Origin of the sequence: Sporosarcina sp. JAI121, assembly GCF_013408665.1 — a bacterium.
Taxonomy (GTDB): domain Bacteria; phylum Bacillota; class Bacilli; order Bacillales_A; family Planococcaceae; genus Sporosarcina.
On sequence record NZ_JACCCL010000001.1, the window covers coordinates 697,136 to 754,806 of the forward strand.

The 57,671-nt window shown below is 45.2% G+C and carries 58 protein-coding genes and 1 pseudogene; 38 read left to right on the forward strand and 21 right to left on the reverse strand.

All coding sequences use genetic code 11. From position 1 onward, the window contains the following. Positions 1-571 precede the first annotated feature (571 nt). Both HDC33_RS03210 and HDC33_RS03215 read left to right on the forward strand, forming a co-directional pair. Positions 572-1,534, forward strand: a complete 963-nt coding sequence (locus HDC33_RS03210; RefSeq protein WP_179392607.1) for a BMP family lipoprotein — start codon at positions 572-574, stop codon at positions 1,532-1,534. Positions 1,535-1,553: 19 nt separating this feature from the next. Beyond that, entirely contained in the window at positions 1,554-3,203 is a 1,650-nt protein-coding gene (locus HDC33_RS03215; RefSeq protein ID WP_179391069.1) for a methyl-accepting chemotaxis protein, read from the forward strand. A gap of 45 nt (positions 3,204-3,248) precedes the next feature. On the opposite strand, the gene HDC33_RS03220 is transcribed toward HDC33_RS03215, so the two are convergent. Next, positions 3,249-3,560: a hypothetical protein gene (locus HDC33_RS03220; protein ID WP_179391070.1), complete on the reverse strand. Its 312-nt coding sequence runs from the start codon at positions 3,558-3,560 to the stop codon at positions 3,249-3,251. Here HDC33_RS03220 and HDC33_RS03225 point away from each other — a divergent pair. Next, entirely contained in the window at positions 3,547-3,846 is a 300-nt protein-coding gene (locus HDC33_RS03225) for a hypothetical protein (RefSeq protein WP_179391071.1), read from the forward strand. The two genes, HDC33_RS03220 and HDC33_RS03225, sit on opposite strands and share 14 nt — an antisense overlap. Positions 3,847-4,358: 512 nt before the next feature. Here HDC33_RS03225 and HDC33_RS03230 read toward each other — a convergent pair. Both HDC33_RS03230 and brnQ read right to left on the reverse strand, forming a co-directional pair. Next, positions 4,359-5,129: a C40 family peptidase gene (locus HDC33_RS03230; protein ID WP_179391072.1), complete on the reverse strand. Its 771-nt coding sequence runs from the start codon at positions 5,127-5,129 to the stop codon at positions 4,359-4,361. Positions 5,130-5,468: 339 nt separating this feature from the next. Continuing rightward, positions 5,469-6,779, reverse strand: coding sequence for a branched-chain amino acid transport system II carrier protein (gene brnQ, locus HDC33_RS03235; protein WP_255457289.1), 1,311 nt, complete (start codon positions 6,777-6,779; stop codon positions 5,469-5,471). 256 nt (positions 6,780-7,035) lie between these two features. Here brnQ and HDC33_RS03240 point away from each other — a divergent pair, with 256 nt between their 5' ends. The 3 genes from HDC33_RS03240 (at position 7,036) to HDC33_RS03250 (ending at position 10,677) form a co-directional block, all read left to right on the forward strand. Beyond that, positions 7,036-8,937, forward strand: a complete 1,902-nt coding sequence (locus HDC33_RS03240; RefSeq protein WP_179391073.1) for a GGDEF and EAL domain-containing protein — start codon at positions 7,036-7,038, stop codon at positions 8,935-8,937. 180 nt (positions 8,938-9,117) lie between these two features. Then, positions 9,118-10,431 carry an NAD-dependent malic enzyme gene (locus tag HDC33_RS03245; RefSeq protein ID WP_179391074.1) on the forward strand — a complete coding sequence of 438 codons (1,314 nt, stop codon included), beginning with the start codon at positions 9,118-9,120 and terminating at the stop codon, positions 10,429-10,431. A 54-nt stretch (positions 10,432-10,485) separates the two neighbouring features. Beyond that, positions 10,486-10,677, forward strand: a complete 192-nt coding sequence (locus HDC33_RS03250; RefSeq protein ID WP_179391075.1) for a hypothetical protein — start codon at positions 10,486-10,488, stop codon at positions 10,675-10,677. Between the two features lie 231 nt (positions 10,678-10,908). Here the strand turns inward: HDC33_RS03250 and HDC33_RS03255 are convergent, their stop codons facing one another. Genes HDC33_RS03255 through HDC33_RS03265 form a run of 3 tightly spaced genes read right to left on the reverse strand, consistent with a single transcriptional unit; the run spans position 10,909 to position 13,240 of the window. Next, a complete protein-coding gene (locus tag HDC33_RS03255; RefSeq protein WP_179391076.1) occupies positions 10,909-12,567 on the reverse strand; it encodes a b(o/a)3-type cytochrome-c oxidase subunit 1 in 1,659 nt (552 codons plus the stop codon). After that, entirely contained in the window at positions 12,567-13,070 is a 504-nt protein-coding gene (locus HDC33_RS03260) for a cupredoxin domain-containing protein (RefSeq protein ID WP_179391077.1), read from the reverse strand. Before HDC33_RS03260 ends, HDC33_RS03255 begins: the two co-directional genes overlap by 1 nt. 23 nt (positions 13,071-13,093) lie before the next feature. Then, the gene (locus HDC33_RS03265; protein WP_179391078.1) at positions 13,094-13,240 is read right to left on the reverse strand and encodes a cytochrome c oxidase subunit 2A; all 147 of its coding nucleotides are present in this window, start codon (positions 13,238-13,240) and stop codon (positions 13,094-13,096) included. Positions 13,241-13,562: 322 nt separating this feature from the next. Here HDC33_RS03265 and HDC33_RS03270 point away from each other — a divergent pair, with 322 nt between their 5' ends. Continuing rightward, complete coding sequence (locus HDC33_RS03270) at positions 13,563-14,264, forward strand: glucosamine-6-phosphate deaminase (protein ID WP_179391079.1); 702 nt, start codon at positions 13,563-13,565, stop codon at positions 14,262-14,264. Positions 14,265-14,358: 94 nt separating this feature from the next. Here the strand turns inward: HDC33_RS03270 and HDC33_RS03275 are convergent, their stop codons facing one another. Continuing rightward, positions 14,359-14,757, reverse strand: coding sequence for a hypothetical protein (locus tag HDC33_RS03275; RefSeq protein WP_179391080.1), 399 nt, complete (start codon positions 14,755-14,757; stop codon positions 14,359-14,361). Positions 14,758-14,969: 212 nt separating this feature from the next. On the opposite strand from HDC33_RS03275, the gene HDC33_RS03280 reads away from it, so the two are divergent. Continuing rightward, a complete protein-coding gene (locus tag HDC33_RS03280; RefSeq protein WP_179391081.1) occupies positions 14,970-15,461 on the forward strand; it encodes a C40 family peptidase in 492 nt (163 codons plus the stop codon). Between the two features lie 134 nt (positions 15,462-15,595). Here HDC33_RS03280 and HDC33_RS03285 read toward each other — a convergent pair whose 3' ends face one another. Both HDC33_RS03285 and secA2 read right to left on the reverse strand, forming a co-directional pair. Then, the gene (locus HDC33_RS03285) at positions 15,596-16,498 is read right to left on the reverse strand and encodes an accessory Sec system S-layer assembly protein (protein WP_179391082.1); all 903 of its coding nucleotides are present in this window, start codon (positions 16,496-16,498) and stop codon (positions 15,596-15,598) included. Further along, positions 16,495-18,858 (reverse strand): accessory Sec system translocase SecA2, encoded by a 2,364-nt coding sequence (gene secA2, locus HDC33_RS03290; RefSeq protein ID WP_179391083.1) that lies wholly within the window; start codon positions 18,856-18,858, stop codon positions 16,495-16,497. The genes HDC33_RS03285 and secA2 overlap by 4 nt, the downstream gene beginning before the upstream one ends. Before the next feature lie 333 nt (positions 18,859-19,191). Here secA2 and HDC33_RS03295 point away from each other — a divergent pair, with 333 nt between their 5' ends. Further along, positions 19,192-20,235 (forward strand): glycosyltransferase family 4 protein, encoded by a 1,044-nt coding sequence (locus HDC33_RS03295; protein ID WP_179391084.1) that lies wholly within the window; start codon positions 19,192-19,194, stop codon positions 20,233-20,235. Positions 20,236-20,385: 150 nt separating this feature from the next. Here the strand turns inward: HDC33_RS03295 and HDC33_RS03300 are convergent, their stop codons facing one another. Together HDC33_RS03300 and HDC33_RS03305 are read right to left on the reverse strand one after the other, a co-directional pair. After that, positions 20,386-21,441, reverse strand: coding sequence for an LCP family protein (locus HDC33_RS03300; RefSeq protein ID WP_179391085.1), 1,056 nt, complete (start codon positions 21,439-21,441; stop codon positions 20,386-20,388). A gap of 173 nt (positions 21,442-21,614) precedes the next feature. Beyond that, positions 21,615-22,247 (reverse strand): YigZ family protein, encoded by a 633-nt coding sequence (locus tag HDC33_RS03305; RefSeq protein ID WP_179391086.1) that lies wholly within the window; start codon positions 22,245-22,247, stop codon positions 21,615-21,617. 153 nt (positions 22,248-22,400) lie between these two features. Here HDC33_RS03305 and HDC33_RS03310 point away from each other — a divergent pair, with 153 nt between their 5' ends. From HDC33_RS03310 to HDC33_RS03325, 4 genes are all read left to right on the forward strand, one after another. Further along, the gene (locus HDC33_RS03310) at positions 22,401-23,558 is read left to right on the forward strand and encodes a sensor histidine kinase (protein WP_179391087.1); all 1,158 of its coding nucleotides are present in this window, start codon (positions 22,401-22,403) and stop codon (positions 23,556-23,558) included. Between the two features lie 21 nt (positions 23,559-23,579). Further along, positions 23,580-24,254 carry a response regulator gene (locus HDC33_RS03315; protein WP_304625682.1) on the forward strand — a complete coding sequence of 225 codons (675 nt, stop codon included), beginning with the start codon at positions 23,580-23,582 and terminating at the stop codon, positions 24,252-24,254. A 74-nt stretch (positions 24,255-24,328) separates the two neighbouring features. Then, the gene (locus HDC33_RS03320) at positions 24,329-24,898 is read left to right on the forward strand and encodes a DUF3225 domain-containing protein (RefSeq protein WP_179391089.1); all 570 of its coding nucleotides are present in this window, start codon (positions 24,329-24,331) and stop codon (positions 24,896-24,898) included. A gap of 513 nt (positions 24,899-25,411) precedes the next feature. Next, positions 25,412-25,771, forward strand: coding sequence for a YhjD family protein (locus tag HDC33_RS03325; RefSeq protein ID WP_179391090.1), 360 nt, complete (start codon positions 25,412-25,414; stop codon positions 25,769-25,771). Between the two features lies 1 nt (position 25,772). On the opposite strand, the gene HDC33_RS03330 is transcribed toward HDC33_RS03325, so the two are convergent. The 3 genes from HDC33_RS03330 to HDC33_RS03340 all read right to left on the reverse strand — a co-directional run bounded on the left by HDC33_RS03330 (position 25,773) and on the right by HDC33_RS03340 (position 28,295). Further along, positions 25,773-26,300 carry a competence protein ComK gene (locus HDC33_RS03330; protein WP_179391091.1) on the reverse strand — a complete coding sequence of 176 codons (528 nt, stop codon included), beginning with the start codon at positions 26,298-26,300 and terminating at the stop codon, positions 25,773-25,775. A gap of 204 nt (positions 26,301-26,504) precedes the next feature. Beyond that, positions 26,505-27,671, reverse strand: coding sequence for a M20 metallopeptidase family protein (locus HDC33_RS03335; RefSeq protein ID WP_304625683.1), 1,167 nt, complete (start codon positions 27,669-27,671; stop codon positions 26,505-26,507). A 105-nt stretch (positions 27,672-27,776) separates the two neighbouring features. Further along, positions 27,777-28,295 carry an antibiotic biosynthesis monooxygenase family protein gene (locus HDC33_RS03340; protein ID WP_179391093.1) on the reverse strand — a complete coding sequence of 173 codons (519 nt, stop codon included), beginning with the start codon at positions 28,293-28,295 and terminating at the stop codon, positions 27,777-27,779. A gap of 216 nt (positions 28,296-28,511) precedes the next feature. Between HDC33_RS03340 and hemE the strand changes: the two genes are divergently transcribed. The 4 genes from hemE to HDC33_RS03360 all read left to right on the forward strand — a co-directional run bounded on the left by hemE (position 28,512) and on the right by HDC33_RS03360 (position 33,705). Next, the gene (gene hemE, locus HDC33_RS03345; RefSeq protein WP_179391094.1) at positions 28,512-29,552 is read left to right on the forward strand and encodes a uroporphyrinogen decarboxylase; all 1,041 of its coding nucleotides are present in this window, start codon (positions 28,512-28,514) and stop codon (positions 29,550-29,552) included. 30 nt (positions 29,553-29,582) lie between these two features. Further along, complete coding sequence (hemH, locus tag HDC33_RS03350; RefSeq protein WP_179391095.1) at positions 29,583-30,512, forward strand: ferrochelatase; 930 nt, start codon at positions 29,583-29,585, stop codon at positions 30,510-30,512. A 27-nt stretch (positions 30,513-30,539) separates the two neighbouring features. Then, a complete protein-coding gene (gene hemY, locus HDC33_RS03355; RefSeq protein WP_179391096.1) occupies positions 30,540-31,967 on the forward strand; it encodes a protoporphyrinogen oxidase in 1,428 nt (475 codons plus the stop codon). 874 nt (positions 31,968-32,841) lie between these two features. Then, positions 32,842-33,705: a glycerophosphodiester phosphodiesterase family protein gene (locus HDC33_RS03360; protein WP_179391097.1), complete on the forward strand. Its 864-nt coding sequence runs from the start codon at positions 32,842-32,844 to the stop codon at positions 33,703-33,705. Positions 33,706-33,776: 71 nt separating this feature from the next. Here the strand turns inward: HDC33_RS03360 and yhfH (HDC33_RS03365) are convergent, their stop codons facing one another. From yhfH (HDC33_RS03365) to yhfH (HDC33_RS03375), 3 genes are all read right to left on the reverse strand, one after another. Continuing rightward, positions 33,777-33,902 (reverse strand): protein YhfH, encoded by a 126-nt coding sequence (yhfH, locus tag HDC33_RS03365; protein WP_179391098.1) that lies wholly within the window; start codon positions 33,900-33,902, stop codon positions 33,777-33,779. 79 nt (positions 33,903-33,981) lie between these two features. Beyond that, on the reverse strand, positions 33,982-34,107 hold the full coding sequence (yhfH, locus tag HDC33_RS03370) for a protein YhfH (protein WP_179391099.1): 126 nt from the start codon (positions 34,105-34,107) through the stop codon (positions 33,982-33,984). An 81-nt stretch (positions 34,108-34,188) separates the two neighbouring features. Next, a complete protein-coding gene (gene yhfH, locus HDC33_RS03375) occupies positions 34,189-34,314 on the reverse strand; it encodes a protein YhfH (protein ID WP_179391100.1) in 126 nt (41 codons plus the stop codon). A 176-nt stretch (positions 34,315-34,490) separates the two neighbouring features. Here yhfH (HDC33_RS03375) and lplA point away from each other — a divergent pair, with 176 nt between their 5' ends. Continuing rightward, positions 34,491-35,483 carry a lipoate--protein ligase gene (gene lplA / locus HDC33_RS03380; RefSeq protein ID WP_179391101.1) on the forward strand — a complete coding sequence of 331 codons (993 nt, stop codon included), beginning with the start codon at positions 34,491-34,493 and terminating at the stop codon, positions 35,481-35,483. Between the two features lie 51 nt (positions 35,484-35,534). Here the strand turns inward: lplA and HDC33_RS03385 are convergent, their stop codons facing one another. Further along, on the reverse strand, positions 35,535-35,693 hold the full coding sequence (locus HDC33_RS03385) for a hypothetical protein (protein ID WP_179391102.1): 159 nt from the start codon (positions 35,691-35,693) through the stop codon (positions 35,535-35,537). A 75-nt stretch (positions 35,694-35,768) separates the two neighbouring features. On the opposite strand from HDC33_RS03385, the gene HDC33_RS03390 reads away from it, so the two are divergent. The 5 genes from HDC33_RS03390 (at position 35,769) to HDC33_RS03410 (ending at position 41,989) form a co-directional block, all read left to right on the forward strand. Then, entirely contained in the window at positions 35,769-36,473 is a 705-nt protein-coding gene (locus HDC33_RS03390) for a response regulator transcription factor (protein ID WP_179391103.1), read from the forward strand. Beyond that, the gene (locus tag HDC33_RS03395) at positions 36,470-37,522 is read left to right on the forward strand and encodes a sensor histidine kinase (protein WP_179391104.1); all 1,053 of its coding nucleotides are present in this window, start codon (positions 36,470-36,472) and stop codon (positions 37,520-37,522) included. Before HDC33_RS03390 ends, HDC33_RS03395 begins: the two co-directional genes overlap by 4 nt. Continuing rightward, the gene (locus tag HDC33_RS03400; RefSeq protein WP_179391105.1) at positions 37,473-38,255 is read left to right on the forward strand and encodes an ABC transporter ATP-binding protein; all 783 of its coding nucleotides are present in this window, start codon (positions 37,473-37,475) and stop codon (positions 38,253-38,255) included. The genes HDC33_RS03395 and HDC33_RS03400 overlap by 50 nt, the downstream gene beginning before the upstream one ends. Next, positions 38,227-40,167, forward strand: coding sequence for an FtsX-like permease family protein (locus HDC33_RS03405; protein WP_179391106.1), 1,941 nt, complete (start codon positions 38,227-38,229; stop codon positions 40,165-40,167). The genes HDC33_RS03400 and HDC33_RS03405 overlap by 29 nt, the downstream gene beginning before the upstream one ends. 268 nt (positions 40,168-40,435) lie before the next feature. Then, the gene (locus HDC33_RS03410; protein ID WP_179391107.1) at positions 40,436-41,989 is read left to right on the forward strand and encodes a fatty acid--CoA ligase family protein; all 1,554 of its coding nucleotides are present in this window, start codon (positions 40,436-40,438) and stop codon (positions 41,987-41,989) included. A 184-nt stretch (positions 41,990-42,173) separates the two neighbouring features. Here HDC33_RS03410 and HDC33_RS03415 read toward each other — a convergent pair whose 3' ends face one another. Then, positions 42,174-42,704, reverse strand: coding sequence for a hypothetical protein (locus HDC33_RS03415; RefSeq protein WP_179391108.1), 531 nt, complete (start codon positions 42,702-42,704; stop codon positions 42,174-42,176). Positions 42,705-42,756: 52 nt separating this feature from the next. Beyond that, positions 42,757-42,855 (reverse strand): annotated as a pseudogene (locus HDC33_RS16760) (hypothetical protein); the annotation flags it as partial. Positions 42,856-43,233: 378 nt separating this feature from the next. Here HDC33_RS16760 and HDC33_RS03420 point away from each other — a divergent pair. From HDC33_RS03420 to HDC33_RS03465, 10 genes are all read left to right on the forward strand, one after another. Beyond that, positions 43,234-43,404: a hypothetical protein gene (locus tag HDC33_RS03420; protein WP_179391109.1), complete on the forward strand. Its 171-nt coding sequence runs from the start codon at positions 43,234-43,236 to the stop codon at positions 43,402-43,404. 352 nt (positions 43,405-43,756) lie between these two features. Next, positions 43,757-44,848, forward strand: coding sequence for a CotH kinase family protein (locus HDC33_RS03425; RefSeq protein WP_370457400.1), 1,092 nt, complete (start codon positions 43,757-43,759; stop codon positions 44,846-44,848). Positions 44,849-44,939: 91 nt separating this feature from the next. After that, on the forward strand, positions 44,940-45,269 hold the full coding sequence (locus HDC33_RS03430) for an antibiotic biosynthesis monooxygenase (protein ID WP_218843156.1): 330 nt from the start codon (positions 44,940-44,942) through the stop codon (positions 45,267-45,269). A 250-nt stretch (positions 45,270-45,519) separates the two neighbouring features. Continuing rightward, positions 45,520-47,499 carry a S9 family peptidase gene (locus HDC33_RS03435; protein ID WP_179391111.1) on the forward strand — a complete coding sequence of 660 codons (1,980 nt, stop codon included), beginning with the start codon at positions 45,520-45,522 and terminating at the stop codon, positions 47,497-47,499. Between the two features lie 16 nt (positions 47,500-47,515). Beyond that, positions 47,516-48,052, forward strand: coding sequence for a GNAT family N-acetyltransferase (locus tag HDC33_RS03440; RefSeq protein ID WP_179391112.1), 537 nt, complete (start codon positions 47,516-47,518; stop codon positions 48,050-48,052). Between the two features lie 370 nt (positions 48,053-48,422). Then, positions 48,423-49,154, forward strand: coding sequence for an ABC transporter ATP-binding protein (locus HDC33_RS03445; RefSeq protein ID WP_179391113.1), 732 nt, complete (start codon positions 48,423-48,425; stop codon positions 49,152-49,154). Further along, positions 49,151-50,179, forward strand: a complete 1,029-nt coding sequence (locus HDC33_RS03450; RefSeq protein WP_179391114.1) for an ABC transporter permease — start codon at positions 49,151-49,153, stop codon at positions 50,177-50,179. Before HDC33_RS03445 ends, HDC33_RS03450 begins: the two co-directional genes overlap by 4 nt. A 30-nt stretch (positions 50,180-50,209) precedes the next feature. Continuing rightward, entirely contained in the window at positions 50,210-50,860 is a 651-nt protein-coding gene (locus HDC33_RS03455; RefSeq protein WP_179391115.1) for a TetR/AcrR family transcriptional regulator, read from the forward strand. A 498-nt stretch (positions 50,861-51,358) separates the two neighbouring features. Beyond that, positions 51,359-52,180, forward strand: coding sequence for an MBL fold metallo-hydrolase (locus HDC33_RS03460; protein ID WP_179391116.1), 822 nt, complete (start codon positions 51,359-51,361; stop codon positions 52,178-52,180). Positions 52,181-52,385: 205 nt separating this feature from the next. Then, positions 52,386-52,799, forward strand: coding sequence for a DUF1761 domain-containing protein (locus HDC33_RS03465; protein ID WP_179391117.1), 414 nt, complete (start codon positions 52,386-52,388; stop codon positions 52,797-52,799). 39 nt (positions 52,800-52,838) lie between these two features. On the opposite strand, the gene HDC33_RS03470 is transcribed toward HDC33_RS03465, so the two are convergent. After that, positions 52,839-53,615, reverse strand: a complete 777-nt coding sequence (locus HDC33_RS03470; RefSeq protein ID WP_179391118.1) for an enoyl-CoA hydratase-related protein — start codon at positions 53,613-53,615, stop codon at positions 52,839-52,841. A 351-nt stretch (positions 53,616-53,966) separates the two neighbouring features. On the opposite strand from HDC33_RS03470, the gene HDC33_RS03475 reads away from it, so the two are divergent. From HDC33_RS03475 to flgM, 5 genes are all read left to right on the forward strand, one after another. Continuing rightward, positions 53,967-54,815, forward strand: coding sequence for a DegV family protein (locus HDC33_RS03475; protein ID WP_179391119.1), 849 nt, complete (start codon positions 53,967-53,969; stop codon positions 54,813-54,815). A 22-nt stretch (positions 54,816-54,837) separates the two neighbouring features. Next, positions 54,838-56,217: an ATP-dependent helicase ComFA gene (locus HDC33_RS03480; protein ID WP_179391120.1), complete on the forward strand. Its 1,380-nt coding sequence runs from the start codon at positions 54,838-54,840 to the stop codon at positions 56,215-56,217. After that, a complete protein-coding gene (locus HDC33_RS03485) occupies positions 56,214-56,822 on the forward strand; it encodes a ComF family protein (protein ID WP_179391121.1) in 609 nt (202 codons plus the stop codon). The genes HDC33_RS03480 and HDC33_RS03485 overlap by 4 nt, the downstream gene beginning before the upstream one ends. Before the next feature lie 21 nt (positions 56,823-56,843). Continuing rightward, positions 56,844-57,260, forward strand: coding sequence for a TIGR03826 family flagellar region protein (locus tag HDC33_RS03490; RefSeq protein ID WP_179391122.1), 417 nt, complete (start codon positions 56,844-56,846; stop codon positions 57,258-57,260). A 132-nt stretch (positions 57,261-57,392) separates the two neighbouring features. Further along, positions 57,393-57,656 (forward strand): flagellar biosynthesis anti-sigma factor FlgM, encoded by a 264-nt coding sequence (gene flgM / locus HDC33_RS03495; protein ID WP_179391123.1) that lies wholly within the window; start codon positions 57,393-57,395, stop codon positions 57,654-57,656. Positions 57,657-57,671 lie beyond the last annotated feature (15 nt).

The window sequence follows — 57,671 nt, forward strand, 5'->3', positions numbered from 1 at the left end:
CAGTCACGCCAGTAGCACCGGTAGCACCAGTCACGCCAGTAGCACCGGTAGCACCAGTCACGCCAGTAGCACCGGTAGCACCAGTCACGCCAGTAGCACCGGTAGCACCAGTCACGCCAGTAGCTCCCGTAGCGCCAGTAGCACCAGTAGCACCCGTCGGTCCCTTGCATCCCTTGCAGCATTCTATGATTGTTTTTTGGCAAGAGCGACAGTATCTCGTGCATTTACTACATCTATGATTTGTGTTGTCGTAAAAATTCATTTTTTCACCACCTTTCTCTAACATGCTATTCGAGGAAAGGATTGATGGACGGGTATTCAACCATGTATCTTAAATAATTGAAGCTAGGCTTACATGTAGGAGAACTATTCACGAAGAAACGAAAGTCGTACAGCCTAAGAGATAAGATTTGGAAATATCCAAACCTGGAACAAGCCTTTTATAACTTCACTCTATTGAAGGGGGAACTGAATACTCTTAGTTGTTAGACATCGGACGTTTATATTCAAAACCTCGGGATTCACCCGATATAGTTGAAGGGGAATACATAGAAGAGAGCGAGTGATGGAAATGAAAGTAAAATGGTTGGTTGTTATTTCGATAATCGTTCTAGCGCTTGCAGGCTGCGGATTGGAGGAGAAGAATCCACTGGAAGGGAAAGTGAAAGTGGGCGTCATGCTATCTGAAAATGGTCTTGGGGATCAGTCCTTTTCCGATTTGGCATTTGCAGGTTTGACGAAGGCCCGGGATGAAGATGGCGTTGTCATTGAATACTTGGAACTTACGGAAACGGATACATATGAAAAAGGATTCAGGGAACTTGTTGCAAATGGCAATGATTTAGTGTTCGCATTGGGATTCACCGGCCAGGAAGAACTGGAAAAGGTAGCATTGGATTTCCCGGACCAACAGTTCGTTCTTGTTGATTCCGTTTCAGAAGCGGCTAACATTACGTCGGTGACATTTAAGGAAGACGAAGGAAGCATGCTGGCTGGAATTGTAGCAGCAACCGTTTCAAAGTCCAAGGTTATTGGTTTTATTGGCGGCGTAGAGGCCCCTGTTATTCAAAGATTTGAAAAAGGGTTTATTCAGGGAGCAAAATCTGTTAATCCTGATATCGTTGTTTTAACGAAATATGCGGGTGACTTTGATAACGATGGATTAGGGGCGCAAATCGCTTCGGGAATGATTGATGAGAAGGTGGATGTCCTTTACGCAGCCGCCGGATTTACGGGTGTCGGCATGCTGAAAGAAGCTGAGAAAAGAGGAGTCTATGCAATCGGCGTAGATAGCGACCAATATTTTTATGCGGAACAGGCAGTTATTACTTCGATGATGAAAAATATTGATAGTGCATTATACGATATTATCCATACCTATAAAGGGTCGGGTAAAATCCAGGCGGGCCATATTGAGCTTGGTCTTGCGGAAAAAGGAGTAGGCCTTGCGCCATTCAGGGTGTTGGAACTCACTGAACCGGAACAAAAAAATCTGGATTCGCTAATCGAAAAAACCGTTTCGGAAATGAAATGACAGGAGGTGGAAAGCTGAAATGACTATAAAAAAGAAAATCGTTCTCCATTCACTTTTCGCACTTGGCCTATCGATTGTAATGATTGCAATTATCATTTTCAGGATGTTGGCGATTCAAAACACGAGTAGTGATTATCTCGATGTGCTTTTAGCTGTGAAAGACGTGGATGCAGAAACAAAGGCATCAATGCAAAGTTTGAATACACTCGCTTATAATATGACGGACGCCAATAAAGATGATGTACGCAATCAACTGGAGTTGACTGCTGAAAAATTCTCCATTGCGGAAAGTCTTGTCAAAGAAAAAGAGCCGCGAGATATCCTTTTGAAGGCACAGGATAGATTCTTTTTATTAAAAGAAGAAGCGCTCACAGCTGTTGAAGAAAATAACTCTGCGGAAATCAACCGCCAATCACTGCGTAATATGGGGATTGTCAATGATATTTACATGGTGGATCTCTATACTGCTGCACATTACGACTATTTACAGGATTCGCTCATCGCTAAAATCAAAGGTATTATCACATTTGCCATAATCGGCAGCATAGTCATCATCGTCGGAGCGATGGCGATCATCCTTAGACTTGCAAACGGCATTACAAATCCGCTTAAGAAGCTTGCGATGAATGCGGAAGAAATTGCCGCGGGCAACCTTATCGTCGAGCCGATTCAGTATGATAAACAAGATGAACTTGGACAATTGAATCGGTCATTCGCGTCGATGACGGATCATTTGAGGACACTGTTACAATCGATTGACGGTGCAAGCCGAAAAGTGGATGATTATACAAAAGAGCTTGAGATAGAAAATGGTTATCTTGCCGAAGCGAGCAATCAAGTGACAATGTCAACAGAAGAACTAGCAAGAGGAACACAGAATATTTCCGAGGACTTGCAAAGTTCGGTCGAGCTCATCGAGCAGATGAACGAAGAATTCGGGTTAAATGTCAACCGCGCTAAAAGCTCCGCTGATTATGCGGCTATGGCCAATGAAGCAATCATAGAAGGACGCCTGGCAATCGATGAACAGCGTGAACTTATCGATAGCAATAACGAAGCATCGAATTCGATCGAGAAGGCAACTGTACAATTTACGCAATATGCATTAAGGATTGAAGACATGGCGAAGACTGTGTCCAACATCGCCTCACAGACGAACTTGCTTGCGTTGAATGCAGCAATTGAAGCAGCGCGCGCGGGAGAAGCGGGGAAAGGTTTCTCAGTCGTCGCCTCGGAAGTCAGGAAACTGGCGGATGAATCAACAACAGCAACTTCACAGATTTTCGATATGGTCAATTTGATCAAAGGCGGACTTGGTTCAATTTCAGACTCCGTCGGGAAAGGTGTAGAAATTGCAGTAGCACAGGAAGGTAATGTGAACCGCACCCTAAATACGTTCACCAACATAGAAGACAAAATGGAGAGCATAACAAAAGCGTTGCTAGACCTTGTAAAAGGTGTCGATAATTCAAAGCAGTTTAATGACACCGTGCTTGAGAATAGCGAAAACATTAGTGCAGTCGTCGAACAGACGGCGGCGGGCAGTGAAGAGATTTCAGCTTCCGCAGAGGAACAGCTTGAGTCGATCGGAAAAGTAGTCAGCAAAGTGACAGCACTCCGTGAACTGACGGATGAATTGAACGTGACCATTTCGAAATTTCAACTATAAGGAGATAGACCGCATCGCATGTTATTCGGCGAGGCGGTCTTTTTCTTATTCAGCAATCAATTCGTCCGCTTTTAACAGAATCCCTTCATTACCTATCTTACGGGCAATTCGGGTAATCTGGGGCTGCTCAAGACGGGCAGTGCGGAGAATTTTTTTCTTCGGTAAATGCAACGCGTGTCGAGCCGTCGGATCGTAATTGTCCGTTACGGAAAGCTCCCTTTCAGTGAGATTTAAGTCGTATGGGTTTTCATCTGCTTTACTCGACAGCCTGACGCGTTGAAGCATCTTCTCTGCATTCATCCGTGCAACTTCAGGTGATTGCTCGACATAGAGTGGTCTAAATATGACTTCATCCAAGACATTATTTTTGAAAATCTGGTCATTCGGGTTTTGGAAAATAAGTCCGATTGTTCCAGTCTGTCCGATAGAACTGGGGAACTCTCCGACAGACTGGGTAAACTGTCCGACGGCAGACGGAAACTCAACGACGGCGGTCGAACAGTCCGACAGAAAAGCGGAACTCTACAAGAGAATGAATAAACTGTCCGACAGCAAGCGGAAACTCTACGACAGCGGTCGAACAGTCCGACAGAAAAGCGGAACTCTCCGACAGAAAAGCGGAACTCTCCGACAGAATGGGTAAACTGTCCGACGGCAGACGGAAACTCTACGACAGCGTTCGAACTGTTCGACAGAAAAGCGGAACTCTCCGACAGGATGGGTAAACTGTCCGACGGCAGACGGAAACTCTACGACAGCGGTCGAACAGTCCGACAGAAAAGCGGAACTCTCCGACAGGATGGGTAAACTGTCCGACAGCAGGCGGAAACTCTACGACAGCGTTCGAACTGTCCGACAGAAAAGCGGAACTCTACGACAGAATGGGTAAACTGTCCGACGGCAAGCGGAAACTCTACGACAGCGTTCGAATTGTCCGACAGAAAAGCGGAACTCTCCGACAGACTGGGTAAACTGTCCGACGGCAGGCGGAAACTCTACGACAGCGTTCGAACTGTTCGACAGAAAAGCGGAACTCTCCGACAGGATGGGTAAACTCTACGACAGAACCCGCGAACTGTCCGACAGAACCTATAAACCGGCCAATACCAGCGCAACAAAAACAGCCTTCCCCGAAATTTGGGAAGGCTGTGAATATTAATTTAGCTGATTAAAACGTTTGAAGCCTGTGAATTTATCTTTCCAGTAAACAGAATCAATTGAAGCAATTTCAACTTTCTTTGAACCTGCGTGGATGAAGTTTCCTTCGCCTAGATAGATTCCGGCATGCGAGATACCGCTGCGGTATGTATTTTCAAAAAATACTAAATCCCCTGGCACTGGCTTGTCCACATTGAAAGAATTGGCATACATGCCGATTGTATCTAATCTTGGAAGGGCGACTCCTGCATTGTTAAATACATAGTGAATGAATCCGCTACAATCAAATCCTTCTTTTGTCACGCCGGCCCATACATAAGGCGTGCCTAAAAGCGGAAGTGACGTTTCAACAGCATTCAGCAAAACCTTTTCTGCTGGAAGTGACAAAGACGTAGGTTTTGCTGTTGTTGCAACCGCTTGCTTATATGAATTGGTTGACGAGGTCTCTTTTTTTACTGCTACGGTTTTAGTACTTGGCTTCACTGAAGCATTGGTTGTTTTGGATGGAACTGATTTCACCGAAACTGATTTTTTGCTAATCGCGTTTTTTGTCGAAACGGTCAATTTTTGATTCATTTTGATGGAATCGGAAGCAAGGCTGTTTAAGCTTTTCAATTCGTCAACGGTCAATTTATGCTTTGTGGCAATTTTCCATAGTGTATCACCCGACTTGACGGTGTATGAATCAGTAGCTGCGTCTGCGCTGCCTATTGAGATAAACGTTGCCAAGGCAAACGTCGTCAGTACCGAAAAAACTTTCTTCTTCATCCACTTTCCCCTCTCCACGACAAACAGTTCTATATATGTATTCTATCGGAATACTAGAACTCAAACAATAGACTGAAAGATTACATTTATATTACAAAGTAATAACGGATGTGTTACAAATGTTGAAAAGGCATTCATACAGTTAAGATAATATCCTCCTAAGCGGAAATTTTCTTCCCGCTATATAGCTATCGGCTGTTTTAAAATATAATTAATAGGACGGAGCTTTTTTTATAAGATGCTAGAAAAATAAAACTGGCTCCCCTAGTAGTGGGAACCAGTTCAGTTAAAACATTTTTTGTTTCAATAATCTTTGCATATATCCGGAAATTAGATCAACTAAATGCGTGTTTTAAACAACGGACTCAAGACGACGCCGACAAGTGCTCCGAAAATCGCTGGAACTAGCCAGCCGAGTTGTTGTTCATAGAGCGGAAGGTAAGCAAGAATGTCGTTGACAGGTTTAATGTCGATTCCCGCGCCTTTCAATCCATCAAAGATACTCACGATAGCGGTTGCAAGCAACGCCAACATATAGACGACCGGCTTTCTGCCGAAAGACTTATCAATGAATGACATTAGCATAAGTACAATTGCGAGTGGGTATATCATAAGCAGGACCGGGATTGAAATTGAAATCAGCTGTGTCAATCCAACGTTTGCAATAAGTGTACTGAAACCCGCGAATATGAAGACATATGTCTTGTATGAATTACGTGGAAATACATGTTCAAAATACTGAGCACATGCTGAAACGAGACCAATCGATGTTGTCAGACAGGCGAATATGATTGTCGCTGCGAGAATCATTGTTCCGGATGATCCGTACAATACGGTTGATGCGAGTGCTAGTACTGCGCCACCGTTATCTTGCAGGCCGATAGCATCTACACTTGTCGCTCCGATGTAGCCCAATGAAATATAGACGAGCGCAAGTCCGGTAGCGGCAATGAGTCCAGCGAAAATCATCGCTTTCATTACTGCACGGCTTTCTGTTACACCTTCCGCTTTAAGTGCATTGATTACGACGATACCGAAGACAAGTGCTGCGATGACGTCCATCGTCAAATAGCCTTCAACGAAGCTGCGGAAAAACGAATTCGTTGCGTAATCACCCTGTGGCAACTTCGTTTCCCCCATCGGTGAAACGATACTCTTCACGGCAAGTGCTCCGATGACAAGAAATAATACAGGTGTCAACACTTTCCCGATGCGGTCGACGAGTTTTGCCGGATTAAGTGCAAGTGCCACCGTTATGGCAAAGAAAACAACCGTAAACAGCGCAAGTGGCCAGTTGGCACTGGAAATGCTTTCCGGCAGGAACGGGACAACGCCGATTTCATAGGAAACGGTAGCTGTTCGCGGAATACCGAAAAATGGACCAATTGCCATATAGACGATCATTGTGAAAGCAACGCCGAAATAAGGATTGACACGACTTGCAATCGTTTCCAAACCGCCGCCCGCATTAGCGATTGCGAGGACTGCGATTAGAGGCAAGCCGACTCCCGTAATCAGGAATCCAATCATCGCGATGAAAAGCTCATCTCCTGCCATTTGTCCGAGAAGCGGTGGGAAGATGATATTACCCGCCCCAAGGAACAATGCAAAAAGCATAAGTCCTATCACGAAATTTTTTTGTATAGACAAGTAAATTGCAACTCCTTACTAGAATGTTCAACATCTTCTATTATAACCGAAAAAAAGGGCAATCGTCTAACAAATTCGACATTATATAGCGAAAAGTTAAAGATTTTGTCCTTTTTTGTCTACTGACAAATTTTTATCGGCAGGATACCAGTCGTGAACTTTATTTTTATTCGCCATAAACCTTCATAAACATTGCTATCATGCCGATAACTACAAGAAGGGCATAAGCCATAAATACGGGGGGAGGTAAATGGATTTGGAGCGTCCAATTAAACAAACCATTGAAACCGTGAACCAGGTACTGGAGGATCTCCAACGGCAACAGCAACTACTTTTTACACAGGCGAAACTGTCCGAGCTTTCGAGCGTTTCCACCAACGTTTTTCTTGAAGAAGCATGTAAACGAATCGCAACTGTGATGCGATGCGAGCAGGTGAGTATTTGGCTGTTCAATGAAAGCAGAACAGTATTGACTGCTCAAATGATTTACGATGATAGGCTTCCTGCTTTTAAAACGGGAAAAATTCTAGTGCAGAAGGACATGCATTCCTATTTTGAAGCGATTCAGCAGGGACGGACACTAGCGGTGGATGATGTTGCGACAAATCCAGCGATGCATGAGTTAGTAGATACATATTTCAAAGAGGAAAGCATCAAGTCAATTCTTGATGCTACCATTATATTGAGTAAAGGCATCGGCGGTGTACTGTGCTGTGAATCGGAGGAAGTACGCGCGTGGACAACATTCGATAAAGTTATTGCTGCTTCGCTTGCCGATATGCTGGCCTATCTGTTTGACCGGCTTTATCGACTGGAAGTAGAGGAGCATGTGCATGCACTTGCTTTTACAGATACACTCACGGGACTAAACAATCAGCATTCATTCACGGAAAAAGCAGAATTGAAATTACAATCACTTTCCGGAAAAGAACGCGGGATTTTCATCTATCTGATTCTTGATCAATTCACAGATGTACAAGCAGCCCTTGGTCATGAAGGTGGAAGGGAAGTACTAAAAAAAACCGCGGATCGGCTACGTTTCCTGTTTCCGGAACCGGCGTTGACGGGGCGAATCGGATTTGACCATTTCGTTATTTTCTATCCATATACAGGTAATCGGGCGACGAGGGAAATGAACTTCGATTTCGTCGCACGGGTGCTGCGGGAACCGATGAATATCGGGGGACAGGAAGTGTATATGACGTTCAGTTATGGTGTTTCGTATTTTCCGGATCATGTCAGCAATGTGGACGATGGACTGCAAGCGGCACAAGTGGCACTTGAGGCGAGTCGGAAGAAAACTTCCCGGAAAGCGCGGGGCGTCTATAGACCTGACATGCATACTTTAATGAAAGAAACGATGTTATCTGAAATGAATTTAAGAAAAGGGTTGGACTTCAATGAATTCCGGTTGTTTTATCAGCCTAAAGTCGATTGTAAGTCAGGGGAAGTGACCGGTTTTGAAGCACTAATCAGATGGCAGCATCCAGAACGCGGTCTCATATTCCCGGGCGATTTCATCGATCTTGCCGAATCGACAGGATTGATAACGCCAATCGGTGAATGGGTCATTAAAGAAGCGTTCACCCAACTCGCCAGATGGAATGAGCAGGGACAAGGGCATCTAACGGTTTCCATCAATTTATCGCCCCGCCACTTCCTTCATCCAAAACTACCTCCCTATTTACTGAAGTGTGCAGAGGAAACGGTAGTCGAGCCGCAAAAACTTATTTTGGAAATCACTGAGAACGTAGCGCTTGAAGATCATGATGCTGTAAAAATACGCATTAAACAGCTCATTGACATGGGATTCGCTATTTCAATCGATGACTTTGGAACCGGTTATTCCGCTTTCCTGTATTTGCAACATTTCGCAATCCAAGAAATCAAGATTGATCGCCAATTTATCAACGACATGGAAATTGACGAGAAAAGTGCTGTGATTGTTCAAACAATCATCGGGCTTGCAGAAATGCTTGGACTTCGCACAGTCGCGGAAGGCGTTGAAACGGAAGGTCAATGGAGAAGATTGCAGGAAATGGGATGCGATGAAATACAAGGTTTCTATTTTAGCAAAGCCATACCAATTGATGAAATTACTAATATGCTGGATTTGCCGCAGGGTGTAAGTACAATTCACCTGCCTCTGAAAATGTAAGGCAAGTAGCTGGTTGGAAGAATGATGGAATTTTAAGTATGAAAATGGGGAATAAACGCCATAATCTGTCACAAAAGGTGCCGGATTGTGGTTTTTTTCATCAATGGGTATAAAACGTTTACGACCTGGTCCTATACGTGTAAAATGATGAATGTGTAGTATGATCAGGAGGTTTTTATAATGGAACAAGTTCAATTTATGCGTAATTTAATTATCGAAACGCCGTCCGTTCCGGGGAATTTCGCGAAAGTCGCGTTAGCTATCGGACAGCTTAATGGGGATATTGGTGATATTCAAACAATAAAAGTGGGAACATTATCAACGATTCGTGATATCGGTATTCAATGCGAGAGTGAAGAGCATTTAATGCAGATTGTCGAAGCGGTTAACAAAATCGGCGAAGGAATTAGTGTCCATGCTGTAACCGACGATGTATTGCAAGCGCACGAAGGCGGGAAAATCCATATGAAAGGCCGTATGGAAATCCGTTCACTCGGCGATTTACGCCGCGTTTATACACCGGGTGTCGCGAATGTTTGTGAACTTATCAAGAAAGACCCTGAACAGGCGAAATATTTCACGGGGATTTCAAATACAGTTGCAATTGTGACTGACGGTACAGCGATTCTTGGCCTCGGAAATATCGGACCAGTTGCCGGTATGCCCGTGATGGAAGGGAAAGCGGTCTTGTTCGACCAGTTCGCGGGAATTAGCGGTATTCCGATTTTGCTGGATACGAGCGATCCCGATCAAGTCGTGGAAACAGTTAAACATATTCATAAAGGATTCGGCGGAATTCTGCTTGAAGATATTGGATCGCCTCACTGTTTCGAAATCGAAGAGCGTCTGAAAGCGGAGCTGTCGATTCCGGTCATGCACGACGATCAGCATGGCACGGCCGTTGTCACGCTTGCATCCGTACTGTCCGCATGTAAACAGACAGGCGTTGAATTGTCTGATGCGACTGTGGGACAAATCGGGCTCGGTGCGGCAGGGCTTGCGATCAGCCGCATGCTTATGGAATATGGCGTGAAGGAAATGCGGGGTATCGACCGCAATGAAGTTGCGCGTGAGAGACTCGTCGAGCATGGCGGTACAGTGGTTGATTCGCTTGAAGAATTGATGGCAACGTGCGATATCATCGTGGCTACGACAGGTGTTGCAGGACTCATCAAACCGGAACTGGTCCGCAAAGGGCAAATCATTTTGGCGTTGTCCAATCCGAATGCTGAAATTGCGCCTGAAGATGCACTAGCGGCGGGCGCAGCTTTTGCGGCGGATGGCCGTCTTGTTAACAATATCCTCGGGTTCCCGGGTATTTTCCGCGGTGCGCTCAATGCGTATGCCAAGGAAATTACATACCCCATGCTGATCGCCGCCGCACTTGCGATTGTCGACAGCACGAAGCCGGGCGATCTTGTACCGCATCCGCTTGATCCGAACGTCCACCAAAATGTAGCAGCCGCAGTGGAACGGGTTGCGAATAACTTGTAAATATCGGAAGCTTCCCGCCTGGTTGAAATTGAACCGGGTGGGAGGCTTTTTTGTATGGAGAGGAGCGAATTGCGGTCAGTCATGACAGGTTTATGGAAGGTGTCCAACGAATTCGTCGCGATGTCCAACGAAAGTCTGGAAGTGACCAACGAACCCGCCGTAGTGTCCAACAAACGCGTGGAAGTGTCCAAAAAAATGGGGGGATTTCCAACAAAAGTCTGGAAGGGTCCAACAAACCCGCCGTAGTGTCCAACAAATGGGGGAGTTTTCAACAAGTTCGTCGGAATGTCCAACGAACCTACCGGAGTGTCCAACAAAAGTCTGAAAGTGTCCAACAAACCCGCAGGAATGTCTAACAAATCAAGCATAACTCTCCAATTCGACAGCCTCGTATTGCACACATTTTTTTCAATGAAATGAAAACAGCCCCGATTCCACGGACAAAATCCGGAAATCCGAGCTGTATCGGCTACTACATCATCCTCTTCCAATCGGCCAATCGAATGGCGGCGAACCTGGCGGAGAATGTTTCAAAATATCGAAGACTGGAATCGTATAAGCGAATAGGATCAATGCGATAGTGATGCCAATCCACAAATACCAGTTTTCAAGAATCTTAGGTGTCGGTTCTGCATTCTTCTCCTCTTCCGCAATCGGGAATTCTTCAACGCCGCGCGGTGCGAAAAATGTCAGCTGGATGAAAATGTAGACCATCAAAAGTATGCCGATGAAGAGAATCGTTCCGCCGACTGTCTGGGCAATCTGGTAATTGATCCACGTAGCGACTTGTTCGCCGCCGGCATATTCGGAGAAGTTCGAACGGCGTGGACCGCCGAGCAATCCTTGGATATGCATGGCACCTGACATGATTGTCATACCGACTGTCCAGACGAAGGTCTGAATAATTCCAAGTTTATTCAATCTCGGTGTCAGCCTTCTGCCGGTCAAATGCGGCACAAGCCAATACGTAATGCCGAAAAATGTTAAGATGACCGTCGTTGCTGCCGTTAAATGGAAGTGCCCCGTAATCCAGATCGTATTGTGGACAAGTGCATTCATCTGGTGGGATGCGTTAACGATACCGCCTGCACCGCCGGGAATAAATGCTGCCATTCCAATGAACGGTGCAAGGAAACGGACATCTTTCCAAGGCAACTTTTTGAACCAGCCGAACAAGCTCTTATACCCTTTTTTACGTCCCGTAATTTCAAATGTGGCGAAAATCGAGAATGCCGTCATCAATGAAGGGATGATAACCATAAACGTCAGCACAACTTGGATGAATTTCCATGTCGGGTCGATACCTGGTTCCGTCAACTGATGATGGAATCCGACTGGAATCGAAAACAACAATAACAGGATGAATGCTAATCTAGCAAGTGGATCACTGAATAACTTGCCTCCGATAATTTTAGGAATGATGGCATACCATGCCATATAAGCAGGGAGCAGCCAGAAATAGACGAGTGGATGTCCGAAATACCAGAACAATGTGCGGCTCAGCAACACGTTAATCGTTTCGGCATAACCAAGTGACCAGGGAATGAACTGGATGATAACGGATGTTGCCACGCCAATCGTAGCGATGAACCACATAAGCATATTAATTGTAACCATGAATGCGAGCAAAGGTGATTTCTGACCTTTATGCGCTTTCTTCCATACATAAAGCTGACGGAAGTTGACGAACGCGGCAATCCAGCTGCCGATAATGACGAAAGCAAGACCGAAGTAGAATGCAGGATGTGCCCGAAGTGGTGCATAAAACGTATACAAGACGGATGCTTCGCCTATAAGTATCGTAATTGCAGCCATGATAGTCCCGGTGACCATGACCCAGAATGAAAGCCATGCGACTTTTCGTTGTTTATCCGAAATACCGACTGTTTTTTCCATGAGAGAGAACTGGAAGCCGATGATGAAGAACGTAGTAAGGACGAGGCCGAGAATAACGCCATGGACAGTCAGGATTGTATAATAGTTGATATTGAACGGTAACGTATACTTGCCGGATCGTGCCAGCGTCTGTAATAATCCCATTAGCCCGCCGACAAGAAGTGCGGTATATGTCACATACATGAATGCCATGTATAATCTGGCGTCTTTTTTAGCAAGCGGTAATTGATTTGTAGCCATTATTCATACACCTCCACTGTACCGAACATCTGATGGTGACCGATGCCGCAGTATTCGTTACAGACAACCGTGAATTCGCCTGTATTTTTCATGACGGTCTCATACCGGCTGATATGGCCGGGCTCAACCATCATATTGACATTCGTGCCTGCTACTTGGAAGCCATGGACAACGTCTTTCGTAGTAATTTGATAAAGGACTGTGGAACCTTTTGGTACGCGGATCGTTTTAATAGCATTACCTTCTTTGTCCTTGCCGAAATCATAGTTGAATGCCGAAGCGACGATATTGACGATATATTTGCCGTCAGCCACTTCACGAATTCCAAGATTTTCGGGTTTGAAGGCGTCATGTGCTTCCACATTTTGCGGATCAATTGTTTCTATATGGCTTTGCGGATGAGTCCCTTTCCAGAATGCGGCGAAGCCGATAATAAGTAGGAAAAGGACGAGTGAAGCCATTCCGAAAATGAGCCAAATCTTTTCATATTTATGCAGATGCATGTGTAACCCTCCTGATATAATTATTATCTAGATAGAAATAATGCATAAAAACCGAACCAGGCAACTAGAATGAAGATCCCCAACAGCATGACAGCGATGAAAGTTCCCTTCAAACTATGTGTAGATTCATGTAAACTGGGCTGATGTTGCTTTGGATTTTCTTTCCCCATTGTTACACCTCCTTTTTCGGTGATGTGAATTCGTCTTACCTTTATCATAGTCAAGTGCAGGGATATCGGAATTAGGGAATTCCCTATGCCTTTGGATATAGAGCCATTTTCACAAACTGTTCACGTTTCATTCGAAAATATGTCAATAATAATTGCCGAATTCATTTAGTAATACGGCAGGATTGGGTTTATATAATGCTTTATGGGGGAAAAGAAAATAGTTGGCTGTTTGAAATTATGAATTTCGTTAAAGTTGACCAGAGTGCAGAGAGAAATTACAATTAAGCAAGTGCAAAATCATAAAGAAAGTCGGTTGATCCAAATGGAGAATTTGAAAGTGAAAAAAGTCGAAAACCCGCAACAAGGAGCGGAGCACGTCTATCAAATCATTAAAGAGGAACTTGAAAACGGACGTCTGAACGTTCTGGGGTTGGCGACAGGAAGCACGATGATTCCTGTATATAATAAATGGACGGAATCAGAACTCGATTTCTCGAATATCGTAACTTTTAACTTGGATGAGTATATCGGAATTCCAGCCTCAAGCCCGAATAGCTACGCTTCTTTCATGAATGAGCATCTTTTCGATAAAAAGGAATTTAGAAAAACGAATATACCCGATGGAATGGCAGAAGATCTGGAAGAGGAATGTGCCGCTTATGAGGAACTTCTAGAAGAGTATCCGCTTGACCTCCAACTCCTTGGAGTAGGCGAGAATGGCCATATCGCCTTCAATGAACCAGGAACGTCTCCTGACTCTGTCACGCATGTCGCACAATTGACTGAATCGACATTGGGTGTCAACAGCCAGTACTTTGAAAATGATGAAAAAATACCTGAGACAGCATTGACAATGGGCATTAAATCAATAACGGATGCAAAAAAACTGATTTTGCTCGCTTTTGGAGAAAAGAAACGAGTGGCAATCACGAAGCTACTTGAGGGCAATGTCACATCCGAATGGCCGATTACACATCTATTGAACCATAAGGATGTAATTGTCATTACCGATTTGGAAATATAATCAGTTTCCTGCTGAAAGAATAACAACGCAAAAAAGGTGAGCCCCTATAACTAGGAGGTGCTCACCTTTTTTGTGTTGTGTAGCAGGTAGGGGATTACGGTCGATTATGATTCATAGCGCCATAGGTAGCCCGTATCTCTTCAATCTGTTCGGAACGTTTTTCTCCTTCGAGCAAGACGCGCTCTTGTTTTCCAATCTGGCCGTCGAACGGTTGCGTGGGGGAGTCCTTATGCCGCGCAAAACTACTCTTCTTCCTCTCCTCATTGGCAATCGGTTCCAAATCATCGGAACGATGGAATCGGCTATCTTTTTCTAAGGGTTCGTAATCGCCGGCTGCGTGGCCGAGATAGGGGTCGCGTATAAAACTTCTGCCGGTATTTTTCTTTTCAAGCTGTTCGTTGTCCAACCAATTTCCGGGTGATTTGTTTGCAGAGCCATTCTCTTCCTGAAACGTCTTTTGCAGATTATCCGACAAGTCAGCTTTCTGTTTCATAATGTCCGCCTCCGTTAAATTGTTGTTATTATACAAAATTCCCTATCTGAGAAACTATAAACCCCTTAAAAAGTTAATTATATTTAAAAATTTCAATTTATTGAGTTCTATGTAATGAGGTTGTTACACAACTGTAATATACAGATGTTTAAAACATGGTAAAGTTATCCTAGATCGTTTTTCAGATATAAATTAAGCCATTGGGGGAACACATGAAACTTACATTTAAGATGAAAAAGGCATTTACGATTATTGCTATGTCATTTCTGTTACTCGTCGCACCTTTCGCTGGACAAGCCGAAGCTTCATCCAAGCCGGCTGCAATCTCAAAAACTGCAACAAGTCTAATAGGCATCAAGTACAGCTACGGCGGTACGACAACAAGAGGGTTTGACTGCTCGGGTTACGTATCATACGTTTTCAAGCAGAACGACATCTACTTGTCCCGTACGGCGGCTAGCATGCATGCTTCAGGGGCTACCGTAAAAAAATCGAATTTGGCTGCTGGAGACCTTGTATTTTTCAATACATCAGGTAAAGGGGTTTCTCATGTAGGCATTTACATAGGTAATGGTAAGTTTTCACATGCATCGACATCTAAAGGTGTCCGTATTGATAAATTGAACGATCCGTATTATTGGGGTAAGCGTTACGTAGGTGCAAAGCGCATCTCAGGCGTCAATTCGATTGCCTCAGCTAAATAAAACGACTAAACGACAGCATCAAGAGTCCCGAAGTGGGCCTTGATGCTGTTTTTTCATAAGAAAAGGGAGAATATCCGAATCGGTTGAGTTCTGATTCGGATGTTCTCCCTTTGGTTTACCTATGTTTAGTCAAATTATGCGTTTTGCTGGGGCACACGGACTGTCCAGCGTGATAAATCCGGCTCGCCTTTTTGGATCAATTCTTTTGGATAGATGAATGTCCAAGGTTTTGACGTATTCGCTTTTACCGATAGTGGGTCAAGCGCGAATGAACCGCTGGCCACTAAATCACCGGATGCGTCAATCAGTTCAAGTGGCAGCTTCTCGATGTTAATCTGCTTTGAGTGACCATTCCGAATGAATACGGATGCCGCAATACCGCCGTCATCCTGTTGTTTCACTTGGAAGCCGCTAATATTCACTTCGCGCGGTTTCAATTTCGGAAGTCCTTCAACGACTTTTGCAAGCCCATCTTTTTGTTCCTCTGTTAAACCGTCTTCCCATGCTTGTTCCAATTCGAGTTTATGCGGCACCATTGATTGGACATTGAATGCCAGTTTCCAGTTTTCCGCAGGCGGCTGTTCTGTAAAAATATTTTCTTTTGTAAAGACGAACACCCAAGGTCTTGCGCTGCGCGCCGGAATATCGCCAAGCTCTTTCAAATCAAATTCATCTGAAGCAAGTGTTTTGCCTTCTTCATCAAGCAGCATCAGTTCGACGGATCCGACAGAAATCTGCTGATCAAGTGAAGAACGGAAGAATGCTTTAACGAGCCAGCTGCCATTAGCAGGTTCGACATCTATATCGATTCCTGATAGGGAAATCTGATTCGGTTTAAGCGGTTCAAGTTCATTCGACAGGAAACGGAAGACGTACTCCTGCTCCTGGGGAACTGTCCATTCGGGGTGAAGGGACAGTGTTGTTTCGACTTCATCCGTGTTTGCTGATGCGTTCACGCCGTCAATGATTTCTTCGGATCCGATTGTACTGTCGGAACCAGTTTTTTCGGTTTTCTTGAAAAAAGAGAAAAGCTTCATTGTTGTACCTCCTGTTGTTCTGTGATGAGTTTCATAAAGGCGATGACTTCAGATGCAATGTTGCGACGTAACTTCTGGTAGTGTCGCCCGAACAACTCCAGGCCTTCACGCTGATAGATACGCATCGGATCTTCTTGTCCGTATGAACGAAGTCCGATCCCCTCTTTCAGACGCGTCATCACTTCAAGGTGTTTGACCCACATCGTATCGATGTACGACAGCATCACTTGCGGAATCATCTGATTGACCCGTTCATTATCCGCGAATGAATCAATGAAACTAAGCAGATCTGCAAGGGGAGCTTCATAGAGTTTGAGAATCTCCGACGTCTTTTCAAGCGTTCGGGGAACCGATACAGCTTCCAACAGCAGGCTGTTCATCGTGCGTTCAATGCGCTCATAATCCCAGTTGTCCGAAGGCTCATCATCAGGGCAGCTATCGAATACAACGAATTCCACCGTTTCGGACAGCATCGTTTTCAATTGGTCCAGAATGTCTTCGCGTTCGATCACTTTATCACGCAGCGTGTAGATGACTTCACGTTGGTCATTGATGACGTCATCGAGTTTCAGGTTGTATTCCCGCATCGAGTAGTGGGCACCTTCCACGATGCGCTGCGTGCGTTCCGTCAGTTCGTGGACATCGGCGTTCTGCACAAGGCCGTCAGCGTCCGTCGTCACTTTCTTCAGGAATTTCTCAAGTTCATCTTTAGCGAACCGTTTGAACATATCGTCCTCCAAGGATAGGAAGAAGCAACTTTCACCGTGGTCTCCCTGGCGTCCGGAACGGCCGCGCAGCTGGTTATCGACACGGCGGCTTTCGTGCTTTTCAGTACCGAGTACAAAAAGTCCGCCGATATCTTCGACGCCTTCGCCAAGGACGATATCAGTTCCGCGCCCTGCCATATTTGTCGCAACCGTAATTTGACCGAGCTGTCCCGCCCGTGAAATGAGGTCCACTTCCTGTTCGACACTTTTCGCGTTGAGCAAGTTGTAGTCAAGTTTATATTCATCCAAATACTCGACGACTTTTTCAGATTGTAAAATGGAGGTCGTACCTACAAGGACGGGTTGACCCTTTTTGTTGCGCTCGGCGACTTCTTTCGCCATCGCCTTGTATTTCTGTTCAATAGTTTTATAGACTTGGTCAGGTGAATCGATACGCGCGCGCGGACGGTTAGTCGGAATCTGAATGACTTCCATTCCGTACACTTCGCGGAATTCCTTCTCCTGCGTTTTCGCCGTACCCGTCATACCGCACAGCTCTTTATACATACGGAAATAGTTTTGAATGGTAATTTGCGCTTGTGCCTTGTTTTCTTCGGTGACAGGAAGTCCTTCCTTCGCCTCGATCGCTTGGTGCAGACCGTCCGAAAGCGTGCGTCCGTCCATGATGCGTCCCGTGAACATATCGACGAGTTCAATCTTTTCATCCCGTACGATATAGTCGACGTCACGATTGAATATGACACGTGCGCGCAGTGCTTGAATCATGTAATGGTAAAGGGTCTGGTGCTCCAATTCGTATAAATTGTCGACACCGAATGCTTTTTCCACTTTTTCGATTCCTGCGTCAGTCAGGGAAGTTGCCTTTGTTTCATCATCGAAATCGAAGTCGACGCCCTTTTGGAAACGTTTCGCAAGACGTGCGGCGATATAATGAAGATCCGCGTCCGCCTGCATTTTACCTGCGACAATCAGCGGAGTTTTCGCTTCATCGACTAGGATGCTGTCAACTTCATCAATGATTGCGAAATGGTACGGACGTTGAACTTTTTGCGCCACTTGCTGCGCCATATTATCACGCAAATAATCGAAGCCGAATTCTGTGCCGACACCGTACGTAATGTCCGCATTGTAAGCGGCTTGTTTCGCCGGCCCTTGCATCATAGGTACGTTCAGTCCGACTGTGAGGCCGAGGAAGCGGTGAATCTGACCAATCTGTTCATAGTCACGCTTTGCAAGGTAGTCGTTTACAGTGATGACATGGACGCCTTTGCCTTCAAGTGCCCGGACATAGGATGGAAGGGAAGCGACAAGTGTTTTCCCTTCGCCTGTCGGCATTTCGGCAATATTGCCTTCTGTCAGGACAAGTCCGCCGATAAGTTGGACGTCAAAATGACGCATGCCAAGAACTCGTTTAGATGCTTCGCGGACGACAGCGAAGGCATCCGGAATGATCGATTGGATTTTTTCTCCTGATTGAATCCGCTCTTTAAATGTATTTGTCATGCTTGCCAGTTCTTCATCTGACATCGGTTCATATGTAGATTCTATTTTATTTATTTGTTGGACAATCTTCCAATATTTGCGAAGTTGCCGATCGTTCGTCTGGTTTGAACGTTTGAATATAGATAACATGGAATGAACGCTCCTTTTTTCCGATCCCTAAAAGGACCCGTCCCTATTTTAACAAATAGAATGGAAAATGACTACCTTAAGCTGAAATCTACATATATAAGGAAGGAATGGGATAGGCGAAGGTTGAAGAGGGAAAGATAAGCGGAACGAGCGACAAAGGGTTTTCTCTATCTACCAGATGTTATGAACACGTGTATAAACCAAACCTATCGCCGAAGTGGATTTGAAAGGAATTCTTTCATCCGATTTATAATAGTAAAGTGCTTTACCTGTCTAACTATGTTATAATACTGTTGAATTGATAAACTATTGATTTACTTAGGGAGGAAGGACATGTTATTCCTTGCAATTGCAGCTGCACTTGTAGCTTCCATCATACTTACTCCACTTGTCATTAAATTGGCATTCCGGATCGGTGCGGTTGACCGACCGAATTACCGGAAAGTACATGGATCCATAATGCCGCGTATCGGTGGACTCGCGATATTTGGTGCTTTTTTGATAGGCTATGCCATATTATTACCAAAAGATGAACATGCCGCCGGAATACTTGTCGGTGCACTGATCATTATAATCATCGGTTTTCTTGACGATATGCTTGAAATTACTGCTAAAGCAAAACTTGCCGGTCAATTGGCTGCGGCTATAATCGTTGTCACATGGGGCGGTTTACACATTGAATTCATTAATTTGCCGTTCATCGGTCAATTCGATTTTGGCTACTTAAGTATTCCAATTACAATTATTTGGATTATCGGCATCACCAATGCCATAAACTTGATAGATGGTTTGGATGGTCTGGCAGCGGGCGTCTCGACAATTGCACTTATTTCAATCGCCGTCATGGCGATGATCATGGGCAATGGATTCGTTGTCGCGACAGCTGCGATACTTGCAGCAAGCTCATTGGGCTTCCTGTTATTCAACTTCCATCCAGCGAAAATCTTCATGGGGGACACAGGTTCACTATTCCTCGGATTCATGATTTCGGTTCTGGCTTTATTGGGATTCAAGAACGTTGCTGTCGTATCCCTGATTATCCCGGTTATTATACTGGGGATTCCAATCTCTGACACGTTCTTTGCAATTGTTCGACGTATCCGTATGAAACAGTCGATTACTGCGCCCGATAAATCGCATTTACACCACTGCTTGCTGCGTACCGGTTTTTCACACAGACAGACAGTATTGATCATTTATGCACTAGCCATCCTGTTCGGTGTTGCAGCCGTGTTGTTTTCGCAAGCGACAGTATGGGGAGCAATCATGCTCATTGTCGTCATGCTTATCTCGATTGAATTGCTCGTCGAAATCATTGGACTTGCCGGTACAAACTATCGTCCATTATTGAATCTCGTACGAATGATTGGGAAGTAATCAGGGAAAGTGCAAATGGTTATCAACGATTAGACAATAGAAATCCGGTCATGCTCCTTTTACATTAAGGTAGCATGACCGGATTTTTGTTTTTTATTTACGGTTGGAAATAAAAAATGCCGGGCGCATAATAGCCCGGCATTCGTTGTGTCAGTTAGAAAGCGCATCTCCCAAAGCCTCTTCCGATGTACCGGTCATGTTCGAACTGCCGTCAGTAAGGCTGGATGAATCGGGAATCGTGCCAAGATGTGCCTGTAAGATCCGTTTCACTTCGGTTAAATCTGTCTCATCAAGTTTCCAGTAATAAACACCTGTCGACATGTCGTCATAGCCTGATAAACTGAGCGTGTCGACTTGTGGCATCCCGCCTTTTGCATATTCAAGGAATGACTTCATTTCGTCGAATGTCATGTCCGTTTTCATGTTGTCGCCAAGGGCATCAATGACGTCTCCGTACTTCGTTATGGATTTGACTGAAACGGTTTCTTTCAAGATGGATTGTAAAATCATTTGTTGGCGTTTACCGCGTTCAACATCGGTATCGAGCTTACGCGTCCGGGCAAGTGCCAAGGCATGTTTACCATCAAGATGCTGCAGACCCTTTTTTAGATGGATTGTATTTTTATCGTTTTCGTCTTTTTCTATTCTATCATATGGCACTTCAGCCTCGATTCCGCCGATTGCATCAACGACATCGATGAATGCATTGAAATTCATCTTCACGTAGTAGTCGACGGGGATTTCGAACAATTCTTCCACCGATTCAATCACTGCACGGGTTCCGCCGAATGCATGGGCATGTGTGATTTTGTCGTTATAGCCGACTTCCGGGATATATACATATGAATCACGCGGAATGCTGACAAGTTTCACAGACTTGTCCTTCGGATTCAACGTAGCGAATAGAAGTGCGTCCGTTCGACTGTTGCTGTCGCCTTGACCGCGCGCTTCGCTGTCATCGACTCCCATGAATAAAATGGAAACATTGTCAGTTGCCGGCTCGACTTTCGCTTCACGTATGTCAGATATCGGCCGGTCGGGAACTGCTTCATATGCGCGAACCGCCGCGTTTTCCGCCTTTTTCTGCAAGGAAGCGGCATATGCTGCGGCAACAATGAATACAGAGAGGGTAAGAAGGAACGACACTTTGATAAACATGCGTTTACGGGACGATTTCTTCTGCTTTTTATAGTCTTTTCTTTTCATGCAAAGTTCCTCCGGAATCTGCCATGAAAAAATGTACTTTTCCATAGCTGTTCATATAAGTGACAAAGGGCTTGTCATAATGATGGACGGTACGACAGGATACAAGGTTTCATAGATCTAAACTAATTCTATTCTTCCTATTATACTATCTATTTTGCCAAAGGTATACACTTTCAGCTGTCGAATTCAAGAAATTCGCTAGCAGTCGACACGATTGCTGCCTGCCCATTAGTCAATTCGGTCATCCATGAAGTGAATGCGTTCACCTCAGCAACTGGAACATGCATGAATAGATTTACACCATCATCATAGGAGATCTCTTTTAAGGGATATGTCGACTGTCTTACCGCATTTTCAACTTTACCAAGCCAAGTATAGTCAATCGTTACCTTCATCAGGGAATGTAGTTTCCTGTCGACGGTGCCAGTTGCTGCAATCCCTTCCGTCGTGGCGCGTCCATAAGCGCGTATTAACCCGCCGCCACCCAGTTTAATGCCTCCAAAATAGCGTGTCACGACGACGACCGTATCCTTCAAACCTTGCTTTTTCAATACTTCAAGCATGGGCACGCCCGCCGTGCCAGTCGGTTCGCCGTCGTCATTCGCCTTTTGAATGCTATCGTGTTCGCCGATCATATACGCTGAACAATTATGGTTGGCATTATGGTGTCTTTTCTTGATTTCTTGAATGAAGTCGTGAGCTTCTTCTTCAGTTTCCACACGTTTTACATAGGTGAGGAATCGTGATTTTTGGATAATCAATTCACTCTCACCATAATTTTTTACTGTCGTGTAATCTGCTCGCATTTGCGGCACCTCCATCATTTGTAATACAATCTTAATATCCAGTGGGTCCTATGATGCTATAATAAGTGAAGTGTATAAGGAAATCATCACTCCTGCAACACACCTAGTTACTATAGCAGTCATTTTCCTGGCAATAGGCGGGAGGGAACTTAAGTGAAGGAAAAAACAATCGATATCCAAACACTTGAAACGATCTTCAATAGTATGGTCCGGGCAATGGATCACTCAAGGAATGACATCTTTATTATAAGCGAACAAAGCCGCCAAAGCTTTGAAGATATGCAAAATGAACTTGCGATTGTCAAAACTGATATTTCCCGGGTAATAACCGAAAACGATTATTTGGACGAGATGACGCGACATTCGCGCAAGCGTCTCGCCGAGGTTTCGAAGAACTTCATGAAGTTTTCAGAAGAACAGGTAAGAGAAGCCTATGAAGTCGCTAATAATCTGCTCGTTCGCCTATCCATCAACCGGATGGAAGAGAAGCAGTTGCGCGCTCGCCGGGATGACTTGGATCGGCGTCTTGTAGCTTTGCTTGAGACGATTGAAAGAGCCGATCATCTTGTCAATCAAGTCGCGACAGTCATTAACTACTTGACGTCGGATTTGAAAAATGTCGGGGAAGCGCTTGAAACTGCCAGGCATAAGCAGGAATTCGGCATCAGGATCATCCAGGCGCAAGAAGAAGAGCGTAAAAGACTTTCCCGTGACATTCATGATGGACCGGCGCAAATGCTGGCGAATGTTTTGATGCGTTCCGGTTTGATTGAAAAGGTATATGTCGAACAAGGTCCTGAACCCGCATTACATGAACTTTCAAATCTTAAAGAAATGGTGAGGAATGCACTTTATGAAGTGCGCCGTATCATTTATAATCTTCGCCCGATGGCACTTGACGATCTCGGCTTGATTCCGACTTTAAGAAAGTATTTGTCGACAATCGAGGAATACGAAAAAGGTGTCGTTATTCACTTTCAAAACAGTGGACAAGAACAGCGTTTTAAGACGGATTTCGAGGTATCCGTCTTTCGACTTGTGCAAGAATCCGTATCAAATGCCTTGAAACATGCCAAGTCGAAGGACGTTTGGGTGAAAACGGAATGGCAACGCGATATAATGAACATTATTATCAGAGACAATGGACAAGGATTCGACCAAAATGAAGTGAAAGATAAGTCGTTTGGTTTAATCGGGATGCGGGAGCGGATTGATTTATTAAAAGGGGATATGACAATCACCTCATCGCCTGGCGATGGAACGATGGTTTACTTCCGGATTCCGCTACAGACCGAAATAATCGACGAATAGACGCAAGGGGAGGAAATGACTATGACGAAGATATTAATTGTAGATGATCACCAGCTATTCCGCGAAGGGGTAAAAAGAATCCTTGATTTCGAAGATTCTTTCGAAGTGGTTGCCGAGGGCGGCGATGGCAACGAGGTGAATGAACTTTATGAGCAATATATGCCGGATGTCGTTCTGATGGATATTAACATGCCTCGCATGAACGGCGTCGATGCGACTGAAAATCTTATCAAAGCATATCCCGATGCCAAAGTGATCATGTTGTCGATTCACGATGACGAATCGTATGTATCCCATGCATTGAAAACAGGTGCGCTTGGTTATATGTTGAAAGAGATGGATGCGGATGCAATCATCCAAGCGATTAAAGTCGTGGCGCTGGGCGGTTCATATCTGCACCCGAAAGTGACGCATAATCTAGTGACGGAATTCCGTAGATTAAGCGAACGCGAACATAAGGGTTCATTCCAGCAAAATGATATTCGCCGGCCGTTCCATCTACTTACGAAACGCGAGTGTGAAGTATTGCAACTGTTGACGGATGGACAAAGTAACCGGACAATCGGAGAAACGCTCTTCATTTCCGAAAAGACGGTCAAGAACCACGTGTCAAGTATTTTACAAAAAATGGCTGTAAATGACCGGACACAAGCGGTCGTGACGGCAATTAAAAATGGTTGGGTTGAAGTGAAGTAAATCGGACTTTTTTCAATAAGAGGGAAGGGCCTTCCAGCTGGAGGAGCCCTTTTACCTGTTCAGGAGGATAAAAGATGAAAAAGATAGTAGTTCTCATGGGTTTGTCAATCATATTGCTGCTTGGCGCATGCGGTAAAGATGAAGGAAAACCTGCCGATAGTGGTTCTGTCAATGATGGTGAAGTAGCGACTGAATATGGGGCGATCGATCATGGGGTGGATGAGAAAAAAGTGGGATTCAGCTTGACGGGAGAAACGGTGGAAGAAGCGTCCGGTGTCCCGGCAAAAGAGAAAGAACAGATCCTGAATGCATTCAACGTATATATGGAAACGTTGAATGAAAAAAATATCGATGGTTATTTGGATACATTGTCAGTGAAAGATTATGACCTTGAAAAAGAGCGTGCTGTTACGGAAGAACTTTTTAATGAGTATGAGTTAAGCCGTGAAGCCTCGAACGTAACAATCGTAGAGTATGCTGATACGGAAGCCCAAGTGTTTTCAAATTTGAAGACATCTTTCAAACAAGTGGCTACTGGCCTTGAAACGGCTCCTGTCGGTAGACAAGTGACTGTATTTACAAAAGTTGACGGCAAATGGAAAGTGGCATCGGTCCATTATATCGGTGAGGAAGAGAAAAAATAAGTGGGGGACTTTCAGTTGTAACGACTGAAAGTCTTTTTTTGCTTTTTGAGAGTAGATTGGAGGAAGGGTTTTCGCTATCTGTCGTAGAGTTTCGTGTACCTGTCGTACAGTTTGCTGCGTCTGTCGTATAGTTCTGGTCACCCGTCGTACAGTTTGGCGCCTGTCGTATGGTTCTGGTTACCTGTCGTACAGTTTGCTGCATCTGTCGTAGAGTTCCATGTATCCGTCGTACAGTTTGGCGCCTGTCGTATGGTTCTGGTTATCTGTCGTACAGTCTGTTGCGCCTGTCGTAGAGTTCCATGTATTCGTCGTACAGTTTGGCGTCTGTCGTATGGTTCTGGTTACCTGTCGTACAGTCTGCTTCGCCTGTCGTAGAGTTCCATGTATTCGTCGTAAAGTTTCTCCAAATTCAACTTCTAACTTCCAAAAATTTGTAGGTTGATTTACCGGACATACGGGCATACAATAGTTATACGAACTTGTGTTCCGAAATGTAGAAAAGGAGTGATTGGAATGCCTTTAATCCCCGCGGAGGCATTGCCGTATTTTGAGAATATGATTTACTTGCCTATGCTACTTATTGTTTTGGAGAAAGATCGGGATTCATTTGAAAAAGGTCCTTTCAAGTTGAAAGGACCTTATGTCAAACTCATTGACGAGGCAACGAAATTCGCACGTGCCGAGCTGAAGGAGACGACAATCTACTTGCGCCGGCGCAATATGAAAGTCATCCGCAACAAAACGGATAACACCTTTACCGAGTATGTATTCATACATGGAGGTTATGAAGACCATAGGCGTTATTTGAACGTCCGTCTGCGCAATCGGACGGAAGAACTGTTAGGCGATTACTTCGCAATGGCTGGGAGCTGAATTACCCTTCGTCGGGATCATCGTTTCCGCGGAAAGGGGAGAGCCTGTTCAATTGTCTTTGTTTCTTCAAAAAAATTTTTTCAAGAATGGTCGCAAACGAATGTTGACGGTGCATTGTTGTAGCCGAAACATTGAGTACGAAGGATTGGCCGTTTTCCAGCAAAATGACAGAGCCCAAATCGTGTTCCTCAATATTCTCAATTGCATTATGTGAAATCCAAGTGTTTTGATCTGCAGACGGTGACATCGTAGGTAAAAAGATATATGGAACTCCGAAATCATGCGCTACGATGATAGGCAATTTATGGCGTTTTCCGATGACGAGTTTGGCATTATTCGTCGAGTTTTGAAAAGAACCCGCATAATATTCACAAGATTTTTTAACGATGTGGAGAGGTTTTCTTGGAACGTGTACAACACCGTTCCGTTCAATGACTTGAGTCGATACCTGATTGTCTTTGATTACAGGTTGTAACATAAACGTGTCAAAAGAGACAATGTAATTTTCTGTTTTCTTCTTCTTTTTCAATGATATGCACCCCTTATAATTTTTATTTTTTACACGTGTGTAAATCTTATTATATATCAGTATATTAATAATGCAACATAAATTTAGTTAATTTTAACTATTTTGTTTTTAGTCTTTTCGGCATGTGAAAAGACAGCGGTTTATGTGGAAATCTGGCGCATAAAAAAACCTTCACCACGAAGTATGGGGAAGGTTCTCATATTATTATGATTCTTGGAAATCGATAGCGGCTCCACCGAGAATCTTCGCTGCCACAAGCATAGCGTTTTCATCGATGTCGAATTTAGGGTGATGATGCGGATATGGATTGTCCGGTTTCGCACCTGTGAAGAAGAATGTGCCAGGCACTTTTTCCAAGTAGTAGGCAAAATCCTCGCCACCCATTTGCGGTGTAGTTTCAACGACAGAATCTGCACCGATAATACCTTCCGCTACAGTCTTCAGAAATTCTGTTTCGGCAGCGTGGTTAACAACAGCGGGATAGCCGCGTGCATATTCAAATTCGATTGTACAGTCATTAGCGAGCGCAGTTCCGTCCACTACACGTTTCATCTCGCGTTCCATCAGATCACGAATGTCCGGATTGAACGTTCGGACTGTACCGCCCAAGTTTGCTGAATCCGCAATGACGTTAAACGCGTTTTGCGCAACGAATGAACCTACGGACAATACTGCGGAATCGATAGGATTAACACGGCGGGAAACGAGTTGCTGTAAATTCATGACAAGCTGGGCTCCGATGACGACAGCATCTTTCGTCTGGTGCGGAGCTGCACCGTGACCGCCAGCGCCTTGAATTGTAATGTCAAAACGATCGGCTGCCGCCATGACAGGACCGGCTAAATATTCAATAGTTCCAAAAGGCGTCAAAGACCATAGATGAGTGCCGAAAATGACGTCGACCCCATCGAGACAACCGTCTTCAATCATTGAAATAGCGCCGCCTGGAGCAAACTCTTCCGCATGTTGATGGATAAAGACATATTCGCCAGAGAGATCTTCATGCAATTCATGGATCGCTTTTGCAAGCTGAAGCAGTGTAGCGGTATGTCCATCGTGACCACAAGCATGCATGACGCCTGGAACAGTCGATTTGTAGGGGACATCTTTTTCATCCTGAATCGGCAGTGCATCGAAATCGGCACGCAATGCAACTGTTTTTCCGGGTCTTCCGCCTTTGACTCGTGCAACTACACCATTACCGCCTACTCCTTTACGCACCTCAACGCCAAGTTCGGCATAAAAATCGTAAATGAATTGCGCAGTTTTTTCCTCCTTAAAGGATAACTCAGGATTCATGTGAAGATGCCGCCGAATAACGACCATATCTTCATAGGCGCAAGCGAGCTTTTCTAACAGTTGCTCTTTCAATGGACTACCTCCCAAAAATTAACTAGTTTGAATGTTGCTGTTTCTATTATAGCAAACATTCATTTTAGCACAATGAACGGCAAAAAAAGCGCAACCCGGAGTGGGTCACGCGTCTGTATTCTTTTCCCTTGTTACATAAGTCGTGACATAAGGGGCACTGGAAAAGATATGAGTTGTATTGTCGACACCCGCTGTTGAAGGATCCGCTATATGGGCCTCTTTGAAAGCGGATGAATTTTTCCATCTGGTGTAATAAGTACTGTCGGACCACTCCGTCATCACGACATACGTGTCCGAATCGAGGGGACGAAGCAAACGGAAAGCCATAAATCCGAGTTCCGATTGTACTGCTTCCGCACGATCTTTAAAGCGATGCTCGAATATAGGCCGGCCTTCGTCGGTGACGGGGATATTGTTGAAAACGAAAAAGCCGCCGTCCTGGATTGTTCCTGAAGAGCCGATCACCTCATAGCGACGCGGTGTTTGGAATACCGTTTTACCTTCCGTTTCATGCAACAGCAAGGAATTGCCCTGGCCGTGCATGGCAATCATCTGTTCTCGAGCGTACTTCTCTTTTAGACTTTCCATGAATTCCGGTGTGCCGGATGTCATATAAATATTCATGTTCAAAAACCTCCCAATCCGTTCTTATTCATCTATTTTCCCCTATTTACGAACTTAAAACAAACAATGGCAAAATGGTGGCAAATTAAAGAGGAAAGTAAGCACAAATTCATGACAAACGGGGCTAAACGCTATACTTTGCAAGGGGAAACGTCTATATTTAGTACGGATATGTAACACGTAAATAACTTAAAAATGAAAGTAGGCATAAAGTAGATGACAAAATTCAACGATACACTTTTGCGCGCTGCTAGAGGCGAGAAGATTGATCATACACCGGCTTGGTATATGAGGCAGGCAGGTCGTTCACAACCGGAATATTTGAAGATTAAGGAAAAGTATTCCCTTGAGGAAATTACACACCAGCCCGAATTATGTGCATATGTCACGAAACTTCCAGTCGACCAGTACAATGTCGATGCAGCAATTCTATACAAAGATATTGTGACACCACTTCCAGGAATCGGAATCGACGTAAAAATCAAAGCAGGCGTCGGCCCGGTAATCTCAAACCCGATTCGTACTGTACAAGATGTCTATAATCTCGGCGAATTATCACCGGAAGATGATATTCCTTTCGTTCTTGAAACGATAAAAATACTGACGAAGGAACAATTGAATGTTCCGCTCATCGGATTTGCGGGAGCGCCATTCACACTTGCGAGTTATATGATTGAAGGCGGCCCTTCGAAAAGCTACAACTTGACGAAATCATTCATGGTGTCTGAACCGGAGGCATGGTTTGCGCTGATGGACAAGCTTGCAGATATGACGATTACGTATATTACTGCACAAGTTAACGCGGGTGCAAGAGCGATTCAGATCTTTGATTCGTGGGTAGGGGCATTGAACGTTTCTGATTACCGAATCTTCATCAAACCGGTTATGACGCATATTTTCACGGAACTGCGCAAATTGAACGTACCATTGATCACGTTCGGTGTCGGTGCAAGCCACTTGGCGAACGAATGGCATGACCTGCCTGTAGACGTTGTCGGACTCGACTGGCGCTTATCCATCAAGGAAGCGGGAGAACGCGGTCTAACGAAGCCGCTGCAAGGTAATCTTGATCCTTCGCTACTGTTGGCAGATTGGAACATTATAGAAGAGCGTGCGAAAGTGATCATCGAGCAAGGCGTTGAGCACGGCAACCACATTTTCAATCTTGGACACGGTGTCTTCCCTGATGTGAAACCGGCAACTTTGAAAAAACTGACTGAATTTATCCATGAATATAGTGCACAGCTGCGTAAATAACGTGCTGATCCAAACGAAGAGGTGAATGGAATGGCGAAGAAAAAGATGGGACTTTTAGTGATGGCGTACGGGACACCGTACAAAGAAGAAGATATTGAACCGTATTACACGCATATCCGGCACGGCCGTCCGCCAGCACCGGAACAATTGGAAGACCTCCGCAACCGTTACGAGGCGATCGGGGGGATTTCCCCGCTTGCGCGAATTACGGAAGATCAGGCAAATGCGCTTTGCAACCGTTTGAATGAAGTGCAGGACGACATCGAGTTCAACGTCTATATCGGATTGAAACATATTACGCCTTTCATTGAAGATGCAGTGGAAAAAATGCATGAAGACGGCATTACAGAAGCGGTTTCAATCGTACTTGCACCGCATTTCTCAACGTTTTCCGTCAAGTCGTATAACGGCCGGGCGAAAGAAGAGGCGGACAAGCACGGCATCGCCATCACTTCAGTGGAAAGCTGGTACACACAGCCGAAATTCATTGAATTCTGGACCGATAAAGTGCGTAGGACGTTCGAAAGTATGAGCGAAGAAGAGCGGGCGGCGGCATGTCTGATAGTATCAGCGCATTCCTTGCCTGAAAAAATCATCGCAAGCGGCGATCCGTATCCGGAACAGCTAAAAGAGACCGCAGATTTGATAGCGGCTGCCGCGGGCGTGAAAAACTACGAACTAGGCTGGCAAAGTGCAGGGCAAACGCCTGAGCCATGGCTTGGTCCGGACGTTCAAGATTTGACGCGCGACTTGCATAACGAAAAAGGCTATACGGCATTTGTCTATACACCGGTAGGATTCGTCTCCGACCATCTTGAGGTGCTGTTCGACAACGATTATGAATGTAAAGTTGTTTGTGATGAAATCGGTGCTTCTTATTACCGTCCGGAAATGCCGAATATCGATCCGCTCTTCATAGATGCAATGGTGGATGCGGTATTCGACAAGCTGAAGGCCTAATACGATGGAAAGAAAGTGATGAGGGACATGAACGGACAAAACAAGAAAGTCGTCATTGTCGGGGGAGGGATTACCGGTCTCTCCGCGGCATTTTATATGCAGAAAGAAGCGCGTGAAAAAGGACTCCCTCTGGATGTCATCCTGGTCGAAGCGTCAAACCGGCTCGGCGGCAAAATACAGACTGTGCGACGTAATGGTTTTGTTATCGAGCGTGGTCCGGATTCATTTCTCATCCGGAAAAAAAGTATGGGTGTCCTTGCGGAAGACCTCGGAATCGAAGGGGAACTTGTAAAAAATGCGACTGGGCAGGCTTATATATTTGTAGGCGGCGAGCTTCATCCGATTCCGGGTGGTTCGGTCATGGGGATTCCTACAGAAATCGGTCCGTTCATAAAAACAGGACTGTTTTCATGGGCTGGAAAAATGCGTGCGGCAGGCGATTTCGTCCTCCCGCGCTCCAGCGTGAAAGGGGACCAGTCACTCGGCGGTTTTTTCCGGAGACGTTTTGGCGGGGAAGTCGTCGAGAACTTGATTGAACCGTTGCTATCAGGTGTTTACGCAGGCGATATCGACCATATGAGTCTGGAATCGACATTTCCGCAGTTCTATTCAGTGGAAAAGAAACATCGGAGCCTCATTCTCGGCATGAAGAAAACAACACCGAAACAAGTACCGCAGAAGGATGGTCACGGCGCGAAGAAAGAGGGCGTCTTCCACACATTCCGCAATGGGCTTGAAACAGTTGTAGAAGCAATCGAGGAACAGCTTGAACCGGGATCTGTCATGAAAGGTGTCCAAATCAATGCGATCGATGCACCTGGAACCGTCGGGGGAAAGACCGTTCTTGAAATGAATGACGGACGAAAAATCGAAGCGGATGCGGTCATTCTGACAACTGGACATGAGATGGCAGGTCGCTTGTTCGCTCCGCATGGCTTGTTGCAGGATTTAAGGGCAATACCGACAACTTCCGTTGCGACGATTGCATTGGCTTTCCCAGAAGAGCATGTCGTGCAAGACAAAGAAGGCACGGGTTTCCTTGTTTCAAGAAGCAGTGATTATGCAATTACGGCGTGCACTTGGACGCATCGTAAATGGCCAACGACAACGCCGGAAGGTAAAGTACTTATCCGGGCATTCGTAGGCCGGGTGGGCGATGAAGCGATAGTGGACTTGCCCGATGCCGAAATTGAGAAAATCGTCCTTTCCGATCTCGGCAAAGTCATGAATATAACAGGTAAACCGGATTTCACGGTCATCACCCGCTGGAAAAAAGACCGGCCCCAATACCGAGTCGGTCATAAACAGCGGATTGCTGACGCGCGTGCGGAACTGAAATCGAAGTTCCCGCAAGTGAAATTAGCCGGCGCATCTTATAATGGCGTCGGGTTACCCGATTGCATCGATCAAGGAAGAGCCGCAGTGAAAGAGGTTCTTGAAGATCTATTTGACTGATAATAGTGACAAAGCGTGTATTATGGATACCTCATAATACACGCTTCGGCGCTAGGGGATGCCTCCCGCCATAAGCCAGACAACTTCGTCGTCAGTCTTATGGCTTCGGCTACCCCTTTGAGACGCCTTCGCTGGTTTTCCCCAAGTATATATAATGACCTAATTCATCAATACATGTTTTAAAGAGTAAAGGCGGTGTTTCCGTTCAGCATTGAACGGAAGCACCGCCTTTTTATATTCGGATTTACTTACGGAGATAAAATACATAAGTTATTCTGTGGCCTCGCTTATGACAGGAAGCCTCCACATATAAGAAGAAGCGTGTATTATGTTCAATATGTAATCCAGTCTATAATTGCACCGTTTCTGTATCATAGCAACCCCGACGTGTTTGGTAAAACAGAGCAGGCGCCTTTCAGTGTCCAGTTGCTGTCGCAATTCGAAGGACGTAAATTGTGTCAGAACTGGACACCGGGTAGCCGAAGCGACAAGACTGGCGGTGGTTTTCCGCCTGGCTTATCGCAAGCCACTGAAAAAGTTTTTTTATAGTAACAATTAGTTGATTGTAGTGCAGAGCGGCGACTCCGGCGGGAACAGCGCGAGCTGAAGACCCCGCAGGAACGCAGTGACGAGGAGGCTGAAGCCGTGCCCGCGGAAAGCGTCCGCTCGGAACGGAAATCAACGGGATTGAAGGAAATCGGACTTTTTCAGTGCCCTCGCTTATCGCGGGAGGTATTCGCGAGCGTCGAAGCATGTAGTGTGAAATCTTTAATTCGTCCTTTATATACAACGAAAAATCCGCCCTCGGGTGGATTTTTTTGTTGGAAAAAGGGTATAGACGACATATAGAGGTTTATTGAAAAGAGGAATAGAGATGAGAAGATTTACATGGGGAATAATTTTAGGTGTTGTGCTAGTGTTGACTGCCTGTGGAAAAGAGGAGTCGGAAGGTGGATTGATGCCAAGTGAAGATTTCCTTGTTATCGCACATCGCGGTGCATCGGCATATGTACCGGAAAACACGCTGGCATCATATGGTTTGGCAGAAGAACTTGATGCCAACTACATCGAGCTAGATATACATCTGACGAAAGACGGCCAACTTGCGGTTATGCATGATGCAGACGTATCTGGTACGACAGAAGCTAACGGGAAAATCAGTGAATTCACACTTGCAGAGTTGAAGGAGCTATCCGCGAACTTTCGGCATGATGACAAGGAGAAAAAAACCGTAAATGGCCCATCTGAAGATTATGCAGTACCTACGCTGGGCGAAGTGTTCGGTCAATTCGGAGATAATATGAATTTCATCATCGAATTGAAAGACCCGAAAGACTATCCCGGAATCGAAGAAAAATTGGTGGATGCATTGAAGGAGCACGATATGATCGGCTTCGATGAGAATAAACATCCGAAAGTGGCTATCCAGTCATTCAGTGAAAAAGGATTAAAACGTGTTCATGAATTAAATCAGGATATCCCGCTGTTAAAACTCATTTCATTTGATGAAGATGAAGTGGCGAAACTATCGAAGAAAGAACTGGATGATTTGTCGACGTACGCATCGGGAATCGGCGTCAGTTTTGAAGCCTTGCGGGTGCCTTTCATAAAGGAAATGCATGATAAAGGACTCGCCGTCTACGCATACACGATCATAGATGCTGAAACCGCATTGAAAATGAAGGCAATCGGGGCGAATGGCATCCACACGGATCGTCCGGATATTTTGGGCGAATAAAGTACCGTAAAGAATAGTAGTGTCACACTAAAAAACAGTCGGGGAATATAGATTCCTCGGCTGTTTTTTAGTTATAGGATATTGCAAGAGTCACATTTGTTACCGTAGCATTCATGCTGCTCTTCGATTTCATTTCCGCATGATGTACAAACTTTAGCAGGTAAGTTTTTGAAAAACTCGATGATGTTTACTAGCATGGCTCATTCTCCTTTTTTTTCGACTGTTTTAGTACTAAAGTTTACTTATTTGTTGTAGTAATACAGAGTTGGAAAAAAATCACAGCATATTGCAGTTATCACATTTGTTGCCGTAGCACTCATGCTGTTCTTCGATTTCATTTCCGCATGATGTACAGATTTTAGCAGGTAAGTTTTTGAAGAATTCGATGACGTTTTCAAGCATTGCATATTCTCCTCCTTTTTCAACTGTGGTAGTACTAAAGTTAATTTTACTATTGTAATAGTACAGGGTTAGTAAAAAAAATCACAACATATTGCAGTTATCACATTTGTTGCCGTAGCATTCATGCTGTTCTTCGATTTCATTTCCACAATCTGTACAAATTTTAGCGGGAAGATTCTTGAAAAACTCTATGACATTTTCAATCATATTTTAATTCTCTCCTTTCCGTTTGTACTATAACGAGTTCTGTTATTAGTAGTGTATTATAACAGGGGATAGATTGTCAAGGTATTTTACACTTTATTCTGAAAAGTTCAAAGTGAGGTCATCTCCCCGCAAAAATGATAAAATAGGCAAGAAGCTATTTATAGGGAGCGATAACTATGTATTTCATTGACAATAAAGGGATTACAGATCCGCACATCAACTTGGCGATAGAGGAGTACGTCCTTAAGAATATGGATATCGACAAAGATTCGTTTTTACTGTTCTATATTAACGAGCCATCCATCATTGTCGGTAAAAACCAGAATACGATTGAAGAAATTGATACGGAATATGTGGAGGCAAATGGTATACATATCGTGCGCCGGCTATCCGGCGGGGGCGCAGTGTACCATGATTTGGGCAACTTGAATTACAGCTTCCTTACGAAAGACGACGGCGAATCGTTCCGCAACTTCAAAAAGGTGACGGAACCTGTTGTTCAGGCGCTCGCGGAAATGGGTGTTCAAGCGGAACTGCTCGGCCGGAACGACATTCTTGTCGAGGGACGTAAAGTTTCGGGCAATGCACAGTTTTCAACGAATGGCCGTATGTTCAGCCACGGAACGCTCATGTTTGACACTGAAATCGAGCGGGTCGTTTCAGCGTTGAAAGTGCGAAAAGATAAAATTGAATCCAAAGGCATCAAATCGATCCGCAGCCGTGTCGCGAATATTTCCGAATTCCTCGAGGAACCAATGACGATTGAACAGTTCCGGATGGAAATACTGAAATCGATTTTCGGCGGGGAAGAAAAAATCCAGTATTTTGAGCTGACGGATGAAGATTGGGACAACATCCGTAAACTATCCGCGGAACGGTATGCGAACTGGGATTGGAATTACGGCAAATCACCGAAATTCAACATGCAGCACTCACACAGATTCCCGGTAGGCGGCATCGATGTCCGAATTCACGTGAAGAAAGGCATCATGGAAGACGTCAACATTTTCGGCGACTTTTTCGGGGTCGGAGAAGTGGCGGTCATCGAAGAAAGCTTGAAAGGCGTCCAGTATGAAAGACAGGCGATCAGTGAAGCACTTGCACCGCTTGACATTCCGACATACCTGGGTGGCATAACGAAAGAAGAGTTCCTGCAATTGATTTATTGATGTAAACAGAAGCCTGGCGAGACGTCGGGCTTTTTTTCTTTGGAATAAATTCTAGGCGTAAGAATAACGAGATTGAACGACCATATAAGCTGGTGGACCGACTGTATAAGTTGTGTGAGCGACCATAAAGCTTAGGTGACCGATCATATAGCTTGCCTGACCGACCATAGCGTTTGCGCGACCGACCATATCCCCCAGCCAACCGACCATATCTCCCAAAAATCTTCCAACCGCGTGACCCATTTTTACGCTATAATGAAAGGAAGTGTGAAAGGGGAATGCCCGATGGAAAACCACCGTATATTCATCGTTGAAGATGACAAGAAAATCGCACAACTATTAGCGGATACACTGAGGAAATACCAATACGACGTTGCAATCGTCGAAGATTTTGACCGGGTGACAGAAGAAAGCCTCGCATTCAATCCGCATCTCATTCTGCTAGACATTAATCTGCCTTCTTATGACGGTTATTATTGGTGCCGTCAACTTCGTCAACATACTATGTGTCCTATCCTATTCATTTCCGCGCGATCAGGTGACATGGATCAGGTATTTGCGCTGGAAAATGGCGGCGATGATTTCATCACGAAACCTTTCCATTATGAAATCGTCCTTGCCAAAATAAGAAGCCATCTGCGCAGAACGTTTGGCGAATATGCTCCGAATCAATCCGAACGCACCGTGAAAATCGGGGCGTTGACATTATACATTGAACGGATGGAACTGCATGTCCGGGAAAATATCGTGCCGCTTCAGAAAAAGGAGTGCGTCATCCTTGAACTGCTGATGGATGCGTCACCGAAAGTTGTGTCCAGGGAAAATTTACTTGAAGAACTATGGGACGACCAGTCCTTTGTCGATGAAAACACGTTGAACGTTAATATGACCCGGGTGCGGAAAAAGCTGGCCGATTATGGTGTTACATCTACCATTGAAACGGTGCGCGGTGCCGGTTACCGGTTCTTACCCGATCCGGAAGAGTCATGAAGAAGCTGATATTGTTCCTGAAAGACCATGTGTCATTCCTTATATTTCAGGGGGTTCTCATTCTATTCATGATGTTCATCTACTGGCTGGATGGTTTCCGTAATTTCAATACCGCTGTCTACACGATTTGCATGAGTATGCTGTTGACCGGCGGTTATCTGTTGGGGAAATTCATTTTGCGGCGTTCGTTTTATGATGCGATTACGCGTAAGCCGGAAAAGATGGAAGACGCTTTAATCCGCCATGCGCAAGGTCCGGAACATCGGCAAACAACTGAATTTACACGTGAATTGTACAAACTGTACCAAAATGAAGTGCAACGGCTGTATGCAGCTCAGCACCGCCAGCTCCATTTCATGAACCAGTGGGTGCACCAGATGAAAACGCCGATTTCTGTCATGGGGCTTCTGCTGCAGGAGAGAGATGATTTGGATAGGAATAGCCTAACTGAGGAAGTCGATAAAATACGGCGGGGGCTCGATTCTGTACTAGTCAATGCACGGCTTGAAACGTTTGAACAAGATATGCAGATTGAACGGGTCGGCCTGAAAAAATTAGTACAGGAAATCGTGACGGAGCATAAACGGCTGTTCATCACAAATCGTGTATTCCCGGTGATTTCAATCGATGAGAGCTTTCACGTTGCCACAGATGTGAAGTGGATGAAAACTGTCATTGGGCAGTTCATTACCAATGCTGTGAAATATACATTCGATGAAGGAAAGAAAGTTTATTTAACCGCGGAATGTACAGGGCAGGGACTGAAACTTGCAATCCGCGATGAAGGAATCGGGATCCCGTCCTCAGACTTGAACCGCGTGACAAAAGCGTTCTTCACCGGTGAAAACGGCCGGTTAACGGGTGAATCGACAGGAATGGGACTTTATATTGCGTCAGAAGTATGTAATCGACTTGGTCATCCGTTATCAATTGAATCGGAGAAAGGAATCGGGACGACGGTGACTGTACTGTTTGAAAATGGAGAGGCGGGTGAGAAGGATGAAGGGGAACTCAATCGTGGAACTGGCAGAAGTGACGAAGATCTATGAAGGAAAAGTGATGCACAGGGCGTTGAACCGTCTCGATTTTGAAGTGGAAGAAGGGGAATTCGTCGCAGTGATGGGCCCTTCCGGAAGCGGGAAAACAACGCTATTGAACTTGATTTCAACGATCGCATTGCCGACATACGGACGACTGATGATAAATGGAATTGAACCGGAAGCGCTAAAACAAAATGATCTAGCGTTATTCAGGCGGCGTAATTTAGGCTTCGTCTTTCAAGATATCAACCTGCTCCATATGCTAACGGTAGAAGAGAATCTTGTTTTGCCGCTGACGCTCGATGGAATACCGGTTCCTGAAATGGAAAGACGTATCGCGGAACTGGCGGCACGGCTAGATTTGTCGGATATCCTGAACCGCAGACCCGACGAGCTGTCGGGAGGTCAGGCACAGCGGACGGCAATTGGCCGGGCACTTATCCACAAACCCAAAATCATCCTGGCAGACGAGCCGACAGGAAATCTGGATTCCAAGTCTGCGAAAGATGTACTCGAGTTGCTTAGTCATATTAATAGAACAGAACGAAAAACGGTCGTCATGGTGACACATGATCCAATTGCCGCGAGTTATTGTGACCGTGTGCTCTTCATTAAAGACGGCGAATTTTTCAATGAAATCTATAAAGATGAAAGACGTCAGACATTTTTTCAACGTATTTTGAACGTCTTGTCTCTTCTCGGAGGGAATGTTAATGACCTTTCGTCAGTTCGCTTACCGTAACGTTGTAAGAAATAGACGGGTTTACGCGGCATTTTTCATGGCGAGCGTATTTTCCGTCATGGTGTTCTTCCTATATTCGATGCTGTTGTTCCATCCGTCTATCGAGGACCGGTTTGTGCGGGAAATTGCCATTATGGGGATGGGCGCAGCGGAAATCATTTTATACATTTTCACGGTGTTTTTCCTGTTTTATTCTATGCGGGCATTTCTGCAGGCCCGATCAAAGGAATTCGGTATTTTGCTTCATTTAGGGATGGCGAAAGGGCAACTGAACCGCCTGATTTTCATTGAAACGATGATCATTGGCGTTGCCTCGATTGTGGCAGGAACGATTCTTGGTTATATGTTTTCGAAATTCTTTTTTATGATCATCCGGGAAATCGTTCTCTTGCCCGCCTTGCCGCTTTATTTTTCATGGGAACCTTTTGCTTTGACGATCGGGGCTTTTCTGAGCCTGTTCATCATTATTTCCTATGTTGCGCCGGTGTTCATCCGAACTGGGGAAGTGGCGGATCTAATACAAGAGGTCCCCTCTTCCGGAAGTAAAGGCGCATACGGCTATTCAAAGACCCGCGGCTATCTCGGACTCCTTTTCCTTGGTATGTCGTATGCCATGGCGGCTTCGACAACGAATTCGGTCGTCATCGGGCTGATATTTTTCTTGCCGCCCCTTGCAACGGTCGGGACGTTTTATTTTTTTACAGATTCCTTGCCACTATTGCTGCATCAAATCCGCAATCGGAAAAGGTTGTATTGGCATCATTTCTGGTTGCTGTCGATTTCAGAAGGCGTTGTCAGGCTGCGTGAAAATGCGCGCATGTTTTTCATTGTGACAATGGTATCCACCATAGCGTTCATGTCGGTCGGCATACTCGCATCGCTCACTTCATTTGCTTCCCAGTACCGGGAAATGAGCCCCCTCGGTCTTGTTTATAAAAGTAAGCCGGAAAATGAACTCGAACGGCAGCACATTGCGCAGATCGTCAAGGAGTTGAATTCGGAACGGCTCGATTATTCGCTTATCCGGTTCAACGTTTTAGAGCAAACCTCGACATTCACGGAAAACACCGTGGCAATCCTGAAATTATCCAATATCAATCTGCTTGCCCATTCGTTCGGCTATCCTGCGGTTAACTTGAGGGAAGGCGAAGCTGTTTTCCTTCCGCCATCCGTCTCATCATACGACCAGCTGAAGGACCGAATCGTGACGACGCTTCTAGAAGAAAGTGATGTGGAAGTCAGTATTGACGGAGCCTATCCGCATCAATTATTTTCATCCTATTCAATCGCGGCGAATGCTATCATATTGAATGATACCGATTATGATAAGGTGTTCGAAAGTGGCGTTACGGATAAACTCGAACCGTTTTCCTACTATGCATTCAACGTTCCGGATTGGCAAATGACGAAGGAAATCGGCTTATCGATAGATAATAATGTGACAGAATCGTTCTTGTCGGGCGATACAAATCAGTTACCGTATTCATTTGAAAATCCCGGTTTGCGCTATTCGGTCATCCGAACGACGTTTTCGTTATTATTGTTCATCGGTTTATTACTGGCGGCGGTATTCTTCCTGGCAGCCGGAAGTTTCATCTATTTCAGGCTGTATACATCGCTCGACCGTGATCGTAAACAGTTCGATGTTCTGAGGCGAATGGGTATCACAGACCGCGAATTCAAGAAAATCGTCAACCGGCAACTGATTCCGCAATTTTTCTTCCCATGGGGAGTCGCGTTCGTGCATAGTTCGTTTGCATTTCTGTCACTTCAAGTGTTTTGGGATGCGCTCGCTGAAATTTCGATTGTAAGAGAATTGGTCATTGTCCTAGCCGGGTTCACGCTCATGCAGATTTTTTATTTTTATTTGATCCGCTGGCGTTACTTGGCGCATATTCGGGCATCGGGGTGATTCCGGTGCCTTGCGCTTTTGTTGTCTAGCTGTCGCCCCTAAGCAGGCGCTTCCGCTTTTCTGGTGTCTAGCTGCAGCGGCCAGATGCTCGGGTCATAAGTTAGCTTGGCTGTGCGGAAAAGTGCGCCGCGTCGCCAAGCTATCTTATGCCTGTCGCATCTAAACGGCCGCTTCCGCTTTTCACGTCTTGTATTGTCTGAACTTTTCTTATATAATGATTTTGGTGATAAATGAATCGCTGTTCATTTAATCAAAGGGGGATGAAGGTATGAATTTAGTGACGAAAGTACGCGAAACTGCGATGATACAGCCTGAGAAAGCGGCTTACCATTTCATGGGGAAAGATACGTCGTATGCGGAGTTCGATCAGTCGGTGGCGATGTTTGCATCGTCGCTTCAAGATCTGGGCATCGGCAAAGGGGACCATGTCGCATTTCTGCTAGGCAATACACCGCATTTTCTAATTTCGCTTTACGCCACAATGCGACTCGGTGCTACAGCGATTCCGGTCAATCCCATCTATACGCCAGACGAAATTTCGTACATTATACATAACAGTGACGCGAAGGCAGTCATCGCACTGGATCTTCTTCTGCCACTTGTTGAGCAGGCAGCGGGCGCATTTCCGACTGTCGGACATTATGTGATTTGTGAAACGGTTCCCGAAACGCCGGCAAAAATCGCGGCATTGCCAGAGGCGCTGAAGTCGAAGGTCCATTCATTCACCCAGCTCCTTGCAGCAGGGAAGCCGAATGTCGAACCCGTTTTCATGGATGACAATGAAACCGCTATCATCTTGTATACTTCAGGTACGACAGGACAGCCGAAGGGCGCGATGTTGACACACGGTAACTTGTATTCTAATGCGCGTGATGTTGCGGATTATCTTGGTTTTTCGGAAGATGACCGCGTCGTGGCGACGCTTCCGGTTTTCCACGTCTTCGCTCTGACAGTTGTCGTCAATGCACCGCTTGTGAAGGGGGCAACGATTTTGTTAGTACCGCGTTTCAGTCCGGCGGAAGTATTCAAAATCGTGAAAGAACAACAGGCGACAATTTTCGCCGCTGTGCCGACCATGTACAATTTCTTGTATCAGTATTCGGATGCCGATCCAGCTGATTTCAAGTCTGTCCGGACGACGATTTCCGGCGGTTCGTCGCTGCCAGTTGCATTGCTGCATAATTTCGAGGAGAAGTTCGATGTGCGAATTTCAGAAGGATACGGTTTATCGGAAGCGTCCCCTGTAACATGCTTCAACCCGCTTGACCGAGAGCGTATACCAGGTTCTATCGGAACGAATATCCTCAACGTCGAAAACAGAGTCGTCGATGAGTTGGGCAATGAAGTTCCGGACGGGGAAGTCGGCGAACTCATCGTGCGCGGACCGAACGTCATGAAAGGCTATTACAAAATGCCCGAAGAAACCGAATCGGCTATCCGTGACGGCTGGTTGTATACAGGCGATATGGCCAAGCGTGATGAAAACGGCTATTTCTACATCGTCGACCGTAAAAAGGACCTCGTCATCGTAGGCGGCTACAACGTCTATCCGCGTGAAGTCGAAGAAGTGTTATTCGCTCACCGCGATATCGTCGAAGCGGCAGTCATTGGCTTGCCTGATCCGGATTTCGGAGAATCGGTCCATGCATTTGTCGTTCTGAAAGACGGTGTCCACACTGACGAAGCATCGCTAATCGCATACTGTGCGGCCCGTTTGGCAAAATACAAAGTACCGAAACAAATCGAGTTCTTGGATGAATTGCCAAAAAATACGACTGGTAAAATATTGAGACGGTCATTGAAAAACCACGTAAAAATTTAAATGGACAGACCTCTCATGAATTCAAATGGAAAAAGAGTTGTCCTACAAATGATAGGGACAATCGTTTTCAGTATGAAAATAAAGAGATTTTATACTAGTAAAGTACGTCGATATAAACGACTAAAAAAACCCTTTCCGTTAAGTGGAAAGGGTTTTTCGTTGCAAGGATTACCACGAAAGCAAGTTACAAGTTGAAAATTGTTCCGACTTGTGTAAGTGCTGCTCGGTCGTTAGTAACCACAGCAAGAACGTCGCTTTTTCTTTTGTTGCTGTTGCTGCTGATGGCAGCATTGACGTTTCTTGTTGCTCGGTAATTGTGGGCCAAATCTTGTATGTTGCTTGTCGCATGTCTGCTGTTTTTTCCAACAAGAGCGTTTATTGTCGCCTGTCTGCTTATTATTCCAGCAAGAGCGTTTTTTATCGCATGTCTGTTGTTTTTTCCAGCAAGAGCGTTTTTTGTCGCATGTCTGTTGTTTTTTCCAACAAGAGCGTTTTTTGTCGCATGTTTGCTGTTTATTCCAGTCAGAGCGCTTTTTGTCGCATGTCTGTTGTTTTTTCCAGCAAGGACGACGTTTTTCAAATGTTTGTCGTTTTTTACAGCAATAGCTTCGTTTGTGGCTTGTATGCTGTTTTTTACAGCAATGACATCGTTTGTGGCTTGTATCTTGTTGTTTACAGCTAGAGCGGTGGTGGCTGCTTGTACGGTGTTGATCACTCGAAGTTCGGCAATCGCTACTCGTGTGATGTGCGTTACTGGAAGGCTCCTGGTACATAAAGTTGTCTAATCCCAAGGAAACAATCTTATTAATCGCTCTTTGAATTTCTTCATTATCAAAGTAGTTTGACATAGTTAAACCTCCTTTCATTTCTTTAGTAGATGGAAAAAGAAGGTTTACTCTTCTGCCTTTTTACAAGATAGATTCAGAGTTACTTCAAATCCTTAGTCTCCCCCTACAGTACGTAGCTGTACGAAGTTTGTAAGGGCCATACACTCATGTTTCGGAAATATTCAAGGGAGGGTAAGTGGAATGTCATTCTCTAATAAAGAAACCCTCTTCCACGTCGGAAAGAGGGTTTTCATTCGCACAAATTTGTTTACGAGAGTAACTTAGAAAACAGGTCACAAGTTAGAATCTGTCCCAACATCCACGTTTCCTGTCATTGTTCCGCTTGTTGCATGAATTACAGTGATTCCGGTCAGAGTTTAGTCGGCCGCAACAAGGACGCCGATTGTTTGTTGGTCGTTGCTGATTGCAGCTAGAGCGACGATTGTTTGTTGGTCGTTGTTGATTGCAGCTAGAGCGCCGATTGTTGTTTGTACGGCGTTGGCTACGGCAAGAACGTCGTTTATTGCTAGTATGGCGTTGGCTACGGCAAGAACGTCGTTTGTTGCTTGTGCGGCGACGATTACATGAAGTCCGCCGATTGTTATTCGTTCGATGTCTGTAACTGGAAGGCTCCTGGAACATAAAGTTGTCTAATCCCATGTTATCAGCTTTACGCTTCGCTTTTTGAATTTCATCCTCAAAAAATAGTGACATATTCAATCCTCCTTTCCTGCAAAGTGGAGAAAGGAGGATTACTCACATTCCTGTCGACAGAATTGATACAGAGTTACCACAACATCCTTCCCTCTTCTTAACGTACGTGGTTGTACCAAAAGTATCAGAGACAAATGCGTACATTTTGAAAATATTTATACTATCCAAGTCACATCGCTCATTCGTATACATACGAATAGGATAAAAGTGAAGGGATAGAATTGGCGTGGATACTGGCATGAAAATACCTGAATATCAATTTTTTATTCATCCTAGCGTTGTGAGTGAATTACGGAAAGATATTTGGATGGATGATCCGGTTGCCGCAAAGCTGACGATAAATAAAAAGAAATATGCGATAGATATTGCATATCGCGGCTCGCATATCCGGGATTTGCGGAAGAAATCGTACCACCTCTCTTTTTATAAACCGAGCATGTATAGAAATGCAAAAGAGGTTCATTTGAATGCGGAATTCAAAGATCCTTCATTGCTAAGAAATAAATTATCGTTTGATTTTTTTAATGAAATTGGTTGCCTGTCACCTGAATCCCGTTTTGTCTTCATGAAAATTAACGGGAAAAACGAGGGTGTTTATTTGGAATTAGAATCAGTGGATGAACAGTTCCTGGCGAATCGGCAGCTGCCGAAAGGGTCGATATTTTATGCAGTCGATGGGGATGCCAACTTTTCGTTAATGAGTGATCTTGATAAAGAAGTAAAGAAATCACTGAAATTAGGGTATGAACAAAAGTGCGGGACAGAGCAAGATGACGAACAGTTGCAAGAGATGATTATTAAGATAAATACCATTCCTAGAGAGGAATTTGGGGACGAAATTGTAAAGTATATAAACGTGGATAAGTATCTCCGTTGGCTCGCCGGAGTCGTTTTCACGCAGAACTTTGATGGATTTGTTCATAACTATGCCCTTTACAGGAACGGGGAAACGGGTCTTTTCGAAGTCATTCCGTGGGATTACGATGCGACATGGGGAAGGGATGTAAATGGGGAAGTAATGCGGGAAGATTATTTGAGAATCCAAGGATTTAATACGCTTACGGCAAGGATCCTGGATGTGAAAAATTTTCGGACGCAATACAAAAACCTGTTAGAAGAGATATTAAACAGCAAATTTAACAAGGACTATATGAAACCTAAAATACTAGCGATGTATGATGTAATCAGGCCATATATTCAAAAGGATCCCTATGAAAAAGACAATCTTCACATATTTGATGGTGAACCGGATTTCATATTGAACTATATTGAAGCTCGGGGAAACTACATTAGAAGCCAATTGGATGCCTTGGAGTAGGCGGAGCATATTATGAAGCTCTTAAATGGTAATGAAAATCATTATCATTTATAATGGAGGAAAGTATGCATTTTGATGGAGGTTGTGTAGATTGTTCGTTCAAATGAGAAAAATGGTAGTCACTGAAGGAAATGCTGAACAAGTCGTGAAACGTTTTGGAGGAAAAGGCATCATTGAAGAGCAGGAAGGATTCATCGATTCAACTGTGATGGTGAAAAAAGTACGCCGTGGCGATGAAGAGGTCATTATTATGGTGCGCTGGGAATCGGAGAAGTATTGGAAACAGTGGGAAAAGAGTCCGGCGCATATTGCGGGCCATAAAGCGAAGCTCGGTAAGCCGAAGCCTGACTATATCGTCAGTTCAGAAGGCGGATTATATGAAGTGGAAACAGTCAAGAAAGCAGTGGAACCGGTGGAGTGAGATAGATAAATTAAAATGACGGTGACTTTTCATATGAAAAGTCATCGTTTTTTTTGCGGGGGATAATTGGTCCAGTTTCAACATTGAATCCCACGCTTTTGTCATAAATTTGATTGCAGAATTAGACCCTTGCCCTCACAGTCCTTAATTAAATCCTCCTATACAATCACTTTTCACCCCAACACGAAAAAAGGGATACTCTTGCGAATGTCGAAATTAGTAGATAGAGATGTACTTAGGGGGAATTATAATGGAAAAACGTAAATTACAAGTCGATGATTTGTTCAAATTACAGTCTGTGACGGATCCGCAGTTGGCGCCGAATGGCAAGGAAGCGGTGTTCGTGAAAACGCATATATTTGAAGAGGAAAATAAGTATGTTTCGAATTTATTCCATGTGGATTTAGAGTCTAATGAAGTGACGCAGTGGACGCATGGCAAAGGGAGCATTTCATCACCGGCATGGTCCGCCGATGGGCAGCAGATTGCTTTTTTATCGGACCGTGAAGAGAAGAACCAAGTGTTCATCCTGCAGGCGAGGGGCGGGGAAGCGCAACGTGTGACATCGTTTGAACAAGGTGTTTCGAGTTTCCTTTGGTCGCCGTGCGGCAAGAAAATTTGGGTGAATGCAGTCGTGAAAGAAGGCAAGACGTTCACAGATAAAGAAGAAAAGGACGATAAGAAAAAGCCGGAACCATACCGCGTTACGAAAATGAAATACCAGATGGACGGGGCGGGCCTGTTGCCACAAGATTCATATAAACAAATCGGCGTCGTCGATATCGAAACGGGGGAGGTTACGCAGTTCACGGAAGGAAATCACGAGCATAGTCTGCAAGCTATATCGCATGACGGCAAGAAACTTGTCATCGGCGTCAATCGGAAAGAGAATCTCGATTTCGAATTCCGTCAGCCGCTAGTCATTGTGGAGATCGAAACGAAAGAAGAAACCGTCCTTGTCGATGAAGAAGGCTATTTCAACGGGGCTCAGTTTTCATATGATGACCGTTACATCGCCTATGTTGGTTCGGACAGGACATTCCAAAACGCGACGCATAGCAATTTGTACGTCTATGACACGCAAGACGGGACGCGCATGAATTTGACGGAAAGCATCGATGCACCCGTCGGGGATTTGGCGGTCGCGGATCATCAACAAGGGGCGGAGGCGCCGTCAGCGGTTTGGACAAGGAATGATCACTTGTATTTCCAACTGTCGACAATGGGCGATATCCGTCTATACGTCGCATCCCTTGAAGGGGAGCTGTACCCGGCTTCGCCGGAAAATGAACATGTATATGGCTATGACATTTCGGCCAACGGCGAATTTGCGCTCGTTGCAGTGAGCAATGCCGTTAGCCCGGGAGAATTGTATAAGCAGACAATCGCAACAGGCGAACGGGAAGCACTCACTTCTTTCAACGCTACGTATTTGGAAGAAGTTGAACTTGTTGAACCGGAAGCAATCGTTTATAACGGCGCGAAAAATTGGGATGTGCATGGCTGGTTACTAAAACCGGCGGGTTATGTAGAAGGCGAAAAATATCCGCTGATTGTTGAAATTCACGGCGGTCCGCACGCGATGTATGCGAATACGTTTTTCCATGAACTACAGTTGTTGGCAGCTCAAGGATACGGTGTATTGTACGTCAATCCGCGCGGAAGCCATGGTTATAGTCAGGAATTCGTCGATGCGGTACGAGGTGATTACGGCGGCGGGGATTATGAAGATATCATGGCCGGACTGGATTATGCCATCAAGGAAAATGACTGGATTGACACGGATCGCCTCGGCGTTACGGGCGGAAGCTACGGCGGTTTCATGACGAACTGGATCGTCGGGCATTCAGATCGTTTCAAGGCTGCAGTCACGCAGCGCTCGATTTCGAATTGGATCAGTTTCTTCGGCGTATCCGATATCGGTTACTATTTCAGCGATTGGCAAATCGGTGCGGATATGACTGACGTGGAAAAATTATGGGACCATTCACCGCTGAAATATGCGAAAAACATTGAGACGCCGCTGTTAATTTTACACTCCGAAAAAGACTTCCGTTGCCCGATCGAACAGGCGGAGCAGCTGTACATTACATTAAAAAGCATGGGGAAAGAAACGGAATTCGTTCGCTTCCCGGATGAAAATCATAACCTATCGCGGACCGGCACACCGAATCTTCGCATTGCTCGACTCGATGAAATCACGGGCTGGTTCGCGAAGTGTCTCAAATAGAATCGGAGGTAACTGATTGAGTTATACAATTGAAGGCGTAACGATACGCCCAATCAGAGAACAAGATCTTCACCGCATGTGGGAGCTCAGTTTCAAGGATGAAAACCCCGAATGGAAAAAGTGGGATGCACCTTATTATGAGCATCAGCCGATGAGTTATGAAGCGTTTCTGGAAAGACGCGACAACATCGTTGCCCAGGAAGATTATTGGGGCATCGAAGTGGATGGCGAATTGATCGGCATGGTTAGTTATTATTGGGAACATAAGCCGTCCCTTTGGCTCGAGATGGGAATCGTCATTTACGAACCGAAGTATTGGAGCGGCGGCTACGGAACAAAGGCGCTTGCTATGTGGATCGATCATTTATTCAATGAAATGCCGCTGGTCCGTGTCGGGTATACGACGTGGTCCGGTAACGAGCGGATGATCAAAGTCGGGGAGAAACTTGGCATGACGATGGAAGCGCGTTTGCGGAAAGTCCGCTATTGGAACGGGAGATACTATGATTCGATTCGCATGGGTATTCTTCGTGAGGAATGGGCGGCCAGATGATTGAAGCTAGACAAGATTCCATGGAATGAAAACAGCCATCCCGGAAAATCGGGTTGGCTGTTTTCATTCTAATTCAATGTAGTGACATGAAAAGCATACGGTCGGTCTGACGAGTTATATGATCGGTCTGGCGTGGGATATGGTCGGTCGCCGGCGATATATGATCGGTCTGGCGTAGTATATGGTCGGTCGCCGGTGATATATGATCGGTCTGGTGTAAGATATGGTCGGTCGTCCGGGTTATATGATCGGTCCTCCATGACATATGGTCGGTCAATAATAAAATGTGTGGGTACTCACTTCACAAACACCAATTCTTTACATATAATAATAGTGAGTACTCACTCATTTTTATAGGAGGGTGAAAGACGTGGAACAATCAAATATTTGTGTATCGATTCGTCACGTATCTAAAAGCTATAAAAAACACCACGTGCTGCAAAACATCAACTTGGATATTTTCGAAGGTGAGATTTTTGGTCTCCTTGGCCCGTCTGGTGCTGGTAAAACGACGTTAGTGAAACAATTGACCGGATTGGATACACCGACGTCGGGGGAAAGTTATGTATTTCAAAAGAAAATGCCTTCTTTACAATTGATTAACAGCATCGGCTACATGGCGCAATCAGATGCGCTATATGAAGATTTGTCCGCAAAAGAGAACCTGCAATTTTTCTCTTCACTGTATGGCCTGAAAGGTGAGCAACAGACTCGTAGAATCGCTGAAGTGATGGAACTCGTTCAACTTACGGACGCACTGAACAAATTGGTCTCCAATTACTCCGGCGGAATGAAACGCCGACTTTCATTGGCAATAGCACTGTTACACGAACCGAAAATTTTGATCCTCGATGAGCCGACTGTGGGCATCGATCCCGTTCTACGAAAAAGCATTTGGGAAGCCTTTTACGAATTAAAACAAAACGGAACGACGATCATCGTGACAACACACGTAATGGATGAGGCCGATAAATGTGATCGGCTCGGACTCATTCGCGACGGACAGCTAATTGCGGTCGGAACGCCCGATGAATTGAAAGAAGCGACGAATTCATCAACGATCGAAGAAGCGTTCCTCGTCTACGGGGGTGCAAAAAAGTGAGAGTCTTCGCATTGACAATACGAATCTTAAGGCAAATTGTACGAGACAAACGAACGATGGGGCTGCTCATCGTAGCGCCGATCCTCGTGTTGACGATGTTACACCTCGTGTTTAACGGGGAAGAGTATACGCCAAAAATTGGTTTCGTCGACGTTCCCGATACAATTGTGGATCAAATGGATGTAGATGGGGCGGCTATCACAAAATACAGCGATGAAAAAAGCGCTCAAGCGGATTTAGGAGAACAGATAATAGATGGATACGTCTACTTTGAAAACAACGCGCCTGCCATCGTTCTTGAAGGAAGCGATCCGAGTGTAGCCGGGGCAACGATGAAATGGCTGCAGCAACCGATGCTGTCGGGGCAGGAAAACAGCAATGCACCTACATTGAAAATCGATTACTTGCATGGCTCCAGCGAAATGGGGATGTTCGATTATTTCGGACCTGTTCTGCTCGGCTTTTTCGTTTTCTTCTTCGTTTTTTTGATCGCGGGAGTGTCGTTTTTACGGGAGCGGACGACGGGTACGCTTGAACGTCTGCTCGCAAGTCCACTGCGAAAATGGGAAATCGTCATGGGCTATGTGCTTGGCTTCGGCATCTTCACGATGATCCAATCGACAATCATCGCCGCTTATGCGATTTATGTGCTCGGAATGATGATGGATGGGGCATTCGGCTATGTGTTGTTGATCACTTTGCTGCTTGCCTTAACTGCACTTACACTTGGCATTTTGCTATCCTCATTCGCCAACAATGAGTTGCAGATGATGCAGTTCATCCCGATTATTGTCATTCCGCAAATCTTCTTTTCCGGATTATTCAATTTGGAAACCATTTCGGAATGGCTTAGCTGGATTGGGCCGTTCACTCCTTTATATTACGCGGCGGATGCATTACGGGATATTATGGTCAGAGGATATGGATGGAGCGCTATTTACATGGATATTTTAGCATTAGTAGGATTTTCATTACTGTTCATCGCAATCAATATCCTGGCCCTGCGAAAATACCGGAAAATCTAAAAGAAATGATTGACGAAAAGGGAGTTTAACATGTCAAGAGAGGATCAAATGATAGAAGAGATGTTTAATCATGAAGGCGGTTTAACAGAACGACAAAAGAAGATTTTGGCCGCCGCGATTGAATCATTCGCTGAAAAAGGTTTCTCCGCTACTTCCACAAAGGAAATCGCCCAAAAAGCCGGGGTAGCCGAAGGAACGATTTTTAGACATTACAAAACGAAAAAAGAATTACTGATGTCCATCGTCACACCGATGATGATTAAGCTAATGGCACCAGTCATCATAAAGGATATAAATAAAGTACTGAACCACGACCATCAAACATTTGAAGACTTTGTAAGGGCGATGATTGATAATCGCAGAAAGTTTTTGAAAAGTAATATGAAAATCATTAAAATCTTCATTCAGGAAATCCCGTTTCACCCGGAACTGAAAGAGCAATTCATCGAGCATGTCGGCAGCAAAGTCTTTATGCGTCTTAGGCAGATTGTGGTTTATTACCAGGAAGAAGGGCAAATCATCAAACTGCCCCCTGATACGGTCATCCGCTTGACGGGTTCGACACTCATCGGCTACTTCGTGACCCAGTATGCTATTTTACCGAATTCAGAATGGGATGACGAAGCGGAAGTTGACGCGACTGTCGGGTTTTTGATGAAAGGGTTGGCGACGGGGAAATGAAAATAGGAACGATTGCTGTATAAAAGAAGTCACTGAAAAAGTCCACTATTAAGGCAGAAATATGGTTTTCACTTCATACACGCTCCGGCGCTTGGGGATGCCTCCCGCCATAAGCCAGACAACTTTGTCGTCAGTCTTATGGCTTCGGCTACCCCAGTAAGGCGCCTACGCTCTAGTTATATATCATAATGAAAAAAACATTATAAGTAGTTAATATGTTGAAACATAAAGCAAAAAACAGGTATTGAAATCAGGGCAACTAAGAACTTACTTTTAACCCCATAAGTATAGCGCCTTTCCTGTGGTCGCGGAAGGCACCCACAAAGCAGCGTGGCGTATAACATAGGAAATCCCTTTGTCCAGTCAATAATGGCGGGCTTTTTCACATAGCGCATTTTTATTTTTATTGGTGAAACCTCATAACCCCCTCTAGAAAAATGAATATTCATTCATTTTGTGTTAAAATCTAACAATGGGATAGTTATGAGGGGGCATTTTATGTTTGTAAAGAAGGGCTTTAAACAGCAGACGATAAATGATGTTGGGATAGGGAACGGTACTGTAGCATTTCAAGGGGTGAAATTAAATGTCCATTGCTTCGTCGTAGATGGCGTTTTAATTGATACGGGTGCAAAGTCATTGGAAAAGGAATTTAAGCCGTTTATGAAACAACAAGATATCGATCAAGTGGTAATTACGCATTTTCATGAAGATCATACAGGCTGTGCGGCGTTTTTAGAGAAAGAGCTGCAGCTGCCTATTTATATGAATGACAGGATGCTTGATTATTGTGCAATGAAACCGGATTATCCACTGTATCGAAAATTTTTTTGGGGGAAACGAAGCCCTTTTCATGCGAAGGTGATCGGAAAAACGTTTTCATCCCGAAATGCAACATGGGATGTGATTGAAACACCTGGCCATGCCATCGATCATGTAGCTTTTTTAAATCGTCAAACGGGTCAACTTTTTACAGGAGATCTATATTGCCAGGAAAAGACAAAGGTCGTTTTACGTGAAGAATGCATTCCAACTATTATTGACTCCTTAACGAAAGTAGTTGCCTATGATTTTGGGGAAGTGTTTTGCGCCCATGCCGGCTATTTGATGGATGGGCGTGCCTCTTTACAACGAAAGTTGGATTACTTAGTACAACTACAAGGAAAAACAATCAAGCTGTACGAAGATGGAATGCCACCAAGTCAGATTGGCACCACGCTTTTCCCGAAAAAATATCCCATCACCTATTTATCTTCAGGGGAATGGGGCTCTTCGCACATAATAAACTCGATTATTCAAGAACATACGAAAAAATCATAACCAGTTTAAACAACAACTCTTTCATTACTGATGTTCATACTCCCGATATCTCTTCGATATTGGGGTATTTCGGCTTAACTTTCTCGCAAAATCAGCCGTTTCCCGGACAAGATCGGGTACTATACCTTCTCTTTTACTTATATAAAAAAGCACTTCATCATGGTACAATCCATCTACTACATTACCAATTGAAGGAGAATGGCAAATGGACTTATCGCAAATCAGTATTTTAGCAATCATACTTGCCGTTGTCGCAAATATGATTATCGGGGCTCTCTGGTACTCACCGCTCCTCTTCGCAAACATCTGGATGAAAAGCTTGGGGAAAACTCCTGAAGAACTTCACACAAGTAACGCGAATATCGGATACGGACTCACCACGCTCGCCGGCATCATCACAGCAATCATTTTATCATTAGTTATTTCGATGCTGGATTCGGTGACAATTGGCGGGGGAGCATTAATCGGCTTTTTAGCCGGGGCTGGTATCGCAAGCGCGCGGGAATTATCGCCTACCTTTTTCGAAGGCAGGAAGTATACACTGTTTTTCATTAGCGCAGGTTACCATATCGTTTCGTTAACTGCCATGGGCATGATAATCGCTTGTTTTATGAAATGAAAAAAGGAGAGGGCCCTCATTCAGGCCTTCTCCTTTTACTTATTTCCCTTTAAAAGCAGGCTTGCGTTTCTCCGCAAACGCATTCAACGCTTCAATCCGATCTTCAGTCGGAATCGTAATTTCATATGCTTTCCGCTCAATTGCAAGCCCGGTCTGCAAGTCTACGTTCATGCCATGTTTAATGGCAAATTTCGCTTGCTGCAAGGCAATCGGACCATTCGCGAGGATTGTCTCTGCGAAATCAGCCGTCTCTTGGACAAGATTCTCAGAAGCTGCGATTCTTGTTAGAACCCCATATCCAAGCGCTTCAACAGCCGATAGTCTGCGTGCAGTCAATATAAGTTCAAGCGCTTTTGCCTCGCCGATCAACCGTGGAAGACGCTGTGTTCCACCAGCTCCCGGAATGATTGCCAGTCCCGTTTCCGTCAACCCCATAAGCGCAGTGTCTGCCGCAATCCGGAAATCGCACGCCAGTGCAAGTTCCATCCCGCCACCGAATGCAAAGCCGTTCATCATAGCAATCGTCGGTTGCGGCAAGTTTTCAATCGCTGTGAAGACTTCTCCGATTTTGTAAATATTGCGCTTCACCTGCAAATCCGTCAGCGTCTTCCGCTCTTTCAAATCAGCCCCCACGCTGAAAGCACGGTCGCCCGAACCCGTAAAAATGACAACACGGATATCCGGATTGATACGGATCGACTCCGTAATCTGTCCAAGTTCAACCAACATATCGTAATTAAATGCATTCATCGCGCCCGGACGATTAAGTGTCACATAGGCGAGATTCCCCTTTTGTTCATAACGAACTGTCTCCATAGTAAAATCCCCTTTGACTGTAACATTCACACAATTAGAATATACCATTAATTATGTAGGGTTGCTATTCCGATTTGTAGTGAATATGTCCGATTAGTTGAATAAATAAAAAAGGATATGTACAAAGTGAAGGCGCCTTACAAGGGGGAGCCGTAGCCATAAGACTGGTGGCGCAGCTACCTGGCTTATGGCGGAAGGCATCCCCGAAGCGCCGGAACGTATTTGAAGGAAATCATTATTTCAAGTTATGATAGTAACTTTCCGATTCTAATCCCAACTCGACAACCCCACACTTTCGCATTCCCATTTCTCCAAGATTTAGGTAGAATAGGGGTAGGAGCTGATCTAAATTTGAAAACGGCAATTGTAACGGATAGTACGGCTTATTTGCCTGCACGTATAATGAAAGAGTTTGATATTCGGATGATTCCGCTGTCGGTTACACTCAACGGGGAAGTCTATGATGAAGAAATCGACATCCAATCAGCCGATTTTTACGATAAAGTGCGTGGCGAAGGCCCGCTGCCAAAGACTTCTCAGCCGCCGATCGGCAAATTCGTCGAGTTGTTTGAGTCGCTGAAAGGTACCTATGACGCGGTCATTTCCATCCATCTGTCAAGCGGTATAAGCGGCACATACGCGGGAGCGAAGCAGGCAGGCGAAATGGTGGACGGTATCGACGTCTATACATTCGACTCGGAAATCTCCTGTTACCTGCAAGGGTTTTACGTGCTACGCGCGGCGGAACTTGCGAAAGAAGGAGCGGCGCCTGAAGCAATCATGGCCGAACTCGATGAAATGAAACAGACAATGCGCGCTTATTTCATGGTGGACGACCTTACACATCTGCAACGGGGCGGCAGGCTATCTGCTGCACAAGCGCTGATCGGCGGATTGCTTCAAGTGAAACCGATTCTTCATTTCCAAGATAAAGTTATCGTCCCGTTCGAAAAAATCCGTACCCGCAAAAAAGCGATGAAACGGATTGCGGACATGCTGGCAGAAGACGCGGCTAAAATGCCGCTTGAGGCGGCTATCATCCACGGTAACCGACCGGAAGACGCCGAAAAATGGCTAGCGGAACTTTCCGAACTGTTACCGGACGTAAAGTTCACCATCAGTCATTTTGGTCCCGTAATCGGTACGCATCTAGGAGAAGCATCGATGGGGCTTGGTTGGGTTAAACGAAGAAGTAAATAAAATCAGAAACGGGGTGTTGCGAATGGCAAATACGTTCGATCCGTCAGTCAGGGACTTCCTGGCCGGCCGTATTTGGCTCCGTCTGCACACCCCTTTTCCAATTGAAACGATCGATGCACACATCCAATCGCAACATATCAAAACGATACCCGGCATCAAAACCACCAAAACCTATGCCAATCAAACCCGCCACATCTGCAATAGATGTGAAAATACCATACAATCCCGCTTCACAACATTCGACTGCGCAAAATGCGAAGGTCCTTGCACGTATTGCAGACACTGCCTCAAAATGGGGCGTGTTTCAACATGCACCGAACTCATCGTCTGGAACGCAGAACAGCCGATTTATCCAACAAATCACACGCTCGCTTGGCAAGGCATCTTGACACCCCGTCAACAGCAAGCATCCAACGAACTGACAGAAAGCAATACCAAACGCATCCCGCACCTCATCCACGCCGTCTGCGGTTCAGGGAAAACGGAAATCCTCTTCGAGCCGATCCATAAACTGCTCCTAGCAGGCAAACGGGTATGCATCGCAGCGCCGCGGGTCGACGTTATCCTTGAACTCGAACCACGCCTTCGCGCAGCTTTTCCAGAAACAGCAATCGAAGCATTATACGGCGGCGCAGAAACAACAACAGATTCCGCACAACTCATTCTCGCAACAACGCACCAGTTATACCGATTCCGTCACGCCTTCGATGCCATCTTCGTCGATGAAGCGGATGCATTTCCATATACAGCTGAGGAAACATTAAGAAGAGCCGTCCGGAAAGCCGCAAAACCGGAAGCACCCGTCCATTTCGTCACTGCAACACCATCGGACAAACTTCTCAATGAAATCAAAAAAACAGGGCAAATATCAACCATCAACCGCAGATACCATGGACATCCATTACCGATTCCAAGGTACGACAGCCTTTGGAATTACACGAAACATATCCAAAAAGGTAAACTGCCTAAAAAACTCAACAACTGGACAGAGGAACGACTGCGCCGAAAAGAACCGTTCCTGATCTTCTTCCATCACATCGGACTTATGGAACAGGCGGAACTATTATTCAAACAGCTGGACACACGCATTCACGCGGTCCATGCTTCGCATCCCGACAGGAAAGAACATGTCCAAGCATTGCGCAACAAAGAAGTCCCGGGCCTTCTGACGACAACAATATTAGAACGCGGCATCACGATTCCAAATGTCCAAGTTGCCGTCGTCGGGGCGGAACAGCTCATTTTCAACAAAGGCGCACTCATCCAGATCGGCGGCCGCGTCGGACGTTCTGAGCAACATCCGTCAGGTGATTTCGTCTTATTTCACCACGGCATCACGTACGCAATGGATGATGCGAAAAAAGAAATAATCCAGTTGAATAAAGGGGGCGTCCCCAATTGAACGATTGCTTGCTCTGTGAACAAAAAATCGCATCCGTACCTTCCTGGAAAGCACTACTCGCACTCGAAAAACAAACAGCTATTTGCCAAGATTGTTCAAAAAAGTTCCAACGTGCCGACATAAAGGAAGAGGACAAATTGTTGGACCAAGTCACATCGCTATACACTTACAACGAAGCGATGCGGGAATACCTGCACCAATTCAAATTCCTTCAGGACGTCGCGCTGGCAAGTGTCTTCGCGAATGAACTGCGAACCCTTTTAAAAGGAGACCCAACCATTGTTCCAATCCCGATGCATCCTGAAAAAAGGATTGAACGGACATTTGCTCCTGTCGACGAACTGTTGAAAAGTGCACGCCTTCCGTTTACCCACTTGCTCGAAAAAACGGGCATGGAAGCGATGGGCGAGAAATCGAAGGAACAACGTCTTGCGGTGAAACCTTTATTCAGACTGAAACCGGGAACCAGCGTACAACCTAGCACGTATATACTACTAGATGATATTTACACGACTGGCACAACGCTACGTCATGCGGCGACTGTTTTAAAAGAGGCGGGTGCAACGCGTGTCGAAGCGGTTACATTGATTCGTGCCGAACGATGAAACGATAGGAGATGCAACAAAATGGCAGAACTACGAGATTGCCCGAAATGTGGCGCGTTTTTCAACTACACAGGTATGCGGGATGTTTGCGCGAAATGCGCCATGAGCGATGAGAAAATGTACGAGGAAGTGTACCGTTTCTTAAGAAGGCGTGAGAACCGGGCGGCGACGATAGAACGGATTGTCGAAGCGACTGGCGTCACCGAAACCTTGCTTCACCAATGGGTGCGAAAAGGTCGACTCCAACCTGCATTATTTCCGAATCTCGGTTATCCGTGCGACAATTGCGGCAAGCTGACGAACACAGGAAAACTGTGTGACGGATGTACAGCAGACCTGAAAAATGACATTAGAACATTCGAGGCGGCGCAGGAATTCCGGGATGCAGTCGAAGCAAATGAGAAAGCGACCTACCACGCGGGGCGTAAATCGGAATAGGAAATAATCCGGCAGTTTTGTACTGACCGGTTTTTTCGTTCAAAAGACCCTAAACGTTCACAAGTTTATGCCGAAATAATGAGAGAGGACTCACATAACATATAAAACAGCAAACGAAAGGAGCAAGAACAAATGAAAATTCAAAAGTTCACTCTACCAGCAGTCAATCCTTACAAAGCGAACCAGCTGAAAGCAGAACAGGCAGAGCAAAAGCCGAAAATGAAAACGGACAAACTCGAAATTTCATCCGAAGCGAAAAAGCTATCGGAAGTTTCTTCTTTCTCCGCTCAGCGCAATGAACGTGTTCAACAATTGAAAGCACAAGTACAAGCGGGGACATACGAAGTGGAACCCGAAAAACTTGCTGCTGACTTGGTAAAGCATTTCAAACCGTAAAAATATCACTAACTG

What these genes read in the sequence shown, in the direction of transcription:
- HDC33_RS03490 (WP_179391122.1), top strand. Translation starts at nt 56,844, where the DNA reads ATGGCAGAACTACGAGATTGCCCGAAATGTGGCGCGTTTTTCAACTAC.
- HDC33_RS03360 (WP_179391097.1), top strand. Translation starts at nt 32,842, where the DNA reads ATGAGAAGATTTACATGGGGAATAATTTTAGGTGTTGTGCTAGTGTTG.
- HDC33_RS03325 (WP_179391090.1), top strand. Translation starts at nt 25,412, where the DNA reads ATGCCTTTAATCCCCGCGGAGGCATTGCCGTATTTTGAGAATATGATT.
- HDC33_RS03480 (WP_179391120.1), top strand. Translation starts at nt 54,838, where the DNA reads ATGGCAAATACGTTCGATCCGTCAGTCAGGGACTTCCTGGCCGGCCGT.
- HDC33_RS03405 (WP_179391106.1), top strand. Translation starts at nt 38,227, where the DNA reads ATGACCTTTCGTCAGTTCGCTTACCGTAACGTTGTAAGAAATAGACGG.
- yhfH (WP_179391100.1), bottom strand. Translation starts at nt 34,314, where the DNA reads ATGATTGAAAATGTCATAGAGTTTTTCAAGAATCTTCCCGCTAAAATT.
- HDC33_RS03390 (WP_179391103.1), top strand. Translation starts at nt 35,769, where the DNA reads ATGGAAAACCACCGTATATTCATCGTTGAAGATGACAAGAAAATCGCA.
- HDC33_RS03435 (WP_179391111.1), top strand. Translation starts at nt 45,520, where the DNA reads ATGGAAAAACGTAAATTACAAGTCGATGATTTGTTCAAATTACAGTCT.
- HDC33_RS03275 (WP_179391080.1), bottom strand. Translation starts at nt 14,757, where the DNA reads ATGAAACAGAAAGCTGACTTGTCGGATAATCTGCAAAAGACGTTTCAG.
- yhfH (WP_179391099.1), bottom strand. Translation starts at nt 34,107, where the DNA reads ATGCTTGAAAACGTCATCGAATTCTTCAAAAACTTACCTGCTAAAATC.
- hemY (WP_179391096.1), top strand. Translation starts at nt 30,540, where the DNA reads ATGAACGGACAAAACAAGAAAGTCGTCATTGTCGGGGGAGGGATTACC.
- HDC33_RS03215 (WP_179391069.1), top strand. Translation starts at nt 1,554, where the DNA reads ATGACTATAAAAAAGAAAATCGTTCTCCATTCACTTTTCGCACTTGGC.
- HDC33_RS03320 (WP_179391089.1), top strand. Translation starts at nt 24,329, where the DNA reads ATGAAAAAGATAGTAGTTCTCATGGGTTTGTCAATCATATTGCTGCTT.
- hemH (WP_179391095.1), top strand. Translation starts at nt 29,583, where the DNA reads ATGGCGAAGAAAAAGATGGGACTTTTAGTGATGGCGTACGGGACACCG.
- HDC33_RS03250 (WP_179391075.1), top strand. Translation starts at nt 10,486, where the DNA reads ATGGAGAGGAGCGAATTGCGGTCAGTCATGACAGGTTTATGGAAGGTG.
- yhfH (WP_179391098.1), bottom strand. Translation starts at nt 33,902, where the DNA reads ATGCTAGTAAACATCATCGAGTTTTTCAAAAACTTACCTGCTAAAGTT.
- HDC33_RS03285 (WP_179391082.1), bottom strand. Translation starts at nt 16,498, where the DNA reads ATGAAGCTTTTCTCTTTTTTCAAGAAAACCGAAAAAACTGGTTCCGAC.
- HDC33_RS03245 (WP_179391074.1), top strand. Translation starts at nt 9,118, where the DNA reads ATGGAACAAGTTCAATTTATGCGTAATTTAATTATCGAAACGCCGTCC.
- HDC33_RS03270 (WP_179391079.1), top strand. Translation starts at nt 13,563, where the DNA reads ATGGAGAATTTGAAAGTGAAAAAAGTCGAAAACCCGCAACAAGGAGCG.
- HDC33_RS03315 (WP_304625682.1), top strand. Translation starts at nt 23,580, where the DNA reads ATGACGAAGATATTAATTGTAGATGATCACCAGCTATTCCGCGAAGGG.
- HDC33_RS03400 (WP_179391105.1), top strand. Translation starts at nt 37,473, where the DNA reads ATGAAGGGGAACTCAATCGTGGAACTGGCAGAAGTGACGAAGATCTAT.
- HDC33_RS03455 (WP_179391115.1), top strand. Translation starts at nt 50,210, where the DNA reads ATGTCAAGAGAGGATCAAATGATAGAAGAGATGTTTAATCATGAAGGC.
- HDC33_RS03305 (WP_179391086.1), bottom strand. Translation starts at nt 22,247, where the DNA reads ATGCGAGCAGATTACACGACAGTAAAAAATTATGGTGAGAGTGAATTG.
- lplA (WP_179391101.1), top strand. Translation starts at nt 34,491, where the DNA reads ATGTATTTCATTGACAATAAAGGGATTACAGATCCGCACATCAACTTG.
- HDC33_RS03255 (WP_179391076.1), bottom strand. Translation starts at nt 12,567, where the DNA reads ATGGCTACAAATCAATTACCGCTTGCTAAAAAAGACGCCAGATTATAC.
- HDC33_RS03210 (WP_179392607.1), top strand. Translation starts at nt 572, where the DNA reads ATGAAAGTAAAATGGTTGGTTGTTATTTCGATAATCGTTCTAGCGCTT.
- HDC33_RS03460 (WP_179391116.1), top strand. Translation starts at nt 51,359, where the DNA reads ATGTTTGTAAAGAAGGGCTTTAAACAGCAGACGATAAATGATGTTGGG.
- HDC33_RS03230 (WP_179391072.1), bottom strand. Translation starts at nt 5,129, where the DNA reads ATGAAGAAGAAAGTTTTTTCGGTACTGACGACGTTTGCCTTGGCAACG.
- HDC33_RS03265 (WP_179391078.1), bottom strand. Translation starts at nt 13,240, where the DNA reads ATGGGGAAAGAAAATCCAAAGCAACATCAGCCCAGTTTACATGAATCT.
- HDC33_RS03385 (WP_179391102.1), bottom strand. Translation starts at nt 35,693, where the DNA reads ATGGTCGGTTGGCTGGGGGATATGGTCGGTCGCGCAAACGCTATGGTC.
- hemE (WP_179391094.1), top strand. Translation starts at nt 28,512, where the DNA reads ATGACAAAATTCAACGATACACTTTTGCGCGCTGCTAGAGGCGAGAAG.
- flgM (WP_179391123.1), top strand. Translation starts at nt 57,393, where the DNA reads ATGAAAATTCAAAAGTTCACTCTACCAGCAGTCAATCCTTACAAAGCG.
- HDC33_RS03225 (WP_179391071.1), top strand. Translation starts at nt 3,547, where the DNA reads ATGACTTCATCCAAGACATTATTTTTGAAAATCTGGTCATTCGGGTTT.
- HDC33_RS03300 (WP_179391085.1), bottom strand. Translation starts at nt 21,441, where the DNA reads ATGAAAAGAAAAGACTATAAAAAGCAGAAGAAATCGTCCCGTAAACGC.
- HDC33_RS03260 (WP_179391077.1), bottom strand. Translation starts at nt 13,070, where the DNA reads ATGCATCTGCATAAATATGAAAAGATTTGGCTCATTTTCGGAATGGCT.
- secA2 (WP_179391083.1), bottom strand. Translation starts at nt 18,858, where the DNA reads ATGTTATCTATATTCAAACGTTCAAACCAGACGAACGATCGGCAACTT.
- HDC33_RS03340 (WP_179391093.1), bottom strand. Translation starts at nt 28,295, where the DNA reads ATGAATATTTATATGACATCCGGCACACCGGAATTCATGGAAAGTCTA.
- HDC33_RS03395 (WP_179391104.1), top strand. Translation starts at nt 36,470, where the DNA reads ATGAAGAAGCTGATATTGTTCCTGAAAGACCATGTGTCATTCCTTATA.
- HDC33_RS03470 (WP_179391118.1), bottom strand. Translation starts at nt 53,615, where the DNA reads ATGGAGACAGTTCGTTATGAACAAAAGGGGAATCTCGCCTATGTGACA.
- HDC33_RS03465 (WP_179391117.1), top strand. Translation starts at nt 52,386, where the DNA reads ATGGACTTATCGCAAATCAGTATTTTAGCAATCATACTTGCCGTTGTC.
- HDC33_RS03280 (WP_179391081.1), top strand. Translation starts at nt 14,970, where the DNA reads ATGAAACTTACATTTAAGATGAAAAAGGCATTTACGATTATTGCTATG.
- HDC33_RS03410 (WP_179391107.1), top strand. Translation starts at nt 40,436, where the DNA reads ATGAATTTAGTGACGAAAGTACGCGAAACTGCGATGATACAGCCTGAG.
- HDC33_RS03295 (WP_179391084.1), top strand. Translation starts at nt 19,192, where the DNA reads ATGTTATTCCTTGCAATTGCAGCTGCACTTGTAGCTTCCATCATACTT.